Origin of the sequence: Mesorhizobium sp. WSM3866, from assembly GCF_002294795.1 — a bacterium.
Lineage (GTDB): Bacteria > Pseudomonadota > Alphaproteobacteria > Rhizobiales > Rhizobiaceae > Mesorhizobium.
The window spans coordinates 1-54,557 of record NZ_NSGC01000001.1; the positions used below are offsets into that span (position 1 = coordinate 1).

Below are 54,557 nucleotides of genomic sequence, written 5' to 3' on the forward strand. Positions count from 1 at the left end.
GGCCGTCCGGTTCGAGGCTCAGTCGCTCTTCTCGCACAAAGTCTCCTCCGCGCAGATACAAGGGGTGCTCCAGGGAACACCAGCGCCGCATTCCGCTGGAACACCCCTCATCCGTCTCGGCGCTTGCGCGCCGATCCACCTTCTCCCACAAGGGGAGAAGGGAAACCGCGCCGCACCTTCACCCTAAGCCGAATTGACCCTTGAACCCCAAACATGTCAAAGCCCCGGCAAAGCCTACCCATCTGGAGACGTGCTGATGACCGACCGCATCGAGATCGCCGGGTTGCAGATTGCCCGGGAGCTCCATGACTTCGTCGCCGAGGAGGCAGCAGTCGGCACCGGCATCGATCCGGAAAAGTTCTGGACCGGCTTTTCAGAGATCGTCCACGACCTCGCGCCGAAGAACCGCGCGCTGCTCGCCAAGCGCGACGCCATGCAGGAGAGGCTGGACGACTGGTACCGCGCCAACGGCGCGCCGGTCGACATGGAGCTGTACAGAACTTTCCTCGAAGAGATCGGCTATCTGGTGCCGGAAGGTCCGGCCTTCAGCGTCTCGACCGAAAACGTCGACCCGGAGATCGCGGTCGTCGCCGGGCCGCAGCTGGTCGTGCCGGTGATGAACGCGCGCTATGCGCTCAATGCCGCCAATGCGCGCTGGGGCTCGCTTTATGACGCGCTCTACGGCACCGACGCCATTCCCGAGACGGGAGGCGCCGAAAGGGGCAAAACGTTCAATCCCACGCGCGGCGCCAAGGTGATCGCCTGGGTCAGGGACTTCCTCGACCAGTCCGTGCCGCTCACCACCGGCAAATGGGCCGGCATCAACGGGCTCTCGGTGGCGAACGGCGCGCTGAAGGTCGGCGAAGGCGCCGGCGCCACCACGCTTGCCGACCCGAAGCAGTTCGTCGGCTACCGTGGCGACGCCGCCACGCCGGAAGCCGTGCTTCTGGTAAAGAACGGCCTGCATATCGAGATCGTCGTCGACCATGCCAGTCAGATCGGCAAGACCGATGCGGCCGGCATTGCCGACGTCGTCCTCGAGGCCGCCCTGACCACCATTCAGGATTGCGAGGATTCGGTCGCCGCCGTCGATGCCGAGGACAAGGTCGTCGTCTATCGCAACTGGCTCGGGCTGATGAAGGGCGATCTGGCGGAAGAGATCACCAAGGCCGGCAAGAGCTTTGTCCGCACGCTAAATCCGGACCGCCGCTACACGGCGCCGAATGGCGGCCAGCTGCTGCTGCCCGGACGCTCGCTGATGCTGGTGAGGAATGTCGGCCACCTGATGACCAATCCGGCGATCCTCGACCGCGACGGCAACGAGGTGCCGGAAGGCATCATGGACGCGGCGCTCACCGCGCTGATTGCGCTGCACGATGTCGGCGACAACGGCCGCCGCGCCAACTCCCGTGCCGGCTCGATGTATGTGGTGAAGCCCAAGATGCACGGGCCGGAGGAAGTCGGCTTCGCAGTGGAAATCTTCGATCGCGTCGAGGCCCTGCTCGGCATGGCCAAGAACACCATCAAGATGGGCATCATGGACGAGGAGCGGCGGACCACCGTCAACCTCAAGGAAGCGATCCGCGCCGCAAGGGAGCGCGTCGTCTTCATCAACACCGGCTTCCTCGACCGCACCGGCGACGAGATCCACACCTCGATGGAAGCCGGCCCGATGATCCGCAAGGGCGACATGAAGCAGGCGGCCTGGATTTCCGCCTATGAGGCGTGGAACGTCGACACGGGCCTGGAATGCGGCCTCGCCGGCCACGCCCAGATCGGCAAGGGCATGTGGGCGATGCCGGATTTGATGGCGGCGATGCTCGAGCAAAAGATCGCGCACCCCAAGGCCGGCGCCAACACCGCCTGGGTGCCCTCGCCGACCGCGGCGACGCTGCACGCCACGCACTATCATAAAGTGGATGTGCACGCCGTGCAGGCGGCGCTGAGGAGCCGGCCGAAGGCCAGGCTCGACGACATCCTGTCGGTGCCCGTGGCGGTGCGGCCGAACTGGACGCCGGACGAGATCCAGCGCGAGCTCGACAACAACGCGCAAGGCATTCTCGGCTATGTCGTGCGCTGGATCGATCAGGGCGTCGGCTGCTCGAAAGTGCCCGATATCAACGATGTCGGCCTGATGGAGGACCGCGCCACGCTGCGCATTTCCTCGCAGCACATCGCCAACTGGCTGCGCCACAAGGTGTGCTCGGAGATCCAGGTCCGGGATTCGCTGCAGCGCATGGCGGCGATCGTCGATCGCCAGAATGTCGGCGATCCGTTCTACCGGCCGATGGCGCCGGATTTCGACAAGTCGATCGCCTTCCAGGCCGCCTGCGACCTGGTATTCAAGGGGACCGTTCAGCCCAACGGCTACACCGAGCCGGTGCTGCATGCGCGCAGGCTGGAGCTGAAGGCGAAGGACCGGGCGGGGTAGCGCCGCGAATCTCGCCAGGGACCTTACGCCGCCTGCGCCATGCGCTCCGCGCTCATGCGGTAGGAGATCGCCTCGGCGAGATGGATGCGGCCGACGGTTTCGCTGGCGTCGAGATCGGCGAGCGTCCGCGCGACCTTCAGCACGCGGTGATAGGCTCGCGCCGAGAAGGCGAGCTTTTCGCTGGCGTCCTTGAGCAGCGTCAGCCCGGCGGCGTCGGGCCTGGCGATCGCCTCGATGACCGAAGGCGGGCAGTGCGCGTTGGTGGTGGCCGCCGCACCCAGCCTTTCCAGCCGCTCGCGCTGCATGGCCCGGGCGCGCGCCACGCGCTGCGCCACAGCGGCGCTGGTCTCGGCCTTGTCCGGCCGGATCAGGTCGCTTGCCGAGACCGCCGGCACCTCGATCCTGAGGTCGATGCGGTCGAGCAGCGGGCCGGAAATGCGCGCCTGGTATTCGGTGCGGCAGCGCTCGCCGCGCAGGCAGCGATAGCCGGGCTCGCCCGACATGCCGCAGCGGCACGGGTTCATCGCCGCCACCAGCTGGATGCGCGCCGGATAGGTGACGCGGTGGTTGGCGCGCGCGATCACGCAGTCGCCGGTCTCCAGCGGCTGGCGCAGCGCGTCCAACGTCTGCGGCGTGAATTCCGGGAACTCGTCGAGGAACAGCACGCCGTGATGCGCAAGCGACACTTCGCCCGGCCGCACGCGCAAGCCGCCGCCCACCATCGCCGCCATCGACGCCGAATGATGTGGCGCGCGGAACGGCCGTCGGTCTGTCAGCTTGCCTTCGCCGAGCTCGCCCGCCACCGACGCGATCATCGAGACTTCGAGCAGCTCCTTCGGCGCCAGCGGCGGCAGGATCGAGGGCAGCCTTTGCGCCAGCATCGACTTGCCCGAGCCCGGCGGTCCGACCATCAGTATGGATCGTCCACCGGCAAAAGCCATTGAGCCGCACGGTGCGTTTCGCGCGCCGAAAAATCGGCAGCTTGGCGCACCGTTATTGCGGGTGACGTGGCTTGCAGCTATCTGGCCCTTGGGGGCAATCAGCTACAACCATGTTGGTGGCAATGCAATTGAAGTTGGACTGATTGCCCTTTTTCACAAACGAAATCAGGAAGCTGACGTCTGCAAACTCACTACCCTGGAACATGCGGGGAAAAGGAACGCTGAGGTAAGTCTGTAGCCCGTCCGGTTCAGGGTCTCGGCTAACCCGCATATACATGGAACTCTTTCCAGTTATGCTGATTTCTCCGTCTCGTTCGACATTGCAAATCGTGTAACCCTCAGGCGATAATATCTCGCCCTTTACTTCATTACCGTTTTCTTTGAACTTCACGCGGTCCTTCCACAAGTTGGTGGAGAGATCGACAACTTCCGGAGGTACGCCGTAATACGCAGCCACCGCTTTCGTGATATCCTGGCCTTCTTTTGAGATGCGAAGTCCGGCAAACCACTGCGTGAAATTTTCGGGGCCACGCTTGGTTCCAATTTCAAATCGATTGGCAATGATGGTGGCGTCGATCGATGCTTCCGATTCGGAATTCGAAGGTGCGCTACCCGACATGGCGATTCTCACCCAATAGTAACCTTTGTTTACGACGACAACCTCTTGAACGATTACCGACTCCCCGGCCTGCACAGCACCGATTGGCTTGCCATTCTTCCAGCCCTCGCCTTCAACGAAGGCTATCGGCCTGGACCTCACCGTGACCGCTTCGAGGGCTCTAACACTACGTCCTGGCCGAGGCTTGGCATCTTCATTGCCATTAGACGCGAAATAACGATTGATCCATTCGCCGGCCTTACGATCGTATTTTCCGTAATAGAGCCAGCCAGCTTCTTGCGCACTGCGAGCTGAAGTCAGTATGGCAATTGGAAATTGTAGCACACATAAGAGAAGTGCTGTGCCGACTACGCGAGACAAGTTCTTCATGGCGCATCTTCTCCGCCGCAAGAAACCCACTGCACAGCCTCATGATAGCAGAGAAAACTTCAATTCCTAGATAGTCCCGCTTTTCGAAGAAGCGCCCGAGATTGGACGCGCGTTAGGACTGGGCATCGAAGTTTTTCGCGCCTAGCGTGACGGTTCCGTAAGGTCCATATCTGTTAGAGCGGCGAAAAAGCGCCACCTTCGGCCGGAACGATGGCGGCGAGTTTCGCCTCAGCGGCCTTCTCCAGCATCGATGATGGCGCCCGGATTAATTAGCCACAATGCCAGCATAGCTGGCTCGCCGGATTTCATGGAAATGAGGCTCCGATTTTAACGCCTGCTTTGCGCGTGATGTCAGCCCGTAAAGTCCAGCTGCGCCGCGTCCTAACAGCAGACATCCCGGGGAGCCGTCTCTCAGGTCCAAGAATTGGGTCTCGCCGATGTTCAATTGAGCCCCGCATGGAACGCCGGGCTCAACACGTACGTCACACTGCTTCCGGCTTTCGCATTCAAGACCTTAGCGCCAATGTGCGGACGCTAGACCAGATATTTGCCGAGGTCGGAAATCCATCGGCTTTACGGCCATCATCACCCGGTACCAGGAGAGCGCTGCTGAGGTTCTAGCCTAATGTGGTCGTGGCTTAGTCCAGGTAATGATGACACCTACTCCGGCATTGGACTAGGCTACCTCGCAACGAGCGAGGCAAACATGGTTCAGTTTACGCGACAAGAACTCTACGAATTGGTTTGGTCCGAACCGATTAGCGCCCTGGCGGAGAAGCATGGGCTGTCAGAACGGGGCCTAGCAAAAATCTGCGAGCGCCATCAGATCCCGGTCCCGGGGCGCGGGCATTGGGCGCGGATCGACGCGGGTCAAAAGGTGACAAAGACGCCGCTCTGGAGGATCGACAATCCCGTGCTGGAGCATGTTTCTCTTGGATGGAGCCGAACGCTTCATCCGCAGGCAGCATTTGCGGCTGAAGCGACGCGGAAGGCGAAAGCGGAGTTTCAGCCTCCCAAGGCCACCAAGGTCGAGATTAGAAAGATCGGGTCACGTCCCCACCGATCAGTCATTGCATTCGAGCAAGAGATGCGACGCGCCCCTGTCGACCACGAAGGCGGCATCAAACGGCCGTGGGTTTATATTCACCGCGAAAGTGTTCCTAGGGTTTTGACGCTCCTTCATACCCTCGCGCACGAATTGGAACCTGATGGCATAACGTTCCTCAGCACCGACGAAAGCATGTGGTTTATCCGAGGGGCGTCGAAGATTCACTTCGAGATCAGCAGTCCAAAGAAGCGGGTAAAAAGCCCAGCGGGAAGCTGGCGCTCTTTTGAGAATGTTTTCGTGGGCCGACTGGCCCTGCAGATTTTTGGATCATCGGAAGGCATCAAAAAGAACTGGGTCGACAAGGATGGAATCCAAATTGAGAGCGATCTGGCGGGAATAGTGTCCTCTATCAAGATCAATTTAATGGTGCAGTCCGAAATCGATGAACAGCGCCAAAAGGCCGAAGAGCGGCGCGCCTTTTATGCTCGTCGCAAGGATTTGGAAAGCAAACGTGTCGAGAGAGAACGGGCACGGGAAACGTTCCTCACAACCGTTGCCAAGGAAAGATTGGAGGTAATTCATCTAAAGGGAACAATAGCATTGCTCCCTAATCCAGCGGATCTCTCGCCAGCGCTTGCCCGGATGGTCGATTGGGCACTCAGGCGCGTTGCGGAGTTAGAAGAGCGCACTACCCCAATTGCCATTGAGCGGGCTCTTGAGCAGCAGATGCTGTTTCCCGAACCGGACATTTTGGCGGACCCTGGTGAGTATATTAACTGACTTGGCCGCAATGTCTCAATCCTTCGGCGCAGTCAGCTCCATCGCGTGGACTGGTTGAGCTGATTGTTGTGCGCTTTCTGAAAGGCTTGTGCGGGGGAGCGAAAAACACTAATCCAGCCGCGTGGGGCCTGTAGCTCAATGGTTAGAGCCGGCGGCTCATAACCGCTTGGTTGGGGGTTCGAATCCCTCCGGGCCCACCAGAACGACCTACCACTTTTGTGGATAGTAACGTCGGCCGCCAGTTGGGCGCCGATCACTCTTTCCGGCCGTTCCGTTTAATTAGCCACAATGTCAGCATGTGTCATCCGCCGGGAGAGCGAAGCCTCCAACCCGAGGCCGGCGAATGTGAAATACGCCGACTGTTTGCTGAGGTTTCAGACTAGCAGGCTGGAGCTGGGCAGGAAGCTAGGCCGCTTTCTGAAGTTCAGCGATCTTTTGAAATTCTGACAGAACGTCAGCGTGATGGGTGGCAAGATAACGCACGAGGCGCGCATTGCTCAGCAGCCGCGTCACATAACCTATTGCCAGGACCAGATCCAAATGGTCAGTGCCATATTCCTTTTCGATCGTCCGAAATTCTCTTTCGAGTTGGGCAGATTCGTTCTCCATCAGTGCGATTTGCTCGTCGGTAAGCCCCTTTACTGACTTCTTACCACGCATCAGTTGTGATTCCGGCGTGGCGGCAACGAGCGAGCGTGCATAGTTGGAAGTGAACCTGTTCATGGCGATCATGAGTTCGATCGCCTCAATTTGACGGACGGGTTTAAGTTGCTTAAGCAAGCCGATCGTGTTGATCGGCACGTGCTTGTCTTTCATCAGCTCGGCCGCTTCGGGACAAATGCCGTCCAGTAACGCCTTTTTATGGCGAATGCTGGAGATGTTGACATTGAGCGCCTTTGCTAACCGTTCTTCCGGGACACCCTTCTCGATCGCTTTTAGGATCATTTTGTGCTCTTGAATGATCGCAATCCGGCTCACGCGCCTGTTGTAGGTGAACGCCTCATCGTCGGTGGCCACCAAGCAAACGACTTCAGAGTCCCCGCGCTTTGCCAGTATGTCTATCCGGACATGGCCATCAAGCAGATGAAATCGCTCGCGATCCCTTTTGTCGCGCACGACCACGGGCGGCTCGATGATGCCAATCTCGGTTATTGAAGCGGCGATTTGGGCGTACTTGACCGATTTCAGGACTGCAAAAGTCAGCTTCTTTAATGGCATAATGTCGGCAATCGGAATTCGCAGACTGGCGTCTTCGAACGCCCTCTGGACGGTCGCAGCTCCACGCAATGTCCTCATGCCAAACTCGCCTCCCTGCGTATCCGCGACGCAATTGGAGCAGGAAGGTCGCTCAAGCCCTCTTCACCAAGCATACGGATGAAAGCGTCGTCAGTGACGAGTCGCCGCAAGGCTTCGGCAATAAAGACGAGGCGACCTTTAGCGGCCTCCGCTCTGCGGATCAAAACTCTCTTGCGGTCAGCGTCTTGTTGATAGGCGCGGACCAACGCATCCGAAGAGAGAGGCGCAGGGCGCTTTGCGCTTTGGTGAACCTTGAGTCCCTTTCCGAGGTGGCGTCGTGCCTCAACCAGCCGCTTCGCCACGAGTAGCTTGCGGCCACGGAGAAGATTCGCTTCGTAGGCGTTCTGAAGCGCAGCTTGGACTTCGTCACCGTCGGCCTCCGCAATCTCCAATGCCACACTGAAGGGGATCTGGCCGGATTCGACCGCGCGGAGTAGGCGCTGCTCACCTTTTTCGAGAAGCCGAATAACGGCGTAGACGTATTCGGCCGTGAGGCCCGTCTTCCGGGCAATCTCGGGCACAGAATAGCCCCGCTGCTTCATCCCACCAATGTCTTGAAGAAGGTCGATGGCGCGAAGCTGGCGCCGAGCGCAATTCTCTACCAAGCTGGCGACGAGGCAGTCCTCCTGATTGGCCGAGACGACAAGCGCAGGCACTTCTTTCTGCCCAAGTGCCCTAAACGCCTCTAATCGACCCTGACCGCAGACAAGATCGTAAGATGGTCCGCCGGCTTCGGCCCTTCGTGTTACGGTGATCGGCCGCTTCAGCCCGATCTCGGCAATGTTGCCGATGATCTCCTTGAACATCTTCTTGTTGCGCACCCTGGGGTTGACTACGGTGATCCGATTGATCGGGATCATCTCAACACGTTGTGCGGGAACAGCACTCATCACGCAACCTCCAGCATCTGCTTACGCTCGGACATCTCATACAAATGGGAGAGGCTGTCGAACCGGTAGCAATCCAGCGACAGGCCATTGAACTCGCACAGGCGGAGCACCGCCTCATGCATGTCCAAGCGCGGCAACAGGTAATAGTCGAGCGGCGCGTCATTGCCGCGACGCATCCGCACCGCGATGGTCAGGTCGGGATTGAGAGCCGCATCGAGCCTGACCTTCCAACGGAGCGCGCCGGCCTCCGTCTCGAGACATCGAACGATTACAATCGAGGTTGAAAACTCGTTGTTTATGTACAGCAGGTCGGTGCTGGCATCTTGGATAGCCTGGCCCCCTGCCATAGCGATGCCCCGAATAACGTCATTCATGATCTCGGGATGCAGATGCCTCAGCCGACGATTGATTTCGAGGTAACGATAGTCGCGATCCGGAACGAACCCCACTAACGCATACGCCCGGAGCAAGCTGCCAAATCGGCAAGCGTACGAGCTACTAGATGGCAGGTCATCAATCTCGTCTATGATGAGACCTGTAAGCATCCCCTTCTGCCGCAGCACCTGCTCCAGCTTGGCGAGCATGGTCTCATCGGACATTCGCAGCGCACGTGCTTCAATGATCGCCCGTGCGGCCGTAAAAGCTTCGATTGCCACTAAAGGTTCGAACGCGCCGTCAAAGCGAATCCACGCTTCCGGCGGGTTCCTCTTGTGAACCTGCTTCAGCTTGAAAGAAGTCCGCCCCCAGACATTGTTGCCGACGTACTTTTCATTGATCAGGACCTGATGAACTGCCCCACGCGTCCACGCTCTGCCAAGGTCGGTCATCACCCCTCGATCGTTGAGCATATCAGCAATTTGCCGCTCTCCGAGTCCATCCTCGACAAAGGACCTGTAGATTTGCTGGACAAGCGCAACTTCGTCGGCAGGACCCGGCACCAATATTACCCGGTCGGTCGCGATGCTCTTGTGCTCGCCCCGAGCCAATTCGATCTTGTGATTTCCGGTTTGGTCAACGAGCACACGGCGCAGTCCGAATCCCGGAGTTCCCCCTTGTCGATAACCAAGGCGAATGAGATTGGCTTGACCCGCGAATACCTTAACCGACAACTCGCGGCTGTATTCCCCAGCCATTGCGCGTTTCACAGTTTTGACGATCGATGACCCGATGCTGCCATCATTCTCAAACTGCTCGGCGCAGTAGTGGACAACAATGCCCGCATGCTTGCAACGAAGCTCGATCGCGGCTGCTTCATCGGGATCTTGAAAACGGCCCCATCGGCTGACGTCATACACAAGGATTGCGGTGTAGTCGGCGAGGCCACTCTCCACCTCCTGTAGCAACGCCTGAAGAGCATCTCGTCCTACTAATCGCAGGCCGCTCTTTCCGGAGTCGGTGTAGGTGCGAACGACTTCGTATTGGCGGCTGTCGGCGTAGCGCCGGATTACCGCCATCTGGTTGTCAGTGGAATATTTTTGGTGCTCGGTGGACATCCGAACATAGGCTGCTGCACGAGTTCGCTCTCGTTCACCTGCCTTCGGTCTTCCAGTGCCGGCCTGACTCCAATCGATAACCATCAGTCAGCAGACGCTTTACAATGGCCTCGGGGGTCAGGAGTTTAACCCGAAGGAGGCCGAACTATGTTTCCGAAGACGGGCACAATTGTTCCGAAATTTCGAAACGGAACCGGAGCCAACTACGCCACCGCGATCGCCACCGCCTTGCGCTCGGAATTGGGCACGAGTGCGCGAGCAACGAAGACGGTGATGCTTTGGACCGGGGCAAGCGGCCGAGCAGCAAAGTATTGGCTTTCAGCTGGGCGCGGCCCAGACGGCTGGCATCTGATACAGCTTGCGAAAAATTCAGATGCGGTGCTGCACTGCCTGCTAAAGATGGCAGACCGGGATGAAATTGAACTGTCTGTTGAACTAGGCGCCGCTAAGGCTGCGCTTATGCGGGCGATAGCAGTGATCGATTCATTAAAACCACCCGTAGGCGAATCAGATTGAGCCGTTGACTCGGAAACCGAATGACTCAGAATCGTGGTACCCGGGCTACAGCGATGCGGTGGTCAGTGAAGCGTTGATACGTCGATTAAAGTTCTGGCGCCGGTTTCCGCTCATCGCGGTCGTAAACCAGATCGGCAGGTGGTGCCCTGGCGGCGATTTGGCCTCGAACGTCGCTCGCCGTTTAATTAGCCACAATGTCAGGAGATTGTGGCCGCCCGCCGCCGCCACTTCCAGCGCCCGCTTGGCGCTTTCCTGGCCCTTGATGTCGGCAAGGTCCGGCAGATCGCGCGCGGCGACCTGGATGCCGGCCTCGGGACGCGACAGCACCTGGGTGCCGCGAAAATGGTTGGCGATGGCGATCAGGCTGCGCGGCGCCAGGATATCGAAATCCTTGCCGGCCCAGGCTGCCTCCGGCCCGCAGGCGAACGGACAGATCAGGCCTTTGCCTTCGGCGTTGGCGCCGATCGCCGCCGGCAGCGCGCCGGCGACAGCGGCGATGGTGCCGTCGAGCGACAATTCGCCGAGCACGACATAGCCGGCCAGCATATCGCCCGGAATGGCGCCGAGTGCGGCCATCAATCCGAGCGCGATCGGCAGGTCGTAGTGGCTGCCTTCCTTGGGCAGGTCCGCCGGCGCGAGATTCACCGTCACCTTCTTCGACGGCATCGACAGGCCGGAGGCATGAAGCGCGGCCTGCACGCGTTCCCGGCTCTCTGCCACCGCCTTGTCCGGCAGGCCGACGATCTGCATGCCGACCTTGCCCGGCGCGATCATCACCTGGACATCGACCGGCACGGCCTCGATGCCCTGGAAAGCCACCGTGCGAACCCGCGCTACCATCTTGTCTCAAGCCCCCGGATACCGGCTCGCTCGCCGGTCCTGCGATCAGGCGGCGAGCGGGATCAGGTTAGACAACCACAGATTTGCAGCTTAAGCAAGAACATTACGGGAACATACGGTCCCGCCCACCGGGCAGCTGAGGGGCGCTACTTCCGCTTCCCTTCGACGCAGTCCCAGAACAGGGCAGCAATGTCCGCGCCGCCGAAGCGCCGCACCTCGCGCACGCCGGTCGGCGAGGTGACGTTGATCTCGGTCATGTAGTCGCCGATGACATCGATGCCGACGAGGATGAAGCCGCGTTCCCTGAGCGCCGGCCCGATGCGGGCACAGATCTCGCGTTCGCGCTCCGTCAGCTCGGTCTTCTCGGCGCGGCCGCCGACATGCATGTTGGAGCGCGAATCGTGCTCGGCCGGCACGCGGTTGATGGCGCCCACCGGCTCGCCGTCGATCAGGATGATGCGCTTGTCGCCCTTGCGCACGTCCTTGAGGTAGCGCTGCACGATATAGGGCTCGCGGAACAGTTGGCCGAACATTTCGAGCAGCGAGGCGAGGTTGCGGTCGGCCTCGTGCAGATGGAAGATGCCCGCCCCGCCATTGCCGTAGAGCGGCTTGACGATGATGTCGCCGAACTCCTTGCGGAAGGCGGCCACCTCCTGGGGGTCCTTGGTGATCAGCGTCTCCGGCATTAGGTCCGGGAATTCGGTGACGAAGATCTTTTCCGGGCTGTTGCGCACCCAGGCCGGGTCGTTGACCACCAGCGTCTTCGGATGGATGCGTTCCAAAATGTGGGTGGTGGTGATGTAGTTCATGTCGAAGGGCGGGTCCTGCCTGAGCAGCACCACGTCCATCTCCGACAGATCGGTGCGCACCGGCTCGCCCAGCGAATAATGGCTGCCCTTCTCGTCGCGCACCTGCATCTCCTCGGCGCGCGCGAACACCTTGCCGCCCCGCATCGACAGCCGGTCGGGTGTGTAGTGGAAAAGCTGGTGGCCGCGCCGCTGCGCTTCCAGCGACAGCGCGAACGTGGTGTCGCCGGCGATCGACACCGTCGAGACATGGTCCATCTGGACGGCGATTTTCAACGGCATCTCGGGTCTCCGGCAATCTCTGCCGCCGATATAGGGAAATCGGCGGCTTCTGCCAATCGGCCAGAGATTATCGGTCGAAGACCAGCCGGGAATAGCCGACGAAGGACAGCGCCATCGCGACCAGCGAGGCGACCGTCAGCGCCGCCAGCGGCGGCAGGGAGGGCAGCGCGAACAGAAGGGCACAATAGACGAGATAATTGACGATGCTGGTGGCGACGCCGACGCCTCCGTAACGCGCGCCTTCCTGCGCGATGCCTCGGCTCGACGGCGCAAAGGTCAGATGCCGGTTGATCTGCCAGGTGACGGTGAGCGCGAAGCCGATCGACAGCACGCGCGCCGCCAGCGGTCCGAGCGGCGTGACGGAAAGCAGCAGCCAGAGCGCGGCCGCATCGGCAACGAAGCCGATGCCGCCGGCAAGCACGAAGCGGGCAAGCCGGACCATCAGGCGGCTCGCGAGGCCTTGCCCGGCTCCCTCTTCGGGGAGGCCTCGCCGTTGAAGCCCGCGCGTCGCTCGATACGGCCGGCAGGGATGGAAAGATAGAAGATGCGCTTCTGTTCGGCCCGGCCGCGCGACACCGAATCGAGGATCAGCCCGGTGACCATCGCCAGCATGGACAAGAGGAGCAGGCCAACCGACAGCACCCAGGTCGGCATGCGCGGAACAAGTCCTGTCTCGGCGAACTCGATCAGCACCGGGATCATCAGCCCGATGCTGGCCGCCAGGAAGAACAGGGCAAACGTGCCGAAGAAACGCAGCGGCTGCGTCTCCTTCACCAACATGGCGAACATCCACAGGATCCTGGCGCCGTCGCGGAAAGTCGACAGCTTCGACGATGAGCCTTCCGGGCGGCGGCCGTAGTCGAGCGCCATCTCGTTCACCGGCAGCTTGAGCTGCGAGGCATGGACCGACACCTCGGTCTCGATCTCGAAGCCGCCGGAAACCGCCGGGAAGCTCTTGACGAAGCGCCGCGAAAAGACCCGGTAGCCGGAAAAGATATCGGTGAAATCGGCGCCGAACAGGCCCTTGTAGAGCCGGTTGAAGATGCGGTTGCCGAAGGCGTGGCCGGAGCGGCCGGCGTCGTCGGTGACGCCCCGCCGGGTGCCCACCACCATGTCCGAGCGCTCGGTCAAGAGTGTGTTGATCAGCTCCGGCGCATCTTCCGGCGCGTAGGTGCCGTCGCCGTCCGCCATCACATAGATGTCGGCGTCGATGTCGGCGAACATGCGGCGCACGACATTGCCCTTGCCCTGGCGCGGTTCGCGCACGACGACCGCGCCGGCCGCGCGGGCCCTGAGCGCGGTCAGGTCCTTCGAATTGTTGTCGTAGACATAGACCGTCGCGGAGGACAGCGTCTCGCGGAAGCGCCGCACGACCTCACCGATCGTCAGCTCCTCATTGTAGCAGGGCAGGAGCACGGCGATCGCCGGCTCGTTGCGGACCTCGTGCGGCATGCCTATCTCCGGTGCCCGGGCCCAGCCGACCAGCCGCGCCAATGCCGGTCCCAATGCCGGCGTCTCCGGGCCGCTATACTATTTATTGAAGCTGTTAATGCCCGGTTTAAGCCTCCATCGCCAAAGACCCTGGACCGCCAGGCATGGCGCCAAGGCCCATTTTCGCGATCTTCAGAAAATCGATTTTCCGATACCTTTCCTAAACGCTTTGCTGCCAGTCTGGTTACAAATTCCCCCGTCAGAACAGGGACATGATGCAAACGACGTTTGGCACCGGGCAGCCAGGCAGGGAAAACGCGGATCTGGCCTTCACCGATCCGCTGACCGGACTTGGCAACCATCGTCGCTTTTACGACAAGGTCGATCGCCTGATCAGCGATCGCGCCGACGATCCCGCGCCATTCACCGTCGGCATCCTCGACCTCGACGGCTTCAAGCCGATCAACGACCTGTTCGGCCACAAGGCCGGCGACGACATCCTGATCCAGGTGGCTATGCGCTTGCGTGCCTCGATGGATGGCTATTCCACCGTCTGTCGCATCGGCGCCGACGAGTTCGCCTTCCTCTACCCGATGGTGTTCAGCGAGGAGCAGGCGGCCGAGAAGTCGCGCATGCTGATCGAGATCCTGTCGGCACCCTATGATGTCGGCGAGCGCACCGCCAGATTGTCGGCTTCGGTCGGCTGCTCGCTGTTTTATTCCGGCGACGAGACCACAGAGATCCTGATCAACAAGGCCGAGACCGCGCTCTACCACGCCAAGCGCTCGGGCCGCGGCCGCGTCGTCGTCTACACCCGCGAGATGGAGCAGGCCGCCAAGCGCGTCACCCGCATCGAGCAGGCGCTGCGCCGCGCCGTCTCGGCCGGCGAGGTCGAGCCGCATTTCCAGCCGATCGTCGACCTCACCAGTCGCCGCACCATCGGCTTCGAGACGCTGGCTCGCTGGACCGATCGCGATCTCGGCATGGTGCCGCCGAGCGTGTTCATTCCCATCGCCGAGGAGCGCGGCATCATCGGCCCGCTGTCGCAGCTGGTGCTGCGCAAGGCGACCGAGGCGGCTCGCAACTGGCCGAAGGACCTGTTTTTGTCCTTCAACCTGTCGCCCTCGCAGCTTGTCGATCAGAACACCGGCCTGCATATTCTGGCGATCCTCGACCGCACCGGCTTCGATCCGCGCCGGCTGGAGATCGAGATCACCGAAACCGGCCTGATGACCGACCCGGCTTCGGCCGAGAAGATCGTCGAGGATCTGCGCCGCGTCGGCATCCGCGTCTCGCTCGACGATTTCGGCACCGGCCAGTCGTCGCTCGGACGCCTGCGCGAATTCCATTTCGACAAGCTGAAGATCGATCGCGCCTTCGTTTCCTCGATCCTCGAAGACCGCCCCTCGGAACACATCATCCGTGCCATTCTCGCCATGTGCGAAGGACTCGGCATGGACGTTGTGGCCGAAGGCATCGAGGAGGAAGCGCAGGCCGACCGCCTCGTCCAGTTCGGCTGCGCGGGTGGCCAGGGGTATCTGTTCGGCAAGCCCGTCGATGCCGACGCCACGCTTGGCTATCTGCGCGATTCCTATCGCGGCGCGCTGCGCGCCAAGGCGATCTGATCGACCAACCTGCGATCCAAGCCGACCCGTCTGCGCCTCACGGAAGCGCGGCTGCTATTTTGTCAGACATATTGCCGCCGAAATCGCCTTTTCACCCTTGCTCCCGGGGCCGGCATGGCTAGGATGCGCGCCGGCCAAAGGGAGACAGAAATCATGATGCCATCGGCGCGTTTCGCCGACCTCGACGGCGCCTCGGTGTTGATCACCGGCGGCGGTTCCGGCATCGGCGCGGCGCTGACCGAGGGCTTCATGCGGCAAGGCGCCAAGGTCGCCTTCATCGACATCGCCGACAAGCCCAGCACGGCGCTGGCCGACCGTCTGGAAAGGGAGCTTGGCCGGCGTCCGCTCTATCTCAAGACCGATCTGCGCGACGTCGAGGCGCTGCGCGCCGCGGCAGCGAAGGCGGCGAAAGCGCATGGCGATGTCACGGCGCTGGTCAACAACGCCGCGCTCGACGATCGCCATGAGGTGAAGGATGTCACGGTCGAGTTCTGGGACAACAACCTGGCCATCAACCTGCGGCCGCATTTCTTCACCGCCCAGGCGGTGGCGCCGGGCATGAAGCGCGCCGGCCGCGGCTCGATCATCAATTTCAGCTCCACGTCCTACCTCATCAACCATCCCGACCTGCCGGCTTATACCGCCGCCAAGGCCGGTATCCTCGGCCTCACCAAAGGTCTTGCCGGCAAGCTCGGCGCCGACGGCATCCGCGTCAACGCGGTTGCGCCCGGCTGGGTGATCACCGAACGCCAGCGCGAGCTTTGGGTCACCGAGCAGGCGCTTGACGCCCATGTCGCCAAGCAATGCATCAAGCAGCCCATGCAGCCCGACGACATTGTCGGTACGGTGCTGTTCCTGGCGTCGGACGCCTCGCGCATGCTGACCGCGCAAATGCTGATCGTCGACGGAGGCGTGCTGTGAGCGGCGCGCCTGCGGTCGCCGCCCTCGACTGGGGCACGACCAGGCTCAGGGCCTGGCTGCTTGACGGCGCGGGTCAGGTGCTCGCCGAGCGGCGCGGCGACGACGGCCTGATCACCGCGCGCGAAAAGGGTTTTGCGACGGTGCTGGAAGGCCATCTCGCCGCCATGGGCGCGCCGGAGTCCCTGCCGGTCATCATCTGCGGCATGGCGGGTTCCCGCCAGGGCTGGATCGAGGCGCCATACGTCACCGTGCCTGCCCCGATCGGCGCCATCTTGGCAGGCGCCGCCCGCATCGAAGGCGAGCGCCGCGACATCCGTATCGTGCCCGGCCTCGCCCAGCGCCTCGCCGACGCGCCGGATGTCATGCGCGGCGAGGAAACGCAGCTTGCCGGCGCGAGTCTGCCGCCAACGGGGCGCCACATCGTCTGCATGCCGGGCACCCATTCCAAATGGGTCGTGGCCGAGGACGGCGCGGTCGCCGGCTTCGGCACCTGGCCGACCGGCGAGTTGTTTTCGGTATTGGCCGCGCATTCGATCCTGAAACATTCGCTGGGCGAACATCCGGCACCAGTCACGGCGGATGGTCCGTTCTTCCGTCAGTGGTGCGAGCGGGCGCTGGGCGAAGGCGGCGACGTTACCTCAAAGCTGTTTGCGATCCGCGCCGCCGGGCTGCTGCAAGATTTGAAATCCGACGAGGCGGCGGCGTGCCTGTCCGGGCTGTTGATCGGCGGCGAGATCGCTTCGGCGAAGCGGCGCTACGGCATCAGTGGAGCGCCCGTCGTGCTGATCGCTTCCGGCGCGCTGGCTTCGCTCTATGGCGCCGCTCTTGGCTTCGCCGGTCTTGCTTTTCGGATCGTCGATGCGGATGAAGCGGTGCGCGCCGGTCTTGTCGAAGCCGCGCGCGAGAACCGCATGATCGGAGGCGACGCGTGACGCAGACAGCACCCTTTCCGAAATTGAAACGCGGGCTGGTCGCCATCCTGCGTGGCCTCAAGCCGACCGAGGCGATCTCAATAGGCCAGGCGGTCTTCGACGCTGGCATCGAGGCGATCGAGGTGCCGCTCAATTCGCCGGAACCGTTTTCGTCGATCACCAGGATCGCGGAAGTCCTCCCCGAAACCGCGCTGGTCGGCGCCGGCACGGTGCTGACGGCGGCCGATGTCAATGCCTTGCATAAGGCCGGCGGCCGGCTGCTGGTCAGCCCCAACATCGATGCCGATGTCATGGGCCGCGCCATGAAGTATGGCATGGTGACGATGCCGGGCGTGTTCACGCCCACCGAGGCCTTCCAGGCGATCAGGCTCGGTGCTTCGGCGCTTAAATTCTTCCCGGCAAGCGTGCTCGGCGCCGGCGGCATTTCGGCGATCCGCGCCGTGCTGCCGGCAACGGCGCTGATCGGCGCAGTCGGCGGCGTTTCGGACAAGGATTTTGCCGGCTACAAAGCCGTCGGCGTCAGCGTCTTCGGCTTGGGGTCGAGCCTTTATAAGCCAGGCGCCAGCGTCGATGAAGTGGCTGAGCGCGCCCGTGCCGCGGTCGCGGCCTGGGACGAAGCCTTCGGAGGGATTTGATGGACAGCGTTTCGGTCTTCAGCGATCACATTTGCCAGTTGGGGGAGGGACCGAGCTACGATCCCGGCACCGAGACACTGTTCTGGTTCGACATCGTCAATGGCAAGCTTCTGGAAAAGCCGCTCGACGGCGCGCTGAAAATCCATGATCTCGGCGTGATGGCCAGCGCCATCGCCGTCATCGACGATGCCCGCCAGCTGATCGCCACCGAGATTGGCCTGCAGGTCCGCGATGTGGCAACCGGCAAGTTAACGCTGCACACGCCGATAGAAGCCGACAATCCGCTGACCCGCTCCAACGATTCCCGCGTCCATCCCTGCGGCGCGTTGTGGACCGGCACGATGGGCAAGGACGAGGGCAAGGGCGCCGGCGCGATCTACTGGTTCTTCAAGGGCGAGCTTCGCCGGCTGTTCTCCGACATTACCGTGTCCAACTCGATCTGCTTTTCCGACGACGGGACGATCGCCTACTACACCGACACCGCGACCGGGCTTCTGATGCGCGTCGCTTGCGATCCGGCGACCGGCCTGCCGACGGGCGAGCCGAACGTCTTCGTCGATCATCGTTCGCAAAGAGGCTATGTCGACGGCTCGGTCGTCGACCGCGACGGGGTGCTGTGGAACGCCGTCTGGGGCGGCAAGGCGGTGAAGGCGTATTCGCCGGACGGCATGCTGCTGCGCGAAATCCCGATGCCGGTAACGCAGCCTTCCTGCCCCGCCTTTGTCGGGCCGAACGCCGACCGCCTTGCGGTGACATCGGCCTGGAAAGGCAAGGACGACAAGCAGCGCAAGCTCGATCCTCAGGCCGGCATGACCTTCCTGCTCGACATTCCGGTCCGGGGCCGCTTCGAGCCGCGCGTGCTGATCGCCTGAGCGGCTTGCGCATTATCGCTCGCTCAGGTCGGTTTCCTGAAAGCCGATTGCAACCGCCATGCGATGGTAGCACCTGACTCTTCTGGGAGCTTCCATGCCGAGCAACGGCCCGACGCTGATCCTTGTCCACGAGCCGGAGAAGGCTTGCTTCGACCGGCTGGTCGCCGACGGCTACCCGACGGAACGCGCAACCGAGATCTCGTCCTATCTGGCGCAGTCGACCGACCTCGCGCCCGAATTCGGCCAGCTCGCCGCCGCTTGCGAAACGCGCGGCCTCACCTTGATGGCCGTCGAGCTGGACGACGCCGCGACCGTCTTGGCGAATGCCGATCCCGTCAAAACCCTGGTCTGGACGCTGACCGACGGCATCGCCTATTTCCGCGGCGGCGCTTCGCCTGCGCTGGCAAGGCTGAACGGACTGAAGACGATCGGCGCCCACGATTCGCTGTTCGCGCTCTGCCAGGACAAGTTCCGCTCCGGCGCCGTGCTCGGCGCGCTTGGCCTGCCGGTGCCGCCGGCCGGGCTGGCCCGCAATGGGAAATGGCTGGTCGAGCCACCGTCCTCGCCCGCCGGCTGGTTCGTCAAACCCAACCGGCTCGGCGCCAAGATCGGGATCTGGCCGGATTCGCGCATCACCGAACTTGGTCATGCACAGGAGCTCAGCCGGCGTGTCTTTGACCATTATCGCGACGATGTCGTCGTCCAGCCTTATGTCGCCGGCCGCAATGTGCGGGCAAGCTTCCTCGGTATGAGGCCGGATACCGGCGTCGAGGCGCTCGGCATCGCCTTCGTCGAGTCCGGCGGCGACTTCCAGACCATGGCCGACTCCATGGCGCTCTACGGCGATAGCGGCCAGGCCGCCAGGGACGCAGGCACCTATGCCGAGCCGGAGCTCGAGCAGGTCGCCGCCCGCCAGCCGGCGGCCGATCGCGCTATCCGCGCCATCGCGCAGGAGCTGATCGCCGGGCTTGGCCTGAAGGACGTCTTCTCGGTCGACTTCAGGGTCGAAGCCGACGACACCGTCCATCTCATCGAGTTCGAAGTCTGTCCCGGCCTGCCCTGCTTCGATTTCCGCGACTATTGCCGCAGGCAATGGAGCATGAGCCTGGCGGATGCGATGGCGGAGACGGCGACCAGCCGGCTGAGGGCATAAGCTTAGGGATTGCACCGGCCTGCGGCTGCGGAGCGGCTTTGAGACGCCGGCGAAGGATCGCTGCAAATCTCTATTCTGCGCCACCGCCTTCCTTGACGATGTCAAGGCAGAACGATTCAGACGATCAAACGCCCTCGACCAGCACGATCTCGCCGTCGGCCACTTTCTGGCGAATGGCGACGGCGCGCTGATATTCCGGCGAGTGGTAGCAGTCATGTGCGGCGGCAAGCGAATCGAACTCGATGATCACATTGCGCGCGCGGCCGGGCCCCTCGGCCTTCTCATGCTCGCCGCCGCGCGCCAGGAATTTCGCGCCGAAGCGCTCGAAAGCCGGTTTGGCGGCGGCGACATAGTCCTTGTAGCCTTCCGGGTCGCGCACATCGACGCGGGCAACCCAATATCCCTTTGGCATCATTTTCTCCTGTTTCGGTTCGCAAACCGGATCGGCCTTATGCCGAGCACATTTCGGCCAAGATAGCCTCGGCCGCCGCCCGCCGATCCGGCGCCTTGACGATCGGCCGGCCGACGACAAGGTGGCTGGAGCCGTTGCGGATCGCCTGCGCCGGCGTCACCACACGCTTCTGGTCGCCATGGTCGCTGCCGCTCGGCCGTATACCCGGCGTGACCACGGCCATGTCGGGACCGACGATCCGGCGCACGGCTTCGGCCTCCTCGGCCGAGCAGACGATGCCGCCCATGCCGGCATGCAGCGCCTGTTCGGCGCGCCTCAGCACCAGCGTGTGCGGATCGTGTTCATAGCCGGCATCGATCATGTCCTGCTCGTCCATCGAGGTCAGCACGGTCACCGCGAGCAGGCAGAGATCGCTGCCTTTGGCTGCTTCCACCGCCGCCTGCATAGCCTTGGGATAGGCATGCAGTGTCAGCATCGAGACCCCCATCCTGACGATATTCTCGACCCCCTTGGCCACCGTGTTGTCGATGTCGAGCAGCTTCATGTCGAGGAAGACCTTGGTGCCGCCGCTGGCGAGCTCGCGCGCGAAATCGAGCCCGCCGGCGAAGGCGAGCTGATAGCCGATCTTGTAGAAAGAGACGCTGCCTTCGAGCGCGCGCACCGTCTTTTCGGCTTCCTTCAGCGTCGGCACGTCGAGGCCGACGATCAGCCTGTCGCGCATGGTCTCGACCGGATGCATCAGACCTCGATCCTCACGGACAGCATGCGCGAGGTTTCGATCAGTGTACGGCATAGGCGCTCCATCGATTGGTGCAGTCTGGCGTCGCGGAATTGTCCGTCCTCGGCGAAGGCTTCATCGGCGCCGGAAACCGAGCATTCCGGCGTGATCACTTCCATCTGGCAGCGCACCAGCACCGCGCGCAGATGGTTGATGCAGCGTATGCCGGCAAACTTGCCCTCGGAGGAGGAGCAGAGCGCGACGGGCTTGCCGTAAAGCGGCCTGAACGAGCGGCTGCCGTCGCGCCGGAGCCGGCTCACCCAGTCGATCGAATTCTTCAAGAGCGGCGGGATCGAGCCGTTGTATTCAGGCGTCGCGATCAGCAGCCCGTCATGGGCGGATATCTGATGGCCGAGCTTCACGGCATTCTCGGGAATGCCTTTGTCCTTCTCAAGATCCTCGTCCATGATCGGCAGCGGATAGTCGCCGAGCGAAATGCGGGTCACCTCCGCACCCTGCATGGCGAGTTCCTTTTGCGCGACATCGGCCGTCCGGCCGCTGAAAGCGCCGGTGCGGATCGAGCCTGCGAAAACGAGGATTCTTGGGATTACTGCCATCGGCCACCTGTCGAACGACGTATAGGCCGAAGAGCGATCAATCCCCAAGCGCTTTCGATGGCCAAGCGCTTTCGGTCAACATGCCTCGCGTCGGTAGATCCACAGCTGCGTAGGCGGAATGTTGCGGATGATGAAATCGAAATGCTTGACCGTGTAGTCGCCGCGGCCGGGCGGGATCGGCGACAGCGGGCCGTAGGTCAGCTGCACGATCGGCCGGCCGACGGGAATGCGGTCGAGCAGGCTTTCGATGTAGGCGATGCGCTGGGCGACTGGGAAATTGAGCAGCGGCACGCCGGAGACGACCGAATCGAACACCAAGTCGCGCTTGTCGCCGAGTGTTGCGTCGAGGTTGAAGGCGTCGCCCTCGATGACGTTGACGCGCGGATAGAGCCGGCGCAGATGGCGCACGAAGTCGGTCGAGTATTCGATCGCGTAGAGGTTCTCCGGCTTCACGCCCTGGGCGAGGATGGCGCGGGTGATGACGCCGGTGCCGGGGCCGACCTCCAGCACCGGCAGGCCCGATTTCGGGTTGACGATCGAGGCCATCTTGCGGGCGGTCACGGAACTGGTGGGAACGATCGAGCCGACAGCTTTCGGCTTGTCGATCCAGCCTTTGAAGAACTTCAGCTCGTCGTCGAATTTTTCCGCCAGCGCTTTGCGCAACCCGGGACCACGTGCCATGCGAGCTCTCCTCAACGCTCCCCGACCCGGTACTTAGCAGCTAGGTGGAACAAGGCAAGGCAAGATCTGGCATAAGATGTTGATGACGCTGAGGCAGCGCGTCAACCCCTGTCGCACCCCACTCAGGGCTCGCCGAAGGATTCGAAAAAGTCCTTCATGCGGGCGAAGAAGCCGCTCGACTGGGGCGAATTGTCCTTCGAGGAGAGCTGCTCGAACTCTTCCAGGAGCTCGCGCTGGCGCCGCGACAGGTTCTGCGGCGTCTCGACCGCCGTCTGGATGTAGAGATCGCCGACATTGAGCTGCCGCAGCACCGGCATGCCCTTGCCCTTCAGCCGGAACTGGCGGCCGTTCTGGGTGCCTTCCGGCACTTTCACCTTGGTCTGAGTGCCGTCGAGCGTGGTGACCTCGAACGAGCCGCCGAGGGCGGCGGTCGTCATCGAGATCGGCACCTTGCAGTAGAGGTCGGCGCCGTCGCGCTGGAAGAATTCGTGCGGCTTGACGGCAAGGAAGATGTAGAGGTCGCCCGATGGGCCGCCGCGCAGGCCGGCCTCGCCCTCATTGGCAAGCCGGATGCGAGTTCCGTCCTCGATGCCGGCCGGGATGTTGACCGACAGCGAACGCTCCTCGGTGACGCGGCCCTGGCCGGCGCATTTCGGGCAGGGGTCTTTGATCGTCTGGCCGCGCCCCTGGCATTGCGGGCAGGTGCGCTCGATCGAGAAGAAGCCTTGCGTTGCCCGCACCTTGCCATGGCCGTGGCACATCGCGCAGGTGACCGGCTGCGTGCCGGGCTTGGCGCCGCTGCCGGAGCATTCCGAACAGGAAATCGATGCCGGCACGCGGATCTGCGCCGTCTTGCCCAAAAACGCCTCTTCCAGCGAGATTTCCATGTTGTAGCGCAGGTCGGCCCCGCGCTCGCGGCCGCCCGACGAGCGGCGCTGGCGGCCACCCATCATGTCGCCGAAAATGTCTTCGAAGATGTCGGCGAAGCCGCCGGCGCCGAAGCCGTGCGCTGCGCCGTTCATGCCGCCCTGCTCGAAGGCGGCGTGGCCGAAACGGTCATAGGCCGCGCGCTTCTGCGGGTCCTTCAGCGTCTCGTAGGCTTCGTTGATTTCCTTGAACTTGTGCTCGCAGGCATGGTCGCCGGGGTTGCGGTCGGGATGGAACTGCATGGCGAGTTTGCGGAAAGCGCTCTTCAGCTCCTTGTCGTCGGCGCCTTTTTGCACGCCCAGCGTTTCGTAGAAATCAGCTTTCATTTTTTCCCGCTGTCCGGATGCTCAATGTCTTCAAGCATTGTCGCGTCGTCGCCGGCACGTTGTTCGATTTAGGAGCGATGTTGCCCGGATGCCAGAGCCGAGCCGTGCTCACCGGTGTTTTTCCGTCAATTTTTGGGCCAGGTCCGCACTTTTTCGGTGAAGGTTGCAAAAAAGCCCGGCCTTGCGCCGGGCTTTTCGCATTATGTGGCCGTCAGCCGGCTCAGGCCGACTTCTTCTTGTCGTCGTCTTCGTCGATTTCCTCGAAGTCGGCGTCGACCACGTCCGAATCCTTGGCGGCGTCCGCCTTGGCGTCGGCTTCGGCCGCTTCCTTCTGCGAGGCCTCGTACATGGCCTGGCCAAGCTTCATCGAAGCTTCGGCGAGCGACTGCGACTTGGCCTCGATATCGGCCACGTCATCGCCTTCAGCTGCGGACTTCAGCGCCGCAATCGCGTCGGCGATCGCGGTGCGGTCGGCCTCCGAGACCTTGTCGCCATAGTCCTTCAGCGACTTCTCGGACGAATGCACCAGCGATTCGGCCTGGTTGCGGGCCTCGACGAGGGCGCGGCGCTTCTTGTCGGCCTCGGCATTTGCCTCGGCGTCCTTCACCATCTTCTCGATGTCGGCATCGGACAGACCACCCGAAGCCTGGATGCGGATCTGGTGCTCCTTGCCGGTGCCCTTGTCCTTGGCCGAGACGTTGACGATGCCGTTGGCGTCGATGTCGAAGGTGACCTCGATCTGCGGCACGCCGCGCGGAGCCGGCGGAATGCCGACCAGATCGAACTGGCCGAGCAGCTTGTTGTCGGCCGCCATCTCGCGCTCGCCCTGGAAGACGCGGATGGTCACCGCCGACTGCGAATCCTCGGCCGTCGAGAACACCTGGCTCTTCTTAGTCGGGATCGTGGTGTTGCGTTCGATCAGCCTGGTGAAAACGCCGCCCAGCGTCTCGATGCCGAGCGACAGCGGCGTCACGTCGAGCAACAGCACGTCCTTCACGTCGCCCTGCAGCACGCCGGCCTGGATGGCGGCGCCGAGCGCGACCACCTCATCCGGGTTGACGCCCTTGTGCGGCTCCTTGCCGAAGAACTGCTTCACGATCTCCTGGATCTTGGGCATGCGGGTCATGCCGCCGACCAGCACCACTTCGTCGATCTCGCCCGCCTTCAGGCCGGCATCCTTGAGCGCCGCCTTGCAGGGGTCGATGGTGCGCTGCACGAGGTCCTCGACCAGGCTCTCGAACTTCGCCCGGGTGAGCTTCATCGTCAGGTGCTTCGGCCCGCTGGCGTCGGCAGTGATGAAGGGCAGGTTGATCTCGGTCTGCGTCGTCGACGACAGCTCGATCTTGGCCTTCTCGGCCGCTTCCCTCAGGCGCTGCAGGGCGAGCTTGTCGGCCTTGAGGTCGATGCCTTGCTCCTTCTTGAACTCGGCCGCCAGGTACTCGACCAGGCGCATGTCGAAGTCCTCGCCGCCGAGGAAGGTGTCGCCGTTGGTCGACTTCACCTCGAAGACGCCGTCGCCGATCTCGAGCACCGAAATGTCGAACGTGCCGCCGCCAAGGTCATAGACGGCAATGGTCTTGCCGTCCTTCTTCTCCAGACCATAGGCAAGTGCGGCAGCCGTCGGCTCGTTGATGATGCGCAGCACTTCGAGGCCGGCGATCTTGCCGGCGTCCTTGGTCGCCTGGCGCTGGGCATCGTTGAAATAGGCCGGAACGGTGATGACCGCTTTCTCGACCTTCTCGCCGAGATAGGCTTCAGCCGTTTCCTTCATCTTCTGCAGGATCATGGCCGAGATCTGGCTGGGCGAAAGCTTCTTGCCGCCGGCCTCGACCCAGGCATCGCCATTGTCGCCCTTGACGATCTTATAGGGGACAAGCTTCTTGTCCTTCTCCGTCACCGGATCGTCATAGCGGCGGCCGATCAGGCGCTTGACCGCGAAGATGGTGTTTTCAGGATTGGTGACCGCCTGGCGCTTGGCCGGCTGGCCGACGAGGCGTTCGCCATCGCTGTTGATGGCGACGATGGAAGGGGTCGTGCGCGCGCCTTCCGCATTCTCGATAACCTTGGGCTCCTTGCCGTCCATGATGGCGATGCAGGAGTTGGTGGTTCCGAGGTCGATACCGATTACTTTTGCCATTGTTCTAGTCTCTCCTCTAAGCAGGCTCTCAGGACCCTGAATAAGGCGTTCCGACGAAAGCCCCTGTTCACAAGAAATTCCGCCACGGTCCCCGGGTTTTCAAGGCCGGGCGGTTGGCGCGTATATAAGAACAGGCGGCACGAGGCGCAAGCATCCTGCGCAACGCATCCACCAAGCCGATCCCCTGCCGGGAACGGTGCTAAATCGCCAATTTTGCGGCCGATTTGCCGCCCGATACGCCCGGACCGAGGTAAATCCGGCGCGGGCAAAAACGTCGCAGTCGCCATGATCCGGGCGTGAATGCCTGCGAACGGAGTTCCGTGGAGCTTCAGAAAGATGTGTTTTCCGCGATCGCTTGCGCCCCCCGGTCGACAGGCGGCCAGCGGTCAGGCGGCTTGCGACATCGATCTGCGCACGTCCGCGAGGATCTCGAAGGAGCGCACCCGCGCGGTGTGGTCGAACATCTGCGCCGTCACCATCAATTCGTCGGCGCCGGTGCGGCGCACGAAGGCGTCGATGCCCTGGCGGACCGTCTCCGGCGCGCCGACGACGGCACAGGACAGCGCCTGGGCCAGCATGGATCTGGCGACGGGATCAAGGTCGCGGTCGTAGTTTTCGACCGGCGGCGGCAGCTGGCCGGGCCGGCCGCTGCGCAGGTTGACGAAGGCCTGCTGCAGCGAGGTGAACAAAAGCTTCGCCTCGGCATCGGTGGGTGCCGCAAAGACATTGAGGCCGAGCATCACATAAGGCTTGTCGAGCTGCGCCGACGGCTGGAAGCGAGTGCGATAGACCTCCAGCGCGTGGTCGAGTTCGGCCGGCGCGAAATGCGAGGCGAAAGCATAGGGCAGCCCAAGCAGCGCCGCGAGCTGCGCGCCATAGAGGCTGGAGCCAAGGATCCAGACCGGCACGTCCTGGCCTTCGCCCGGCACCGCGCGGATGCGCTGACCTTCCTCGGCCGGCTGGAAATAGCCCATCAGCTCGACCACGTCCTGGGGGAAGTTGTCGCTGGCCTCCAGGTTGCGGCGAAGCGCCCGCGCCGTCATCATATCGGTGCCTGGCGCGCGACCGAGGCCGAGATCGATGCGGCCGGGGAAAAGTGCTGCCAGCGTGCCGAACTGCTCGGCAATCATCAGCGGCGCATGGTTGGGCAGCATGATGCCACCGGCGCCGACGCGGATAGTCTTGGTGCCGCCGGCGATATGGGCGATGACAACCGACGTCGCGGCACTGGCAATGCCCGGCATGTTGTGGTGCTCGGCGAGCCAGTAGCGCTTGTAGCCAAGCCGCTCGGCATGGCAGGCAAGGTCGAGCGAATTGGCCAGCGACCGCGAGGCATCGCTGCCTTGCGTGATCGGCGACAGGTCGAGAACCGAAAGGGCCGTCATTGGTCAGGTCTCCACGATTTGCTTCTGCCGCAACCGGGCCTCGAATTCGGCGCGGTCGGGAATGACGATGGCGAACTGGCCCTCCAGCACGTCGGCGAGTTCGGTCGCCGAGGCGATTTCCCGCTGCTCGCTGCGGCCGCCGAGATGGTGGATAGACAGGCGGTTGTTGCGCAGCGCGAGACCGAAGTCATTCATGCAGGCGGGTCCGGTTAGACCGGACCGATATAGGCACTCGCCATGGGCGCCGCAAACAGCCGGCCGGACATGCTGATTGGGCCAGGCCTCACGCGCCGGATTTGTGGTTGTTATCGCCGGCCTCGTCGTCGATCGCCATGGTCTGCTGCGCGGCGAGGAAATTGCCGACATGGCTGAGGCCATCGAAATGGTCGCAGAACACCTTGATGACCACCAGCAGCGGCACCGCCATCAGCGCGCCGACGAAACCCCAGAGCCAGGACCAGAAGGCGATGGCGATGAAGATCGCCACCGCGTTTATCTCGAGCCGCCGGCCGACCACCGTCGGGGTCACGAACTGCCCCTCGACGATGTCGCACAACAAAACGAAGGCGGGTGCCAGCAACGCGTAGGGGATCGTATCGAAGCTGATCAGCGCGATGATCGTGACCAGCAGCAAGGTGATCAGCCCGCCGACATAGGGCAGGAAGTTGAGCAGCGCCGCGGCCGCGCCCCAGACCTGCGGGTTCGGCATCCCAAGTCCCCAAAGGCCAAGTCCGATCACCGTGCCGAGGCCGGCGTTGATGGCCGCCACGGTAAGCAGGTAATGGGAAATCTCGTGCTCGACGTCATAGACGATGCGCAGCGCGCGCTTCTTGTCGCTGAGGTGGGCGAAGGACTGGACGATCTTCTCGTAGAACAAGGTGCCGGAGGCGAGCAGGAACAGCGACAGCACGAAGACGAGGGTGATGCTCGTGCCGGCTCCCAGAATGTTGCTGGCCGCCGTCGACAGGATGCCGGACGGCGCCAGCGCGACCTTCTGCACACCCGGTTCCTGCGATGTCTCGGTCAGGGCCTGCAGTTGACGCGAGAGATCCATGACCCTCTCGAGCGGACGCTTGAAAGGCGCCAGCCGCTCGGTGAGTTGCTCGCCGATCGAGTAGCTGTTGTTGATGAGGTCGATGACCGGGCCGCTGAGCAGGTAACCGGCGCTGGCGAAGACGAAGAGGGACAGCAACACCAGCAGTGTCGCGGAGGCCACCTCGGGGATGCCGCGCTTGCGCAGGAAGCGCACGATCGGGGTCAGCGTCAGCGCCAGCAGGAAGGCGAGGATCACCGGCATGAAGAAGGCGCGGGCGAAATAAAGCGCGGCGATCGTTATCAGCACGAAGATGCCGATCAGCAGCAATCGAATCAGGCGCAATTCGGCGCGGGCGCTGGCGCGCTCGTCCGGGCTTTCGGCAACGTTCGAACCCGAAGCGCTCGTTTCGACCTTCATCCGTTCCCTCGCGATCGCCGAGGAAAACGTACGCGCCGCCGCCAAGGTTCCTTAGCCGGCGGTGAGGGCGCATCTTGCTGGGCAGGCGTGCTCAGGCGACGGGCGCCGGCGCGGCCTTCACCGTTTCCTTGCGCACGACCGGCGCCACCTTGGTGCCGTAGAGCTCGATCGCCTTCATGACCTTGGCATGCGGCATGGTGCCGATCGCCATCTGCAACAGGAAGCGGTCGTTGCCGAAGATCTTGTGCTGGGCGACGATCTTTTCCGCCACCTGTTCGGGATCGCCGACGAACAGCGCGCCGTTCGGCCCGCGCGCCTGATCGAAATGCGCCCGCGAGGTCGGCCCCCAGCCGCGCTCACGGCCGATGCGGTTCATCACCTCGGCTTGCGGTGCGTAGAAATCGTCGGCCGCCTTCTCGGTCGTCTCGCCGACGAAGCCATGCACGTTCAAGCTGGTCGCGAGCGAGGCGGGATCGTTGCCGGCGCGCCTTGCCGCCTCGCGATAGATCTCGAACAGCGGCGCGAAGCGGGCCGGCTCGCCGCCGATGATGGCAAGCGCCAGCGGCAGGCCGAGCACGCCGGCGCGGGCGGCGGACTGCGGCGTCCCGCCAATAGCGATCCAGATCGGCAGCTTGTCCCGGAAAGGTCGGGGATAGACGCCGCGGCCGTTGATCGGCGCGCGCAGCTTGCCCTGCCACGTCACCTTCACCTGGTCGCGGATGGCAAGCAGGAGATCGAGCTTCTCGGCGAAGAGCTCGTCATAGTCCTCGAGATTGTAACCGAACAGCGGAAACGATTCGATGAAGGAGCCGCGCCCGGCCATGATCTCGGCGCGGCCCCCGGACAGAAGGTCGAGCGTCGCGAACTGCTGGAAGACCCGCACCGGATCGTCGGAAGAAAGCACCGTGACCGCGCTGGTGAGCTTGATCCGCTTCGTCCGCTCCGCGGCCGCGGCCAGCGCCACGACCGGCGCCGAGGCTGCATAGTCGGGGCGATGGTGTTCGCCGAGGCCGAACACGTCGAGACCGACCTGGTCGGCCAGCTCGACCTCCTCGATCAGGTTGCGCAGCCGTTCGTGCGGGCCGATGGCGCCGGGGCCCGGCTCCGGGCTGACATCCGCGAAAGTGTATAGGCCAAGTTCCATTTTCATGCATCCTGATGCGCCGCTTGGGCGTTGATTGTTGGCGCTAGAGGTAGCGACCGGCCCCCAGAGCCGCCAGAGGCGCGATTTGTGAACAGTGCATCGCGCCGCGACGACGTATCCCGACGGCAACAGCCCAGATTTTCATGGCTGGCATACCGTTTTGGCGCTTGAACTCACCGCTTTCGCGCGTATGTAAGCGTCGCGAATTGACTTCAGGGAAGTGGACTTGGCTATTTACAGGGAAAAAGACATATTCGAGCGGCGCAACGCCGCGAACGAGGCAAAGAAGGCGCTCCTGGAGCGCTTCAAGTCAAAGCCGGCGGCGGACGACCCAGCGGTTCTGGCGCGTCAGGCGGAACGCAAGGCGATCCTCGAGGCCCGTGCTATCCGCGAGGCCGAGAAGGCCCGGTTGAAGCAGGAAAAGCTGGCGCGCGAAGCGGCCGAGAAGGCTGAACGCGAGGCAGTGGCCGAAGCGGCCCGTATTGCTGCCGAAGCGGCAGCGGCTGCCGAGGCCAAGATCCGCGAAGCCGAGGAAACCGAACGCATCGCCCGCCTGCTCGCCGAGGAGGCCGAACGCAAGGCCAAGCGCGATGCGCGCTACGCCGCCCGCAAGGCGCGCGTCGGTCGCACGCCTCCGGGCTTCTCGGCCCGCTAGGTTCGAGTTCGTTTCGAAAATGAGTCAGGGTCGCCAGGAGCGGCCCTGAACGCGTTCGTGCTACATCAGCCGACGAGCTTCAGCCCGACGATGCCGCAGACGATCAGGCCGATGCAGGCAAGCCGCACTGCGGTCGCCGGCTCGCCGAGCAGCCAGATGCCGAGCAAGGCCGTGCCGACAGTGCCGATGCCGGTCCATACCGCATAGGCCGTGCCGACGGGCAATGTCTTCAACGCAAGCCCGAGCAGGCCAAGGCTGACGATCATCGAGACGATCGTGAGCACGGTCGGCAGCGGCTTCGAGAAACCATCGGTATATTTGAGGCCGATCGCCCAGCCGATCTCGAACAGGCCGGCGAAGAAAAGGAAGATCCAGGCATCGCGAACGCTCCATCGATCGAGCATCGAATGCTCGACGTTTGACGTGGCGGGTCGTCCCGGCCGGGTTTCGGGGAAGCGAGGTCGTCCTCGCGGTACCGATATAGTGAGTTCTGTACCCCGATCAACAAAACACCGGCAGCATTCGGCATGCCGCCGGTTCAAATCCGCATCGAGACGGATCGGCCGCGCTGACGGCCTACTTCTCCTTGATGCGCATCGCCTTGACCGGCGGCGCCTTCGGAGCCGGGGCCGCGGCCGGTTTCTTGGCGTCCTTTTTCGGCTTGCGGGGTTCCTTGCCCGCCTTCATCGCACCTTTCGCCATGATTCGCTCCTCCGATTTGTGGGCAGCACAAGTGAAACAAGAGAAGCGCCCGACCGCAAGAGGCCGCTTGCAGCTTCGAAAGCCGGCTTGCGCTATGTCAACCGTTTTCCCTTCATCCCGCGACCTTGGGATCGATCAGGCAACAGAAATGCATAGGGGCATCTGAACCTCGGAGCGGCTGGCGCATTGTCGGTGGAGCTTTGGGCGGCGGCCGCTAAGCTCCCACTTGGAAGAGGATCGGAAGCGCATGGCAGGGCATAGCGGCTCGAAAAGAGTGATCTACGCCGCGCTCGCCGGCAATATTGCGATCGCGCTGACTAAATTCGCCGCAGCATTCTTCACAGGCTCTTCAGCCATGCTGTCGGAGGGGGTGCATTCGCTGGTCGACACGGGCAATGGCGCGCTTCTGCTTTACGGCATGCGCCGTGCCGCGCGCCCGCCCGACCTCACGCATCCGCTCGGACATGGACGCGAACTCTATTTCTGGAGCTTCATTGTCGCCCTGCTGGTGTTCGCGCTTGGCGCCGGCGTTTCCTTCTACGAGGGCGTCATCCACATCATGGCGCCGGAACCGGTCGTCAACGCCAAGGTCAACTACATCGTGCTTGGTCTTTCTTTTCTGTTCGAAGGCAGTTCCTGGCTGGTGGCGCTGAAGGAGTTCCGCCAGCAGAAGGGCAAGCAGGGCTGGTTTCAGGCGGTGCGCCGCAGCAAAGACCCCAGCGTCTACACCGTGCTGTTCGAGGACAGCGCCGCGCTGCTCGGCCTGGTCGTCGCCTTCCTCGGCATCCTGTCTGCCGGGCTCCTGGGTATCCCCGAGCTCGACGGCGCCGGCTCGATCGGCATCGCGATCATCCTGGGCGCGACCGCGATCTTCCTGGCGCGCGAGAGCAAGGGTCTGCTCATCGGTGAGCCTGCTTCGCCCGAGGTGCACCGCAAGGTTCTGGCGATCGCTCAGGAAGACCCGGCCGTGCAGCGGGCGAACGGCATACTGAGCGTCCATATCGGCCCGGAGGAGATCGTCGCAGGCCTAAGCATCGAATTCGAGGATCATCTCACGGCGCCTGAGATCGAAGCCTGCGTTGAACGCCTGGAGGCGCGACTGAAAAGCGACATGCCCGAAATCGCCAGGCTGTTCGTCAAGCCGCAGGCGACTGGCACATGGGAGCGCAGGCGTAAGGCTATCGCCGGGGGCTCCGAAGAAGACTAGATTTGAGAGAAGCAATCTTTTGGGAGCAAGCCGAATGAGAATCGACGGCGGGTGTCATTGCGGCGCCATCACCTACGAAGCGGAGGTCGATCCCGAAAAGACCTCGATCTGCCATTGCACCGATTGCCAGCAACTGACGGGAACGGCCTTTCGCGTGACAGTGGGCGCGCCAGAAGAGGATTACCGGATTACCAAGGGCACGCCGAAGGTCTACATCAAGACCGGATCCAGCCGCGCCAAGCGCGCGCAGGGGTTTTGCGGCGAATGCGGATCGCATCTCTATGCCACGTCGATCGGCGATGGACCGAAAATCTACGGCATTAGGGTGGGCACGGCGCGCCAGCGCGACCAACTGGTGCCGAGAAGGCAGGTCTGGCACCGCTCGGCGTTGCACTGGCTGCCGGAAATCGAAGGCATCACGACCATCGAGGAGCAGTAACGGAGTTACGGCAGCTCAGTCGTCGCCTTCGACGACGCGCAGCCTGAGCTGACCCGTCTTGGAATCGGCCACGCGCGCGCCCGCCTCCACCTTGGCAGGACCGCGTGGCGGTTCGGGTTCGCCCTCGGCGAACTCCAGCGCCTCGATCTTCTGCCCGCGTTTGGTGACCTTCGTCGTCGAGACGAGGATATCGTCGATATCCCTGGCCGCCTGGCCGAAATGCGTCTGCAGCCGGCGCACGCGCTCGTCGACTCGCGCCACGTCCTCCATCAGGCGGATGACCTCGCCCTGGATCAGATGCGCCTGCTCGCGCATGCGCGCGTCCTTCAGGATCGCCTGGATGACCTGGATCGACAGCATCAGCAATGACGGCGAGACGATGACGACGCGGGCGCGGTGCGCCTTCTGCACCACGGGCTCGAAATTCTCGTGAATCTCGGCGAACACCGATTCCGAGGGCACGAACATGAAGGCGGTGTCCTGCGTCTCGCCCTGGATCAGGTATTTTTCCGCGATATCGCGGATATGCACCTCGATGTCGCGCCGGAACGCCTGCGCCGCCGCCTTCTGCAAGTCGGCGGCTTCGGCGGCACGAATGGCATTCCAGGCCTCCAGCGGAAACTTGGCGTCGATGGCGAGCATCGGTGCGCCGTTCGGCATCCGCACCAGGCAGTCGGGCCGGCTGCCGTTGGAAAGGCTCGCCTGGAACTCGTACGCGCCGTGCGGCAGGCCGTCGGCAATGATTGCCTCCATGCGCGACTGGCCGAAGGCGCCGCGAGTCTGCTTGTTGGAGAGGATCGCCTGCAGCTGCACGACCTGTCCGGCTAAAGACTGGATGTTGCCCTGCGCCGTGTCGATCACCGCCAGCCGCTCCTGCAGCTTGGCCAGGCTCTCATGCGTCGACTTGGTCTGCTCGGCCATGGTCTGGCCAAGGCGGCCGGTCATGGCGTCGAGCCGCTGTCCGAGCGATTGGGTGAGCTCGGCCTGCCTGGCGCCGAACACTTCGGCGATCGCGCCCATGCGACCCTGCATCTCGGCCTGCGCCTGAAGAATGTCCGCCATCCTGGCCTCGGTGTCGCGGGCATGGTCGGCCGCTTCGGCCGCCGCTGCCGCGCGCGCCTTTCCCGCGCGCCACAACGCGATGACGAGCGCCAGGAACAGCGCCAGCAGCAGCAGCGCTCCGAAGCCAAGCGCCTCGCCGAGCCTGATTGTGGTGGCGCCGAGCCGCGCGACGGGCTGCGAAAGGATCGAGGTCATGTCGTTCATTTGGGCAGCATAACCGATTCGCTCTGCTGGCACAGATCAAAACGTGAACAAGTCAAAGCCGCCCCGGTTGACGCTTTTCCATCGACGTCTTAGGTGAGACGCCATGTCGATCAAGCCGCTCATCATCCTTCCCGATCCAATCCTGCGCCAGGTTTCCAAACCGGTCGAGCGCGTCGACGGTGACTTGCGCAAGCTCACCGACGACATGCTGGAAACCATGTATGACGCGCCGGGAATCGGGCTGGCGGCGATCCAGGTCGGCGAGCCGCGGCGTTTGCTGGTCATCGACCTCGCCAAGGAAGGCGAGCCGCCGGCGCCGCATGTCTTCATCAATCCGGAAATCCTCGAAAGCTCCGACGAGCGCTCGGTCTATGAGGAAGGCTGCCTGTCGATCCCTGACTACTATGCCGAGGTCGAGCGTCCCGCGGCGGTGCGGGTGAAATATCTCGACCGCGAGGGCAAGCTGCAGGAGATGCAGGCCGAAGGCCTGATGGCGACCTGCCTGCAGCACGAGATCGACCATCTTAACGGCGTGCTGTTCATCGACCACATCTCGAAGCTGAAGCGCGACATGGTGGTCAGGAAATTCAAGAAGCTCGCCAAGGACAAGGCGCCGGGCAAGATGGCGGGCTAGAAGGGCATGCCCCTTCGCGTCATCTTTATGGGCACGCCGGAGTTTTCCGTGCCGACGCTCAGCGCCATCGCCGAGGCCGGCCACGAGATTGCCGCCGTCTATACGCAGCCGCCGCGCGCCGCCGGCCGGCGCGGGTTGGAATTGACGCCCTCGCCCGTGCAGCGCGAGGCGGAACGGCTCGGGCTCGAGGTGAGCACGCCGACATCGCTCAAGGCAGAGACCGAGCAGCAGGCCTTTGCCGGTTTGCGGGCCGATGTCGCCGTGGTCGTCGCCTATGGCCTGCTTCTGCCGAAACCCGTTCTTGAGGCCACCAGGCTCGGTTGCCTCAACGGCCATGCCTCACTTTTGCCGCGTTGGCGCGGTGCTGCTCCCATACAGCGCGCCATCATGGCCGGCGATGTCGAAACCGGCATGATGGTGATGCGCATGGAAGAGGGGCTGGACACCGGCCCGGTGGCATTGGTTGAAAAATGCGCCATTGGTCCCGATATGACCGCCGGGGAATTGCATGACCTCCTCATGGCTCGAGGCGCCTCGCTGATGGTGGATGCGCTCGCACAGTTGGGGATAAATTGTCTGACATTTGCCCCCCAGGCGACAGAGGGCGTGACCTACGCCCGAAAAATCGATAAATCGGAGACACGCGTAGACTGGACGCGGCCTGCCGGCGAAGTCCACAATCACATTCGCGGCCTCTCGCCCTTTCCGGGCGCGTGGTGCGAGGTCGAAATTGGTGGCCGCGTGGAGCGGCTGAAACTGCTTCGCTCGACGCTTTCCAACGGCGTCGGCGAGTCGGGAGGTATTCTCGATGATCGGCTGACGGTCGCCTGCGGGTCAGGCGCGGTGCGGCTGGTCGAAGTTCAACGGGCGGGTGGAAGGCCCGCCGCCGCGCAGGAGTTTTTGCGCGGGGCCAAGATCGAAAAAGGAACGAAACTCCAATGAGCATGATGTCGATACGTGCGGCGACGCCGCGGGATCGCGAGGCGATCCGCCTCGTCGAAGAGCATGCCTTCGGCCAGCAGGCGGAGGCCGGCCTGGTCGATGCGCTGGTCACCGGCGGCGACGCCGTCGTCGAGCTGGTTGCGGAAGAAGATGGCCAGGTCGTCGGCCACATCCTGTTTTCCAGGCTTTTTGTGCAGAACGGCGGCAAGCGCTTCGCGGCCGTGGCGCTGGCGCCGCTGGCCGTCGAGCCGTCCTTCCACGGCACCGGCATCGGCGGCGCGCTGATCCGCGAGGCGCATGTCCGCCTGAAGGAAGCCGGCGAGGCTTTGGCGGTGGTGCTCGGCGATCCGGCCTATTACGGCCGCTTCGGCTACACCCACGCCCGCGCCGAGAAATTCGAGAGCGAATACCAGGGCGAGGCGCTGCAGGCGCTGGCCTGGGGCGACGCGCCCGAGGCCGGCAGACTGCTATACGCTTCGGCCTTCACCGCGCTGGCCGCCTAGGCGAGCGCGAACGCAGAGCTGGCATGCCGCGTTTTCGACTCGATATCGAATATGACGGCAGCCAATTCGCCGGCTGGCAGCATCAGGCGGACCAGCTTTCGGTGCAGCAGGCGATCGAGCAGGCGATCGAAAAGTTCTGCGGCGAAGAGGTGCGAATACGTGCCGCCGGCCGCACCGATGCCGGCGTGCACGCGACCGCCCAGGTGGCCCATGTGGATCTGGCCAGGGACTGGGCGGGCGACAAGGTGCGCGACGCCGTCAACGCCCATCTGCAGGCAGCCGGCGCGCGCATCGCCATCCTCAAGGCTGCCGTCGTCGCCAACGATTTCGATGCGCGGTTTTCGGCCACCGGCCGCCATTATCTCTATCGCATCCTCAACCGCCGCGCCCCGTCGGCGCTTGAAAAGGGCAAGGTCTGGTGGGTACCGAAACGGCTCGATGCCGAGGCCATGCACGAGGCGGCGAAGGTGCTGCTCGGGCGGCACGATTTCACCACCTTCCGCTCCACCCAGTGCCAGGCCGAAAGCCCGGTGCGCACGCTTGACCGTCTCGATGTCACCCGCGCCGGAGATCTCATTGAGGTGCGAACCTCGGCGCGCTCCTTCCTGCACAACCAGGTGCGCTCGATGGTCGGCTCACTGCGCAGGGTGGGCGACGGCTCCTGGAGCGCCGCCGATCTCAAGGCAGCGCTCGAAGCGCGCAACCGGGCAGCCTGCGGACAGGTAGCGCCGCCCGACGGCCTGTTCTTGGTCGGGGTGGATTATCCGGCGACGGCTGACAAACCCGCCGCGGCAGAGGACGCGGAGACCTAGCCCCTCGCGCCGTCCGGAATGTCGATGCCGAGCAGCGCCTGCAGCCCGAACAAGACGAGCAGCGAGGCGACGAACATGCCGACAAACACCGCGGTGCCGGCAGCCGCGCCCTTGCCGATCGTCGCGTTGGTCATGCGCCAGGTCAGCACCATCGACAGCGCGAACAGAAGCAGCGAGACCAGGCCGCTGACCTCGTCGGTCGAGGGCAGGAACAGCCTCAGCAGTGCCGACGGCAGCATCAGCCAGGCGATGATCGCGGAGGCCCAGTTGGAGGCGACGACGTAGTGGACGAAGCGGCCGCCGATGCCGGCGCGCGGCGCGACCAGCGCAAGCGCCACCAGCGGCAGCACCCAGGAACCGATGTCGACGGTTGCCAGCCGGAGCAGCATGCCGAGCCGCCCGGCGAACGCATTCGGATCGCCTATCTCATTGGCGATGCCGACCCAGCCGACGATCAGCGCCGGCGCCGCCACGACGATGGCGAAGAAGGAATTCCAAAAACCGTCCGCAGACAGATCGAGCATGCGCAGGCCGTCGGCCCTGCCGAGCATCAGCCGCCAGGCGCCGGCCAGCGAAGCAAAGGTTTCGTCCGTTGAGAGCATGGTCACGTCAGACCTTGTCCGAACCAGTCCTCGATAAAGCGCTCGTATATCCCTGTCAGCGTCTCGAGATCGGCGACCGCCACGCGCTCGTCGACCATGTGCATGGTCTTGCCGACCAGCCCGAACTCGACCACCGGGCAAAAATCCTTGATGAAACGCGCATCCGAAGTGCCGCCGGAGGTGGAGAGCGAAGGCCTCTTGCCGACCACCGCGGCCACGGAACCGCTCAGCGTGTCGATCAGCTTTTCGTCGCGGGTAAGGAAGACATGGCTCGGCCGGTCTCGCCAGACAACCTCGTAGTCGACGGCGGTCTTCTTGCCCGGCCGATATTTCTTGCGGCCCGCCGCCTGGTCGAGCCGGTTGTGGATCTCGGCCTGGACGGTCTCGGCATCCCAAGTGTCGTTGAAGCGGATGTTGAACGTGGCGGTGGCCTTGGCCGGGATGACATTGGTCGCCGGGTTGCCGACGTCGATCGACGTCACTTCCAGATTGGTCGGCTGGAAATCCTTTGTTCCCCTGTCGAACACCGGATGGAGCAGCGCGTCGACAAGGCTCATAAGCCCGCGCACCGGGTTGTCGGCAAGTTGCGGATAGGCGGCGTGGCCCTGACGGCCATTGACGATGACGCTGCCGGAGAGCGAGCCGCGCCGGCCGATCTTGATCATATCGCCAAGCGCATCCGGATTGGTCGGCTCGCCGACGATCGAGGCGTCCCATTTCTCGCCCTTGGCGGCAGCCCAGTCGAGCAGCTTCACCGTGCCGTTGATGGCCGGCCCTTCCTCGTCGCCGGTGATCAGCAGCGAGACCGAGCCTTTCGGGCCGCCATTGTTCTCGATGTGGCGCGCCACCGCGGCGATGAAGCAGGCGATGCCGCCTTTCATGTCGACGGCGCCGCGGCCATACATCTCGCCATTGGCGATCTCGGCGGCAAAGGGCGGATGCGTCCACGCCGCCTCGTCGCCGACCGGCACCACGTCGGTATGGCCGGCAAACATCAGATGTGGGCCGTTGCCGGAGCGGCGCGCATAGAGATTTTCGATGTTCGGCGTGCCATCTTCCGAGAATATCGGCCGCTCGACGGCGAAGCCGAGTGGCTTCAGCATGTCTTCCAAGGTCTGCAGCGCGCCGCCTTCGGCGGGCGTCACGGAAGGGCAGCGGATCAGGGCGGCAAGGTTCTGGGCAGGGTCGGTCGGCAATTTCATGGGCAAAGCGATAGTCGAAAGCGGCAGGCCTGTCACGGTGGCAGATGTTCGCCGAGCAAGCCGCCGACAATATGGTTGTCGTGTCGTATAGTCGCGCGGGCCAGGACGGGATGATCGCATGGCCAAAGAAGGAAAGACGATCGCGATAGCCGGCGCCGGCAGCATCCGGCTGCTATGTCGGCGGCTGCCTGGCGCTCGCCGGGCGTAAGGTCGTCTTCCTTGGCCGCGGCCGCATTGTGGAGGCGTTGCGCAAGGACGGGCTGCGGATCAGCGATCTTGACGGCCGCGACCGACGCATCGGGCCTGAGACGCTGGCGGTCAGCGACGATCCGGCGCTGGCGCTGCGCAACGCGGATATCGTTCTGGTCACCGTAAAGAGCGGCGCGACCGAGGAGATGGCGGCGCTTGTTGCGGCTCATGCCCGCCCCGATGCCATTGTTATCAGCCTGCAGAATGGCGTCGACAATCCGGACAAACTGTGTGGAGCGCTTCCCGCGCATCGCGTGCTTGCCGGTATGGTTGCGTTCAATGTCTTGCAATCGCCGGATGGCGAGACGCCGTTCAGCGTCCGCCGCGCCAGCGACGGCATCGTCATCATCGAGAATACTGAGCCCGGCCTTTCAGCACTGCTCAATGTCGAAGGACTTGGGGTCGAAACCCATGCCGACATGAGGGCGGTGCAGTGGAGCAAACTGCTGATGAACCTCAACAATGCGCTGGTCGCGCTCTCCGATCTGCCGCTGGCGACCGAATTGGCGGACCGCGGCTGGCGCGTCATTCTGGCGGACCAGATCGACGAGGCGCTGGCCGCAATGAAAGCTTGTCGTATCGAGCCGGCGCGCATCGCTGGGCCGCCCCCATGGCTGCTGCCGAAAGTGCTGCGGCTTCCGGACTGGCTGTTCGGAATCCTGGCCCGGCGGCTGCTGGCGATCGACCCCAAGGCGCGCTCCTCGATGTGGGACGATCTCCATCGTCGTCGGCCGACCGAGGTCGACGAATTGCAGGGAGCGATCCTGCGGCTCGCGCAAAAGACCGGCGTGCCGGCGCCTGTGACGAAGCGCATCATGGCGCTGGTGCGTCAGGCGGAAGCGAACAGGCGCGGTCCGCCCGGATTGACGCCCGACGAGGTCAGCCGCGGTCCTCGATCAGCGTGATGTTTGCGCGACAGGTTCGAGCTCAAATTCTCGGTCTCGTTGACGCCAAGGATGGCGACATCGTCATTGACCGATTACATCACGCGTTATCTCTGTGATTTAGAGCCGGATCAGATTTGAGGTCGAAACGACCTAAAAATCATCCGGCGCTAGCGGTCGGCCGGCGCATTCGTGCGGCTGCCGTAGCGATTGGATCCGGGCTGTCCCGGAAACAGGCAGAGCACCAGGAAGGCAACGATCGACACGACGGGAACGAACAGCACCAGCGCCGCGATGCCCGGCTTGTCGAGGTCGTGCAGCCGCTTCACTGCCAGCACGACGTTCGACCACAACGAGGCGAGGAACGTGAGGAAGAAGACGAACGACCACATGTTGCTCTCGGCCGAACCTTCCGGCACCAGCGTGAAGCGATAAAGCGGAAAGGCCTGGACGATAGCAACCAGCAATCCGCCGAGAAAATAAGCCGCGCGGCTGACGCGGCCCGAGGTTTTGAAGAAGAGCCAGATGAAGTCTGCTTTTTCAGGCAAGCGGGTCCGGTCCGTATTGATTGGCGCCCCTGGTGCCTTCGAGCATGCCCAGTTCGATGAGCAGCCAGATGCCGCCGATGATGGGTATAAGGCCGATCAGTGTCCACCAGCCCGACTTGTTACGGTCGTGCCAGCGTTTGGCATAGAGAGCAATCGCGAAATAGATCGATGCCAGCGCGACGAGGATGCCGAGGATGCCGATCTGGTCGCCGCCGGCGGTGGTGAAACGTGTGCCGAGGATCGAGTCGAGAATGAACGCAATGATGGCGATGACGATGAATATGCCGATGCCGGCCCAGAATTTGGCCCGGTTGATGCGGCCGTCGAAACTCGTCAGCAGATACTTCCAGTCCATGACGCCCCTCCGTTGAACCAGCGCGACGGAATGTCGCGCCGGTGGAGGCTGCGTCTGTTCGCGGGAAAGATCAATCGCGCAGCAATTCGTTGATCGACGTCTTGGAGCGGGTCCTGGCGTCGACGCGTTTGACGATGACGGCGCAGTAGAGGCTCGGCCCCGGCTCGCCATTGGGCAGCGGCTTGCCCGGCAGCGATCCGGCGACGACCACCGAATTTGCCGGCACTTCACCGTAGAAGACCTCGCCGGTCGCGCGGTCGACGATCTTGGTCGACTGGCCGATGAACACGCCCATGCCGAGCACCGAGCCTTCGCGCACGATGCAGCCTTCGACCACCTCGGAGCGCGCGCCGATGAAGCAATTGTCCTCGATGATGGTCGGACCGGCCTGCATCGGCTCCAGCACGCCGCCGATGCCGACGCCGCCGGAGAGATGCACGTTCTTGCCGATCTGGGCGCAAGAGCCGACCGAGGCCCAGGTGTCGACCATGGTTCCTGTATCGACATAGGCGCCGACATTGACGAAGGACGGCATCAGCACCGCGCCCGGGGCGACATAGGCCGAGCGGCGCACGACCGAGGACGGCACGGCGCGGAAGCCGGCCTTCTCGAAATCGACCGCGCCCCAGCCCTCGAACTTCGACGGCACCTTGTCCCACCATACCGAGTGGCCCGGGCCGCCCTTGATGATCTCCATCGGGTTCAGCCGGAAGGAGAGCAGCACCGCCTTCTTCAGCCACTGGTTGACCAGCCACTTGCCGCCGTCCTGCCGCTCGGCGACGCGAACCACGCCGCGGTCGAGCAAGTCGAGCGCCGACTGGATGGCGTCGCGCGTTTCGCCGCGGGTCGCGGTCGAAATCGTATCGCGCTCCTCGAAGGCCTTTTCGATGGTCTTTTCGAGGCTCGCCAGATCGGGCTTCGACATGAATTTTCTCCATTACAAAGCTGTTAAGGCCTGCGCCTTAACCTGTTTTGAAATCGCGCGGACCCTATGTGAAGCCTTAATGGGGGTCAATCGCGACTGCGTCACGGGACGGCGCAAGTAAAGGAATTAGGACGGTGGATTCGATGACACCCATGGAAAAGGCGGGCTGGACGCCGCTGCCCCATTCGGACGAGGATCTCGAGCGGTCGAAAAGCGTGCCGGACACGCCGCAGACGCGGGCCGAAACCTATCGCCTGGCCTGGAACGATCCCGACTTCATGACGCGGCGCGAATTGCGTCCGGTGCGCCTGCAGCTCGAGCTCTTGAAGCCGGAGATGATCCTTGCCGAGCGCGGCATCCGCTCGACCGTCATCCTGTTCGGCGGGGCGCGGCTTCCCGAGCCGGGCGGCGCCGCCTGGGCCGCCAAGAACGAGACGCAGAAGAAGAACCTCGAGCTGAACAGCAAATATTACGAAGAGGCGCGCAAGTTCGCCCGGCTGTGCTCGCAGCAGTCGGCCACGTCCTACTATCGCGAATTCGTCGTCGTCACCGGCGGCGGACCGGGAGTCATGGAGGCGGGCAATCGCGGCGCCGACGATGTTGGCGCGCCGTCGATCGGCTTGAACATCGTGCTGCCGCACGAGCAGGCGCCGAACGCCTATGTGACGCCCGAGCTCTGCTTCAACTTCCACTATTTCGCAATCCGCAAGATGCATTTCGTCATGCGCGCCAAGGCGGTCGCCGTGTTTCCGGGCGGCTTCGGCACGATGGACGAATTCTTCGAGACGCTGACGCTGATCCAGACCGGGCGCATGGAGCGCGTGCCGGTGATCCTGTTCGGCAAGGCGTTCTGGCAACGGGCGATCGACCTCGACTTCCTTGCCGAGCAAGGCACGATCTCGCCCGGCGACCAGGACATCATCGATTTCGTCGACACCGCCGACGAAGCCTGGGACATCGTTCGCCGCTTCTACAGCCTCTGAGTGCGCGCTCGTCGTTACCGCAATGACCAGCGAGTTCTGACGGCGGCGCCGGCAATCTGGAGTTGGTTCAGCCCGGGACCTCGACGATTGCCGTCAGGAAGCCGGCGAGGTCGTCGGTGACGAAATCCACGTCGTCCTCATTCGCCGGGTCGCGCTCCCAGATCTCGGAGAAAGTCGGCTCGAAATTGCGCGGCACGACCAGCACCGTCGTCATGCCGAGCGATTTCGGCACAGAGAGGTTGCGCGCCAGGTCCTCGAACATCACCGCGTTGTGGCCGGTCACGGAATGCAGCTCGGCGAACCGCTCATAGGTCTGGCGGGCCGGCTTGGGGTTGAGACCCGCCGCGACGATGTCGAAGATGTCGTCGAAATGATCCAATACGCCGAGCTGGCGCGCGGCGCGCTCGGCATGCTTGCGGTCCCCATTGGTGAAAATGAACTTGCGGCCCGGCAATTGGCGGATCGCGGCACCGAGCACCGGATCGGGCACCAGCCAGGAATAGTCGATGTCGTGCACCTTCTCGAGGAAGTCGTCGGGGTCGATGCCGTGGCGCGCCATCAGCCCGTTCAGCGTCGTGCCGTACTCCAGGTAGAGCTCTTTCTGCAGCTTGCGCGCCTCCTCGCGCGAGAGCGTCAGCAGCTCGCCGACATAGGCAGTCATCTTCACGTCGATCTGCGCGAACAGGTTCGAGTGATGCGGATAGAGCGTGTTGTCGAGGTCGAATACCCAATCCGTGACATGGGCAAAACGGGCGGGCTCGGGTGTCGTCGTCATGGCCTCCTTATGGCATGCGGACGCGGAGTTTATCCACAACTTCCGCGCGTCTTGCGTCGTGAAAATGGCGCCTCGCTTCAAATTTTAATCGTCCCGGAAAGGTCACCTTCAGCGCTTGCTGGCACAGAGGCAGTCCGTTGGGAGACAGCGATGAGTCGCATAATCTTGAAGTCCGCAGTCGTCGCGTTCGCTTCGGTCGCTGTCTCGCTCTTGTTGACGCTGGTTGTGGTCCCGGCCATGGGCTTTCCGATCAGCCGCACCGTCTGGCTTACGGCCACGGTTTGCCCTTTGATTCTCGCCTGGATTGCCAGCGTCGGCACCTTCTGGCAAAGCGACCGGCTGAAAAATGCGCATCGCGAGCTTGCCCGCGCGCATGCCCAGCTCGCCGCGGCCCACAGACGCCTGTCGGAGAAGGCAAGCCGCGACGACATGACCGGCATGCTCAACCGCGAGACCTTCTTCGCCGCGCTCGACGGTTCCCGGCGCAAGGCCGATCGCGGCGCCCTGCTGATCATCGATGCCGACCACTTCAAGACCATCAACGACAATTACGGTCACCTGACCGGCGACGATGCACTGCTTCTGATCGCCGGCGCCATCGAGCGCGGCGTGCGCAGCGGCGATGTGCTCGGCCGAATCGGCGGCGAGGAGTTCGCCGCCTTCCTGGTTGGCGCCACCGAACCGGAAGCAAGGCGCGTGGCCGAGCGCATCCGTCGCGAGGTCGAACTGATCCGCTTTCGCCCCGTCGACGAGCGGACCGTGCCTTTGACGGTCTCGATCGGCGGCATCACCTGTGGCGAGAGCGCCACCGTGTCGGAGCTGATGCGCGCCGCTGACCGCAGGCTCTACGAGGCCAAGCATCGCGGCCGCAACCTGTCCGTTCTCGATCGCGATCTTTCGGAAGCCGCCTGAGGGCTTGCGGCTCTTCGGCACGACCATGGCGCGGAAGAATCTCGGCCGCGTGCGCATCGCCGACTGGATCGGCAATGGTGGCGATTATCCGACTAATGAGGAGACGGCGGGCGCTCGCCTGCCGGCTGGGCGATCACCTCGGCCAAGTGATCACAGTCTGAACCCCGAAAAGGCAGGCGGCGCCGGAAGTGGAATCGGCGCCGCCCTGGCGCGCCTTTGGGGGTCGGATTTACAGTCCGAAAACGGCGACCCGCACCAGCACGGCCGCGGCGGCAAGTGCCACCAGCAGGATGCCGAGGCCGATGGGCGAGCCCCAGCCATACCATTCCATGGCCAGCTTGGCGTATCTGTACTCCTCCTCATGCGAGAGAGGGGGGCGCTGTTGAATCAAGCTCATTGTTCACTCCCGTCGGCGACTTTGCCCTTGCTTCGCAAAGGGTGGCATCGCATATTGATACGATAGTCTGAATGTTAGACAACTTGATAGTTAGATGATAGAACTAAATTCGTCAAGCATGAATCGTGCTGAGATGACGGCGGCCGTCAGCCGTGCCGTCATGCGCTGGCAGGACGCGACGCAAGCCTATGACGAGGCGGTCGGGGAGCGGCTTGGGCTGATCGCGGCCGAGCGGCATTGTCTGGGCTTGCTCTATGCGGGGCCGCAATCGGCCGGCGCCGTGGCGGCGGCGACGGGGCTGACGCCGGCAGCGGTGACGGCCTTGATCGACCGGCTTGAGGCGCGTGGGCTCGTTACCCGAACCCGCAGCCTGGAAGACAGGCGCAAGGTGGTGATCGAGGCGACCGACCTGACCAGAGAACTTTCGGAGCGCTACTATGGCGCCATCGCGCGCGAGGGCGAGAAAGTGATGGCGGCTTTCAGCGACGCCGAGTTGGCGACCGTGCTGCGCTTCATCGACGCCGCGCTGGAGCTGCAAAGCGAGCAGTTGGCGAGGCTCAAGGCCGAGCCGGCTTCGGCCGGCTGATGCCCGAGGGACCGGACACTGGCGGCTTGCTTCCGCAAACCCAGAGCGGCTCAGTCGCCTTTTAGCCACCGAACCGCTCTGACGGCCGGCTGGGCGAAAGCCGGACCCCGAAGCGCGCCGCACCGAACGATTTCGGGCTCGCGCATTTTGGTTCAATGCCTAGACCGTGGCGGGGTCGAGCGCCGGCTGACCCTTGAACCGCGTGACGATCCCGGCGAGGTCGTCGCCGGCGAATGCATCGCGCAATGCGTCGAAGGACGGCAGCACGAAGTAGGCGCGCTGGAACTTGTCGATCTCGTAGCCGGTGCGCATCACCGTCTCCAGGTCGAACGGCACATGATGGGCGTCCTTGCTTTCGACCGCGAATTGCAGCTCGGTGAAAGACGACATCAGTCCTGCGCCGAAAGCCTTTACCGGCTGGCCGGCTTCCTGGATGAGGCCGTATTCGGCGCTGTACCAGTAGAGCCGGGTGATCATCTCGTCGCCGCCCAGCGCGATCATGTCCTCGGCCTTCTCACCATACATCTGCATGAAATCGGCGAACACCGGCTGCGTCAGGATCGGCACATGCCCGAAGAAGTCATGGAACATGTCCGGCTCGACGATGTAGTCGAGTTCCTGCCTGGTCCGCAGCCAGTTGGTGACCGGGAAACGGCGGTTTGCGAGATGGTCGAAGAAGGGGCCGGCGGGGATCAGCCCGGGCACCGCCACGATTTCCCAGCCCGTGAGCTTGCGCAATTTCTCGCTGATGGCGTCGAAATCCGGAATCTTGTCGAGCAGCCCGAGCGTCGCGACGCCGTCGAGATAGGAACGGTGCGCCAGCCTCTGCGTCAGCTTCGTCTGGCGATCGCAGAGCGTGCGCCACACTGCCTGCTCGTCGGCGGAATAGTCGTAATGCTGGGCCACTGTGAAGTCGGCGCGGCACACCGAATAGTCGCCGCGAAGGCCTTGCGCCGCGCACTCGCGGGCATAGTCGGCAACGCTGATCGTCATTTCTTCCTCCTGAAAAATCGTCGGTTCCCGGATGGTGGCGTCATCGTAGCCGCGGCTCGTGAGGCAAATCAGCCTTCTTTGTAGCCACGCGAGGGATTTTGAGGTAAACTCCGCTCAAATTTAAACGTTTAGGAGGGAAAATGCCTCAGTTGGACGAGTTCGAAATAAGAATGCTGGACACCCTGCAGCGCGACGGGCGCAAGGCCGTGTCGGAACTCGCGCAGGAGATCGGCCTGTCGACCACTCCCTGCGCTCGGCGCTTCGAGGCGCTGCAAGGCGCCGGCATCATCAAGGGCTTTGCCGCCGTGCTCAGCCGACGCGCGCTGGGGCTGACGGTCGAGGTGTTCATCCAGGTCCGCCTGGTGAGCCACAGCGACGGCTCGCCGGAAAGCTTCATCGCCGCCGTGCAGCGCATGGACGAGGTCTCGTCCTGCTGGACGATGACCGGCGACCACGATTTCCTGCTGCATGTGATGGTGCCGTCGGTGGACGATCTCAATGCTTTCGTCATGCACCGACTGATGCGGCTGCCCGGCGTCCGCGACGTCCATACCCAGCTTGTGCTGCAGAACATCAAGGGGCCAGGCCACGTGCCGCTCAGCCATCTGCGGCGGTAATCGTACCCGAAACGGTTCTCCGCAAAGAACGGCCCGACAATGTGGTCGGAGCGAATCTACTTCGGGACGATTTCCCCGATATCAACTGAAATTAAGGTTACACGAACCTTAACAAAAGACGCGCTCGGAAATTTACGCAATGTTTCGTGCGTCGTCTCTTGCGATCTGGAGAAAGTGTGACCATGCATTATTCGGTAACTCACGATTGTTGCATGGAATCCTTAGCGGGTCGCTGTGCCGGTGCAATCGCATGATCCGTTTACCGGCGGTTAGCAACATTAGTGTCTTATAATGAACCAGGCTTGCCTTCGTCCTTCCGTAAGGACTTGACGGACTTCGCTTGCTCGAACCCGTTCATGCGGAGGATGATCGCAAAGGAGCATTGCATGCAACTGACGGAGGACGTGGCTCAGAGGGTCACTGAAGCGATTTCACGCCCGCCGTGGAAATCCGCCGATCCGACGCTTTTTGCGATGCTGCTGCAGAAGAACGCGGATCAGAATCGCAAGGTCGTGCGCTGGGGCATAGCGGCGGCCGTGTTGAGCTACATATGCTACGGGGCCTTCGACTGGTTCCTTTTCCCGGACATTGCCGACCGAGTGATTCTGACGCGCCTGACGTTGGGATTGACCTTCCTGGTGCTTGTCGAACTTGTTGCTCGACGCGATTTTGCCGTCACCACTCTGCACTACGTTGCTGCTCTGGCGATCGTGGCGGGCGCGATCGGATGGCTGCTGTCGGCCCTCGGAACGACGCATCAGGAGGCGCTGTCCCATTTCATCATCTTCGGCACGGTTTTCATTCTCGGTGCCAATCTTTTCTTCAACTTCCGGCTATGGCTCTCGGCGCTGTCGTCCGCAACCGTGACAATAGCATTCCTCGGCGCCACGCTGTTCTTGCTTCAAGCCGATCTTGGCACCCGTCTGGTGCTTGCAACCTATTTCGTGAATTGCCTTGTTTTGTCGCTTTATCTGTCATGGCGCCTCAGCATGGAGCGCTACCAAACCTTCCTGCATGCCCTTCAGGCGCAGATCCAGGAGCAGGTCGCCATCGAAAATGGTCAAAAGCTCATCGAGATCGCAGACACCGACCCGCTTACCGGGCTTAAGAACCGCAGGGCGATCACCCGGGAATTCGCGGAGTTGTGCAAGGAATGGGCCAGGGACAATGACGAAATAGGCGTCATTCTCATGGACGTGGACTACTTCAAGCGGTTCAACGACCGGCTCGGCCATCAGGCCGGCGACGACTGCCTGATCGAGCTTGCCCGAGCCTTCGACGAGACGGCGGCGTCCCATCACGCCATCGCAGGACGGTACGGCGGCGAAGAATTCGTCGTGCTCTGCAAGGTCGCCGGACCGGATCACCTGCGCGAGGTGACCCATCAATTCTGCCGGGCCGTCGAGGACTTGAACATCTCCCATCCCGATCGGGACGATAAACTCAACATCGTCACCATCAGCGCTGGCGCCTCGTTGACGCGCGCCGATCAAAGCATAGAGCTTCGGATCTTGTTGCAGGAGGCCGATCGCGCGCTTTACGCCTCCAAGTTTTCCGGTCGCGCGACCTTCACCATCTATGATGCGCAGGCCATCGATCAGAAGCGCGCCAGCCAGAATCTTTCGGAACTGCTCAAGCAAGCCGTTTCGGAGGGACTGGTCTCAGTCGTCTATCAGCCGATCTGCGATGCGATATCCGGCAACGTGCTTGGCCATGAGTCGTTGATGCGGCTGCGCGACTTCGACGGCAGCGTGATCAGCCCGTCCGTGTTCATACCTGTCGCCGAGCAGACCGGCGGGATCGAGGAACTCGGGATGTGGGTGATCGATCGGGCTTGCGGTGACATGGTTGAACACGGATTGGGATCGGTCGTGTCGGTGAACGTCTCGGTCGTCCAGCTCAAGGCTCCGAATTTCCCGCTTCACGTCACCGAGATCCTTGGTCGGCATGGCATGGCGCCCCAGAGGCTGGCGCTCGAGGTGACTGAAGGCAGCGATATATCTCTGGAGGCACAGGCCGCCAGAAGTATCGAGCAGCTTCGAAACCTGGGTGTTCAGATCTGGCTCGATGATTTCGGAACCGGATTTGCGGGTCTGGCCTGGCTCCGTCGTTTCAAGTTCGACGTCGTCAAGATCGATCGCAGTTTCTTGCACGATTGCCAGACGGTTCGAGGCCTGAGCCTGTTGCAGGACATGGTCAGACTGCTGCGCAATCTGGGCCATACGGTCCTTGTCGAGGGTGTCGAGACGAAAGAGCAGCAGAATTTGCTGCAGCACATGGGCATTCAGTCGATCCAGGGCTTCCTGACCGGACGTCCCGTCCCGATCGAAGAGATCATGCAGGCCAGGCAGGACCTCGTCGCTTAGCTTAAGCAGTCCGGCAGGAGGACAGGCGGCGCTATGTCGGCGAAACGAGGACGCCGCGCGATGCATCAGAAAGCCGGGCCGCTGCACGGCCCGACTTGAAAATCCGGATGTGAAGCGGCTCCGCTACCGCTCCATGGCGGGCGCCGCGAAATCCACGCGTTTGCGGATCTTGCCGTAGACGATGTTCCTATTCGATCCGTAATAGACCTCGGCTTCGACGCGGTTCTTATCCACCGCGGCATTGATGATGTCCCACATGTCGCCGGCCGATCGCAGGATGAGCGGCCAATCCATGAACGTTTCCATGTACCCGTCGGTCGTGATCTCGTCGCTGAAATTGGCGAAGAGGAATTCGCCGTCCGGCTTGACCAGTTCCATCGCGCGCTGCAGCAGCCGTGCGCCGACCGGAAGCGGCAGGTAGTCATACAGCCCAGACGCATAGACGAGATCGAATGTGCCAAGCGGGTAGGCGCGCCGCAAAAGACCGCGCACGGATCCGTCCACGGCTTCCACTGCCGTACCGGTGAGGTCGCGGTTGACCGTGCCGACGCTCACCGGATCCTGGTCGAGACCGATCCAGCGCTTTAACCTTCTCTCGGCGAGCGCCTTTGAGAGTTCGGCTTCCCGCAAATGGCCGCAGGCGATTGCCAGCACCTCGGCGTTTTCTACCCGGGCAGCCGTTTCGTCGACCGTTTTGGCCAGTATCTCGCGGCGCTCGCGCCCCGCCACCGAGCTTGCCGCTTCGCTCGTATAGGCAAAGATCTCGCGGCCGAGTTCGCTCGACGATGCCACGATCTCGTCGGCGCTCGGGTGCTTGTAGTAGATGTCCAGCAGCGTCGCGTCGCCCGAATAGCCGCGCGGCTTTTCGAAGGACCAGCGCGTGAACGGATCCTGCTTCAGGTAGGCCGCCACGCGGTGCTGCTGAGCGAGCGGGATCAGTTCCTGCCAAAGAGCCGGAGCGACCTCCCGGCGCAGTTCATGCAGTCGACCCGCCAGGCGCTCGACGATTTGCCCTGCGGGCTCCTGGCGCGCGAAAGCCTGATGAGCGAGGTCCAGCACCAGGGCGAGCTGGGCCGCCCGCGCCTTGAGCTCGGCGGCGTCGACCGCCTCCGCGGACGCCGCCTTGTGCTTCTTGATCAACGTCGATGTGATGAGGCTCGCCTCATCGATTTTCAGATCGGGATTCAGCGCCATATGGGCATTTCCTTGTGGTCCCCCACCGACAATTATAAATGCCTAGAGTTTTAATAAAAGTTTAGGGTCAACTGCATTAGTTTCTGCTAATACTCTCCTTGCCGAAGGTTTGAAGCGCCGAAAACCAGAGCTCGATCGAGCTGCGCAACGCGCACGTCCTTAACCTTTTGTTATGCACTGGGCTGACGCCGTCTCCCGCTCTGCGCGACGTTTCGGGTGTGCCCATCAAATCTGTGGGAAAGCTGCATCGAAACTGCTGAACCGCGCCCAGGCGGCTTCGACATCGCCAAATACGACCGGCGGACCGACGCAACGGAGGTCCGCCATGAACATCGTGCTGGTCAACCCGCCGCATACGGCCATCGGCAGCCGCGTGCCCGACGATCACCTGCCGCCTTTGGGTCTGCTGGCGATCGGCGGTCCGCTGCTCGATGCCGGCCATCGGGTGCGCCTGGTCGATGCGGAGTTCGGGCCGATGCCGCTTTCCACGCTCGTCGATGAGGCCCTGAGCGATAATCCGGATTTCGTCCTGATCGGCCATTCCGGCTCGACCTCGGCGCATCCGACCGCGCTGCGGATCGCGGAAATGATCAAAGCCCGCGCGCTAGGGGTCGTCATCCTCTATGGCGGCGTCTTCCCGACCTATCACTGGCGCGACGTGCTCGCCGCAACGGACGTCTTCGACTTCATCGTGCGCGGCGAGGGTGAGGCGACCGCGCTGGCGCTGGTCGAGGCGCTGGAAAGGCGCCGGCCGGTGTCGGGTGTCGCCGGCATCGCCTATCGCGACGATTGCGGCCGACCCTTTGCGGCGCCGCCTGCGATGACGATTACCGATCTCGACGCCTGCCGCATCGGCTGGGAGCTGATCGACCATGGCCGCTACAGCTATTGGGGCGGCAAGCGCGCCGTGGTCATGCAGTTCTCGCGCGGCTGTCCGCATCTGTGCAACTATTGCGGCCAGCGCGGCTTCTGGACCCGCTGGCGACATCGCGATCCGGCCAGCTTCGCCAAGGAGATCGCCTGGCTGCACCGCGAGTATGGCGTCGAGCTGGTCAATCTGGCCGACGAGAACCCGACCTCTTCGAAGAAGGCCTGGCGCGCCTTTCTCGATGCCATGATCGCCGAGAACGTGCCGGTGCTGATCGTCGGCTCGACGCGCGCCGACGATATCGTGCGCGATGCCGATATCCTGCACCTTTATCGCAAGGCCGGCGTCATCCGCTGGCTGCTCGGCATGGAGAACACCGACGAGGCCACACTGTCGCTGATCCGCAAGGGCGGCAGCACCAAGTCCGATCGCGAAGCGATCCGGCTGCTTCGCCGGCACGGCATATTGTCCATGGCGACCTGGGTCGCTGGCTTCGAGGATGAGGGTTTTCGCGATCTCTGGCGCGGCTTTCGCCAGCTCATCGCCTATGATCCCGACCAGATCCAGGCGCTCTATGTGACGCCGCATCGCTGGACGCTGTTCTTCCGCATCGCCAAGGATCGCAGGGTGATCCAGAAGGACATCCGGCTCTGGGACTACAAGCACCAGGTGCTGCATATGACCCGGCTGAAGCCGTGGATGCTGTTCTCCGCCGTCAAGCTGATCGAGCTTGCCGTGCAGTCACGGCCGAAAGCGCTGGCGCGCGTCCTTTTCCATCCGGACCCAGAGCAGCGGCATTCGATGCGTTGGTACACCAAGATGGGCCGCCGCGTGTGGTTCCGTGAGGTTTGGGGTTTTCTGGTCCGCGACCGCCGCGTGGCCGCGGGCCCGACGCTTGCCGAATTCTGGGGCGCGCCGCAGGACGCCGACGAGGAATCGATGGTCTTTCAGCGCCCGGCGCGAAAGCCGGCCCTGCCCGTCGCGGAAGATAAGCGGGTCGCGAAAAGCAGCAGGCTAGCCGGCTAAATAATCGCTACGGCACGATCAGCGTGCCGGCCCCGTGCTCGGTGAACAGCTCGAGCAGCACCGAATGCGGCGTCTTGCCGTTGAGGATGACGACGCCCTCGACGCCGCGCTCGATCGCCTCGATGCAGGTCTCGACCTTCGGGATCATGCCGCCCGATATCGTGCCGTCCTTGATCAGCGCCTTGGCCTCGCCGACCGTCAGCTCGTCGATCAGCTTCTTGTTCTTGTCGAGCACGCCGGGCACGTCGGTCAGGAAAAGCAGGCGCGAGGCGCGGCAGGCGCCGGCGATGGCGCCGGCAAAGGTATCGGCGTTGATGTTGTAGGTATGGCCGTCGCGGCCGGGCGCCACCGGCGCCAGCACCGGGATCATCTCGGAACGGGCCAGCAGGTCGAGCAGAGTGCGGTCGACCTCGACCGGCTCGCCGACGAAACCGAGATCCAGCACCCGCTCGATGTTGGAATCCGGGTCGATCATGGTCTTGCGCGCCTTTTCGGCGAAGACCATGTTGCCGTCCTTGCCACAGAGACCGATAGCCCATTCGCCTTCGGCGTTGATCAGCGCCACGATTTCCTTGTTGATCGAGCCGGCCAGCACCATCTCGACGATCTCGACCGTCTTCTGGTCGGTGACGCGCAACCCGCCCTCGAACTTGGATTCGATGCCCATCTTGTTGAGCATGGCGCCAATCTGCGGCCCGCCGCCGTGAACGACGATCGGGTTGACGCCGGACTGTTTGAGCAGCGCGATGTCGCGGGCAAAGGCCTTGCCGAGCTCGTTGTCGCCCATGGCATGGCCGCCATACTTAACCACCACCGTCTTGTTCTCGTAGCGCTGCATATAAGGAAGCGCGCGCGAGAGCAGCGCGGCCTGCATTTCGGCGTTGGCGGCGATGTCCGTCATCGGTGCTTTCCCTAGGTGGCAAGGATGGCGGGCGTCTTAGCGGGAATTGCCGCAGGTCGCAAACGGCTTTGCGCTCACAATGACGAAATCGGCGGGTTTCAAGGTCTGTCGAGATTCAGGTCAGGCCGAGTCGAGAATGGCGGATTTCGAGAACCGGAACGGAGCGTACTTTCTGGTACGTGAGTACCGGAAAGCGCAGAAAACCGCCATTCGCAGGCCGGCATCACCTGAATCTCGACAGACCTAGCCGGGCACCTTGAGCGGCGCGCGGCGCTTCAGCCATCCTGAAATCTTCTCCATTTGCGCTGCGAGCGACAAAAGCGTCTCCTCGTCGCCGGGCCGTCCCGCGGCCTGGATGCCGAGCGGCAGGCCACCTGCGGTGACATGCACCGGCAGCGCGATCGAGGGCTGGCCGCTGACATTGTGGATCGCCGGCCAGGGAGTGAACCACAGGCTCTTGTCCATCAGCTGGCCGAAAAACGATTTGATCCTGAGCAGCCCGGTAAGATGCAATTTGTCGAGGACGTTCTCGACGAGCTCGTCGGCGCCTTTCGGGTCCATCGCGCCGCAGGCGAGCGGCGGGTGCGCAATGATCGGCATCAGCACGGCATCGAAGCGCGCCGTGTCTTCGATCATCTGCCGCGCGGTGGCGTTGAGCCGCTGCACGGCGTCATAGACCTCGCCGGCGGACAGCATTTCGCCGAGGCGACCAAGCACGCGCGTCGCACGTTCGACCTCGCCGGACACCGGGCGGCCGACGCGCTTCGCCTCGGCACGCATCATGCCTGCGACGGCCGACGCGACGCTCTTGCAGAAATCGGCGATGAAGTCGCGGCCGATATAGGGCAGGTCGATCTCTTCCACCGTGTGCCCGCCCTCGCGCGCCAGCGCCACCGCGGTGTCCAGCGCTTCCATCGTCTCAGCCGAGATCGGCAGGCCGAGCGGCGATTTGCGGTAGACGGCGAGGCTGAGCCGGCCTGGATCGCGCGCCGCTGCGGCGGTGAAGGCGCCCTTGGGCTCCCGCGCCGCATAAGGCGACAGCGGATCGGCGCCGTGCGTCAGGTCGAGCAGGAGGGCTGTATCGCGCACCGAGCGGCTGACCGCATGGTCGACGACCATGCCGTACCAGCTCTCGCTGGTGAGCGGCGTCAGCGGCACCCGACCGCGCGAGGTCTTGAGCCCGACCAAGCCGCTGCAGGCCGAAGGCACCCGGATCGAGCCGCCGCCGTCGGAAGCGTGCGCCGCCGGCACCACGCCGGCCGCGACGAGCGCCGCCGATCCGCCGGACGAGCCGCCGGTGGTGTGGCCGGTGTTCCAGGGGTTGCGGGTGATGC

At 63.3% G+C, this 54,557-nt stretch carries 54 protein-coding genes, 1 tRNA gene and 3 pseudogenes (1 of these 58 running past the window's edge); 25 read left to right on the top strand and 33 right to left on the bottom strand.

The window, feature by feature from the left end; all coding sequences use genetic code 11:
• Positions 1 to 256 precede the first annotated feature (256 nt).
• A complete protein-coding gene (locus CK222_RS00005) occupies positions 257 to 2,431 on the top strand; it encodes a malate synthase G (protein WP_095798991.1) in 2,175 nt (724 codons plus the stop codon).
• Positions 2,432 to 2,454: 23 nt separating this feature from the next.
• Here CK222_RS00005 and CK222_RS00010 read toward each other — a convergent pair.
• Together CK222_RS00010 and CK222_RS00015 are read right to left on the bottom strand one after the other, a co-directional pair.
• Positions 2,455 to 3,372 (bottom strand): annotated as a pseudogene (locus CK222_RS00010) (ATP-binding protein); the annotation flags it as partial.
• Positions 3,373 to 3,424: 52 nt separating this feature from the next.
• Positions 3,425 to 4,360, bottom strand: a complete 936-nt coding sequence (locus tag CK222_RS00015) for a hypothetical protein (protein ID WP_141247026.1) — start codon at positions 4,358 to 4,360, stop codon at positions 3,425 to 3,427.
• Between the two features lie 706 nt (positions 4,361 to 5,066).
• Here CK222_RS00015 and CK222_RS00020 point away from each other — a divergent pair.
• Positions 5,067 to 6,188, top strand: a complete 1,122-nt coding sequence (locus CK222_RS00020; protein ID WP_095798993.1) for a hypothetical protein — start codon at positions 5,067 to 5,069, stop codon at positions 6,186 to 6,188.
• A 124-nt stretch (positions 6,189 to 6,312) separates the two neighbouring features.
• Positions 6,313 to 6,388: transfer RNA gene (locus tag CK222_RS00025), tRNA-Ile, on the top strand.
• Positions 6,389 to 6,593: 205 nt separating this feature from the next.
• Here the strand turns inward: CK222_RS00025 and CK222_RS00030 are convergent.
• From CK222_RS00030 to CK222_RS00040, 3 genes are read right to left on the bottom strand one after another with little or no spacing between them, the layout of a single operon-like run.
• Complete coding sequence (locus CK222_RS00030) at positions 6,594 to 7,484, bottom strand: plasmid partitioning protein RepB C-terminal domain-containing protein (protein WP_095798994.1); 891 nt, start codon at positions 7,482 to 7,484, stop codon at positions 6,594 to 6,596.
• Positions 7,481 to 8,374 (bottom strand): plasmid partitioning protein RepB C-terminal domain-containing protein, encoded by an 894-nt coding sequence (locus tag CK222_RS00035; RefSeq protein WP_095798995.1) that lies wholly within the window; start codon positions 8,372 to 8,374, stop codon positions 7,481 to 7,483. The genes CK222_RS00030 and CK222_RS00035 overlap by 4 nt, the downstream gene beginning before the upstream one ends.
• Positions 8,374 to 9,951 carry a recombinase family protein gene (locus CK222_RS00040; protein WP_095798996.1) on the bottom strand — a complete coding sequence of 526 codons (1,578 nt, stop codon included), beginning with the start codon at positions 9,949 to 9,951 and terminating at the stop codon, positions 8,374 to 8,376. The genes CK222_RS00035 and CK222_RS00040 overlap by 1 nt, the downstream gene beginning before the upstream one ends.
• Positions 9,952 to 10,014: 63 nt before the next feature.
• Here CK222_RS00040 and CK222_RS00045 point away from each other — a divergent pair, with 63 nt between their 5' ends.
• Positions 10,015 to 10,383: a hypothetical protein gene (locus CK222_RS00045; RefSeq protein ID WP_095798997.1), complete on the top strand. Its 369-nt coding sequence runs from the start codon at positions 10,015 to 10,017 to the stop codon at positions 10,381 to 10,383.
• A gap of 198 nt (positions 10,384 to 10,581) precedes the next feature.
• On the opposite strand, the pseudogene CK222_RS00050 reads toward CK222_RS00045, so the two are convergent.
• The 4 genes and pseudogenes from CK222_RS00050 to CK222_RS00065 form a co-directional block, all read right to left on the bottom strand.
• A pseudogene (locus CK222_RS00050) lies at positions 10,582 to 11,223 on the bottom strand (magnesium chelatase domain-containing protein); the annotation flags it as partial.
• 146 nt (positions 11,224 to 11,369) lie between these two features.
• Entirely contained in the window at positions 11,370 to 12,311 is a 942-nt protein-coding gene (gene gshB, locus CK222_RS00055; protein ID WP_095798998.1) for a glutathione synthase, read from the bottom strand.
• Between the two features lie 67 nt (positions 12,312 to 12,378).
• A complete protein-coding gene (locus CK222_RS00060) occupies positions 12,379 to 12,753 on the bottom strand; it encodes a GtrA family protein (protein WP_067323734.1) in 375 nt (124 codons plus the stop codon).
• A complete protein-coding gene (locus tag CK222_RS00065; protein ID WP_095799430.1) occupies positions 12,753 to 13,763 on the bottom strand; it encodes a glycosyltransferase in 1,011 nt (336 codons plus the stop codon). The genes CK222_RS00060 and CK222_RS00065 overlap by 1 nt, the downstream gene beginning before the upstream one ends.
• A gap of 254 nt (positions 13,764 to 14,017) precedes the next feature.
• On the opposite strand from CK222_RS00065, the gene CK222_RS00070 reads away from it, so the two are divergent.
• The 6 genes from CK222_RS00070 to CK222_RS00095 all read left to right on the top strand — a co-directional run bounded on the left by CK222_RS00070 (position 14,018) and on the right by CK222_RS00095 (position 19,880).
• On the top strand, positions 14,018 to 15,367 hold the full coding sequence (locus tag CK222_RS00070) for an EAL domain-containing protein (protein ID WP_095799431.1): 1,350 nt from the start codon (positions 14,018 to 14,020) through the stop codon (positions 15,365 to 15,367).
• A 153-nt stretch (positions 15,368 to 15,520) separates the two neighbouring features.
• On the top strand, positions 15,521 to 16,288 hold the full coding sequence (locus CK222_RS00075; RefSeq protein ID WP_095799432.1) for an SDR family oxidoreductase: 768 nt from the start codon (positions 15,521 to 15,523) through the stop codon (positions 16,286 to 16,288).
• Positions 16,285 to 17,220 (top strand): 2-dehydro-3-deoxygalactonokinase, encoded by a 936-nt coding sequence (locus tag CK222_RS00080; RefSeq protein WP_095798999.1) that lies wholly within the window; start codon positions 16,285 to 16,287, stop codon positions 17,218 to 17,220. The genes CK222_RS00075 and CK222_RS00080 overlap by 4 nt, the downstream gene beginning before the upstream one ends.
• The gene (locus tag CK222_RS00085; RefSeq protein ID WP_095799000.1) at positions 17,217 to 17,855 is read left to right on the top strand and encodes a 2-dehydro-3-deoxy-6-phosphogalactonate aldolase; all 639 of its coding nucleotides are present in this window, start codon (positions 17,217 to 17,219) and stop codon (positions 17,853 to 17,855) included. The genes CK222_RS00080 and CK222_RS00085 overlap by 4 nt, the downstream gene beginning before the upstream one ends.
• Positions 17,855 to 18,727 carry an SMP-30/gluconolactonase/LRE family protein gene (locus tag CK222_RS00090; RefSeq protein ID WP_176477539.1) on the top strand — a complete coding sequence of 291 codons (873 nt, stop codon included), beginning with the start codon at positions 17,855 to 17,857 and terminating at the stop codon, positions 18,725 to 18,727. The genes CK222_RS00085 and CK222_RS00090 overlap by 1 nt, the downstream gene beginning before the upstream one ends.
• A gap of 94 nt (positions 18,728 to 18,821) precedes the next feature.
• On the top strand, positions 18,822 to 19,880 hold the full coding sequence (locus CK222_RS00095) for a D-alanine:D-lactate ligase-like protein (protein WP_095799002.1): 1,059 nt from the start codon (positions 18,822 to 18,824) through the stop codon (positions 19,878 to 19,880).
• A gap of 124 nt (positions 19,881 to 20,004) precedes the next feature.
• Here the strand turns inward: CK222_RS00095 and CK222_RS00100 are convergent, their stop codons facing one another.
• The 10 genes from CK222_RS00100 to CK222_RS00145 form a co-directional block, all read right to left on the bottom strand.
• Positions 20,005 to 20,292 (bottom strand): DUF1330 domain-containing protein, encoded by a 288-nt coding sequence (locus CK222_RS00100; RefSeq protein ID WP_067324640.1) that lies wholly within the window; start codon positions 20,290 to 20,292, stop codon positions 20,005 to 20,007.
• A 37-nt stretch (positions 20,293 to 20,329) separates the two neighbouring features.
• Positions 20,330 to 21,031 (bottom strand): orotidine-5'-phosphate decarboxylase, encoded by a 702-nt coding sequence (gene pyrF / locus CK222_RS00105; protein WP_095799003.1) that lies wholly within the window; start codon positions 21,029 to 21,031, stop codon positions 20,330 to 20,332.
• Entirely contained in the window at positions 21,031 to 21,627 is a 597-nt protein-coding gene (locus CK222_RS00110) for an NADPH-dependent FMN reductase (RefSeq protein WP_067323746.1), read from the bottom strand. The genes pyrF and CK222_RS00110 overlap by 1 nt, the downstream gene beginning before the upstream one ends.
• A gap of 75 nt (positions 21,628 to 21,702) precedes the next feature.
• The gene (gene pmtA / locus CK222_RS00115; RefSeq protein WP_095799004.1) at positions 21,703 to 22,308 is read right to left on the bottom strand and encodes a phospholipid N-methyltransferase PmtA; all 606 of its coding nucleotides are present in this window, start codon (positions 22,306 to 22,308) and stop codon (positions 21,703 to 21,705) included.
• Between the two features lie 122 nt (positions 22,309 to 22,430).
• Positions 22,431 to 23,561 carry a molecular chaperone DnaJ gene (gene dnaJ / locus CK222_RS00120; protein WP_095799005.1) on the bottom strand — a complete coding sequence of 377 codons (1,131 nt, stop codon included), beginning with the start codon at positions 23,559 to 23,561 and terminating at the stop codon, positions 22,431 to 22,433.
• 220 nt (positions 23,562 to 23,781) lie between these two features.
• Complete coding sequence (gene dnaK, locus CK222_RS00125; RefSeq protein WP_095799006.1) at positions 23,782 to 25,698, bottom strand: molecular chaperone DnaK; 1,917 nt, start codon at positions 25,696 to 25,698, stop codon at positions 23,782 to 23,784.
• A 386-nt stretch (positions 25,699 to 26,084) separates the two neighbouring features.
• Positions 26,085 to 27,083, bottom strand: a complete 999-nt coding sequence (locus CK222_RS00130) for an LLM class flavin-dependent oxidoreductase (protein WP_067323751.1) — start codon at positions 27,081 to 27,083, stop codon at positions 26,085 to 26,087.
• A 3-nt stretch (positions 27,084 to 27,086) separates the two neighbouring features.
• Complete coding sequence (locus CK222_RS00135) at positions 27,087 to 27,278, bottom strand: hypothetical protein (protein ID WP_245322439.1); 192 nt, start codon at positions 27,276 to 27,278, stop codon at positions 27,087 to 27,089.
• 88 nt (positions 27,279 to 27,366) lie between these two features.
• Complete coding sequence (locus CK222_RS00140; RefSeq protein WP_067003075.1) at positions 27,367 to 28,536, bottom strand: AI-2E family transporter; 1,170 nt, start codon at positions 28,534 to 28,536, stop codon at positions 27,367 to 27,369.
• Between the two features lie 91 nt (positions 28,537 to 28,627).
• Positions 28,628 to 29,680: an LLM class flavin-dependent oxidoreductase gene (locus CK222_RS00145; protein ID WP_095799007.1), complete on the bottom strand. Its 1,053-nt coding sequence runs from the start codon at positions 29,678 to 29,680 to the stop codon at positions 28,628 to 28,630.
• Between the two features lie 226 nt (positions 29,681 to 29,906).
• Here CK222_RS00145 and CK222_RS00150 point away from each other — a divergent pair, with 226 nt between their 5' ends.
• Positions 29,907 to 30,335 carry a DUF6481 family protein gene (locus CK222_RS00150; protein ID WP_095799008.1) on the top strand — a complete coding sequence of 143 codons (429 nt, stop codon included), beginning with the start codon at positions 29,907 to 29,909 and terminating at the stop codon, positions 30,333 to 30,335.
• 65 nt (positions 30,336 to 30,400) lie between these two features.
• Here the strand turns inward: CK222_RS00150 and sugE are convergent, their stop codons facing one another.
• Both sugE and CK222_RS33330 read right to left on the bottom strand, forming a co-directional pair.
• Complete coding sequence (gene sugE, locus CK222_RS00155; RefSeq protein WP_095799009.1) at positions 30,401 to 30,739, bottom strand: quaternary ammonium compound efflux SMR transporter SugE; 339 nt, start codon at positions 30,737 to 30,739, stop codon at positions 30,401 to 30,403.
• Positions 30,740 to 30,911: 172 nt separating this feature from the next.
• Entirely contained in the window at positions 30,912 to 31,037 is a 126-nt protein-coding gene (locus CK222_RS33330; RefSeq protein WP_082953831.1) for a hypothetical protein, read from the bottom strand.
• 247 nt (positions 31,038 to 31,284) lie between these two features.
• Here CK222_RS33330 and CK222_RS00165 point away from each other — a divergent pair, with 247 nt between their 5' ends.
• Both CK222_RS00165 and CK222_RS00170 read left to right on the top strand, forming a co-directional pair.
• Entirely contained in the window at positions 31,285 to 32,244 is a 960-nt protein-coding gene (locus tag CK222_RS00165) for a cation diffusion facilitator family transporter (protein ID WP_095799433.1), read from the top strand.
• Between the two features lie 34 nt (positions 32,245 to 32,278).
• Positions 32,279 to 32,683, top strand: a complete 405-nt coding sequence (locus CK222_RS00170) for a GFA family protein (RefSeq protein WP_095799010.1) — start codon at positions 32,279 to 32,281, stop codon at positions 32,681 to 32,683.
• A 15-nt stretch (positions 32,684 to 32,698) separates the two neighbouring features.
• Here the strand turns inward: CK222_RS00170 and CK222_RS00175 are convergent, their stop codons facing one another.
• Positions 32,699 to 33,949: a DNA recombination protein RmuC gene (locus tag CK222_RS00175; RefSeq protein ID WP_095799011.1), complete on the bottom strand. Its 1,251-nt coding sequence runs from the start codon at positions 33,947 to 33,949 to the stop codon at positions 32,699 to 32,701.
• 103 nt (positions 33,950 to 34,052) lie between these two features.
• Here CK222_RS00175 and def point away from each other — a divergent pair, with 103 nt between their 5' ends.
• Genes def through truA form a run of 4 tightly spaced genes read left to right on the top strand, consistent with a single transcriptional unit; the run spans position 34,053 to position 36,840 of the window.
• On the top strand, positions 34,053 to 34,583 hold the full coding sequence (gene def, locus CK222_RS00180) for a peptide deformylase (RefSeq protein ID WP_067323765.1): 531 nt from the start codon (positions 34,053 to 34,055) through the stop codon (positions 34,581 to 34,583).
• A gap of 6 nt (positions 34,584 to 34,589) precedes the next feature.
• Positions 34,590 to 35,525 (top strand): methionyl-tRNA formyltransferase, encoded by a 936-nt coding sequence (gene fmt / locus CK222_RS00185; RefSeq protein ID WP_095799012.1) that lies wholly within the window; start codon positions 34,590 to 34,592, stop codon positions 35,523 to 35,525.
• Complete coding sequence (locus CK222_RS00190; RefSeq protein ID WP_067323775.1) at positions 35,522 to 36,028, top strand: N-acetyltransferase; 507 nt, start codon at positions 35,522 to 35,524, stop codon at positions 36,026 to 36,028. The genes fmt and CK222_RS00190 overlap by 4 nt, the downstream gene beginning before the upstream one ends.
• Before the next feature lie 23 nt (positions 36,029 to 36,051).
• Positions 36,052 to 36,840, top strand: coding sequence for a tRNA pseudouridine(38-40) synthase TruA (truA, locus tag CK222_RS00195; protein ID WP_095799013.1), 789 nt, complete (start codon positions 36,052 to 36,054; stop codon positions 36,838 to 36,840).
• Here the strand turns inward: truA and CK222_RS00200 are convergent.
• Together CK222_RS00200 and dapE are read right to left on the bottom strand one after the other, a co-directional pair.
• Positions 36,837 to 37,442 (bottom strand): transporter, encoded by a 606-nt coding sequence (locus CK222_RS00200; RefSeq protein WP_067323778.1) that lies wholly within the window; start codon positions 37,440 to 37,442, stop codon positions 36,837 to 36,839. The genes truA and CK222_RS00200 overlap by 4 nt on opposite strands.
• A gap of 2 nt (positions 37,443 to 37,444) precedes the next feature.
• Positions 37,445 to 38,644: a succinyl-diaminopimelate desuccinylase gene (gene dapE / locus CK222_RS00205; RefSeq protein WP_095799014.1), complete on the bottom strand. Its 1,200-nt coding sequence runs from the start codon at positions 38,642 to 38,644 to the stop codon at positions 37,445 to 37,447.
• A gap of 188 nt (positions 38,645 to 38,832) precedes the next feature.
• Between dapE and CK222_RS00210 the strand changes: the two genes are divergently transcribed.
• Positions 38,833 to 39,798 (top strand): 2-dehydropantoate 2-reductase, encoded by a 966-nt coding sequence (locus CK222_RS00210; protein ID WP_095799015.1) that lies wholly within the window; start codon positions 38,833 to 38,835, stop codon positions 39,796 to 39,798.
• A 149-nt stretch (positions 39,799 to 39,947) separates the two neighbouring features.
• On the opposite strand, the gene CK222_RS00215 is transcribed toward CK222_RS00210, so the two are convergent.
• The 3 genes from CK222_RS00215 to dapD form a co-directional block, all read right to left on the bottom strand.
• Positions 39,948 to 40,325 (bottom strand): DUF805 domain-containing protein, encoded by a 378-nt coding sequence (locus CK222_RS00215; RefSeq protein ID WP_067003040.1) that lies wholly within the window; start codon positions 40,323 to 40,325, stop codon positions 39,948 to 39,950.
• A complete protein-coding gene (locus CK222_RS00220) occupies positions 40,318 to 40,680 on the bottom strand; it encodes a DUF805 domain-containing protein (protein ID WP_067323786.1) in 363 nt (120 codons plus the stop codon). Before CK222_RS00220 ends, CK222_RS00215 begins: the two co-directional genes overlap by 8 nt.
• Before the next feature lie 70 nt (positions 40,681 to 40,750).
• On the bottom strand, positions 40,751 to 41,605 hold the full coding sequence (gene dapD / locus CK222_RS00225; protein WP_095799016.1) for a 2,3,4,5-tetrahydropyridine-2,6-dicarboxylate N-succinyltransferase: 855 nt from the start codon (positions 41,603 to 41,605) through the stop codon (positions 40,751 to 40,753).
• Positions 41,606 to 41,748: 143 nt separating this feature from the next.
• Here dapD and CK222_RS00230 point away from each other — a divergent pair, with 143 nt between their 5' ends.
• On the top strand, positions 41,749 to 42,588 hold the full coding sequence (locus CK222_RS00230) for an LOG family protein (RefSeq protein ID WP_082953833.1): 840 nt from the start codon (positions 41,749 to 41,751) through the stop codon (positions 42,586 to 42,588).
• A gap of 67 nt (positions 42,589 to 42,655) precedes the next feature.
• On the opposite strand, the gene CK222_RS00235 is transcribed toward CK222_RS00230, so the two are convergent.
• On the bottom strand, positions 42,656 to 43,363 hold the full coding sequence (locus CK222_RS00235; protein ID WP_067003034.1) for a pyrimidine 5'-nucleotidase: 708 nt from the start codon (positions 43,361 to 43,363) through the stop codon (positions 42,656 to 42,658).
• 150 nt (positions 43,364 to 43,513) lie between these two features.
• Between CK222_RS00235 and CK222_RS00240 the strand changes: the two genes are divergently transcribed.
• Positions 43,514 to 44,275 carry a GGDEF domain-containing protein gene (locus CK222_RS00240; RefSeq protein ID WP_067323795.1) on the top strand — a complete coding sequence of 254 codons (762 nt, stop codon included), beginning with the start codon at positions 43,514 to 43,516 and terminating at the stop codon, positions 44,273 to 44,275.
• Positions 44,274 to 44,436, top strand: a pseudogene (locus tag CK222_RS33505) (GMC family oxidoreductase); the annotation flags it as partial. The gene CK222_RS00240 and the pseudogene CK222_RS33505, both read left to right, overlap by 2 nt.
• A gap of 68 nt (positions 44,437 to 44,504) precedes the next feature.
• Here CK222_RS33505 and CK222_RS32130 read toward each other — a convergent pair.
• On the bottom strand, positions 44,505 to 44,672 hold the full coding sequence (locus CK222_RS32130; RefSeq protein ID WP_164746631.1) for a hypothetical protein: 168 nt from the start codon (positions 44,670 to 44,672) through the stop codon (positions 44,505 to 44,507).
• A 94-nt stretch (positions 44,673 to 44,766) separates the two neighbouring features.
• On the opposite strand from CK222_RS32130, the gene CK222_RS00250 reads away from it, so the two are divergent.
• Positions 44,767 to 45,258, top strand: a complete 492-nt coding sequence (locus CK222_RS00250) for a MarR family transcriptional regulator (protein ID WP_095799017.1) — start codon at positions 44,767 to 44,769, stop codon at positions 45,256 to 45,258.
• Positions 45,259 to 45,417: 159 nt separating this feature from the next.
• Here the strand turns inward: CK222_RS00250 and phhA are convergent, their stop codons facing one another.
• A complete protein-coding gene (gene phhA, locus CK222_RS00255) occupies positions 45,418 to 46,251 on the bottom strand; it encodes a phenylalanine 4-monooxygenase (RefSeq protein ID WP_095799018.1) in 834 nt (277 codons plus the stop codon).
• Between the two features lie 140 nt (positions 46,252 to 46,391).
• Between phhA and CK222_RS00260 the strand changes: the two genes are divergently transcribed.
• Together CK222_RS00260 and CK222_RS00265 are read left to right on the top strand one after the other, a co-directional pair.
• Positions 46,392 to 46,868: an Lrp/AsnC family transcriptional regulator gene (locus CK222_RS00260; protein WP_067003023.1), complete on the top strand. Its 477-nt coding sequence runs from the start codon at positions 46,392 to 46,394 to the stop codon at positions 46,866 to 46,868.
• Between the two features lie 386 nt (positions 46,869 to 47,254).
• On the top strand, positions 47,255 to 49,234 hold the full coding sequence (locus CK222_RS00265) for a GGDEF and EAL domain-containing protein (RefSeq protein WP_095799434.1): 1,980 nt from the start codon (positions 47,255 to 47,257) through the stop codon (positions 49,232 to 49,234).
• Positions 49,235 to 49,357: 123 nt separating this feature from the next.
• Here CK222_RS00265 and CK222_RS00270 read toward each other — a convergent pair whose 3' ends face one another.
• Complete coding sequence (locus CK222_RS00270) at positions 49,358 to 50,428, bottom strand: class I SAM-dependent methyltransferase (RefSeq protein ID WP_067323801.1); 1,071 nt, start codon at positions 50,426 to 50,428, stop codon at positions 49,358 to 49,360.
• 325 nt (positions 50,429 to 50,753) lie between these two features.
• On the opposite strand from CK222_RS00270, the gene bchE reads away from it, so the two are divergent.
• Positions 50,754 to 52,322: a magnesium-protoporphyrin IX monomethyl ester anaerobic oxidative cyclase gene (bchE, locus tag CK222_RS00275; RefSeq protein WP_095799019.1), complete on the top strand. Its 1,569-nt coding sequence runs from the start codon at positions 50,754 to 50,756 to the stop codon at positions 52,320 to 52,322.
• A gap of 7 nt (positions 52,323 to 52,329) precedes the next feature.
• Here bchE and argB read toward each other — a convergent pair whose 3' ends face one another.
• A complete protein-coding gene (gene argB, locus CK222_RS00280) occupies positions 52,330 to 53,223 on the bottom strand; it encodes an acetylglutamate kinase (protein WP_067003018.1) in 894 nt (297 codons plus the stop codon).
• Between the two features lie 243 nt (positions 53,224 to 53,466).
• Positions 53,467 to 54,557, bottom strand: partial view of an amidase gene (locus tag CK222_RS00285; RefSeq protein WP_095799020.1) — the 3' portion only. It continues 406 nt past the right edge of the window; 1,091 of the gene's 1,497 nt are visible here — the last part of the coding sequence; its start codon lies off the right edge, out of view — the gene reads right to left on this strand; the stop codon is at positions 53,467 to 53,469.

What these genes read in the sequence shown, in the direction of transcription:
- CK222_RS00270 (WP_067323801.1), bottom strand. Translation starts at nt 50,428, where the DNA reads ATGGCGCTGAATCCCGATCTGAAAATCGATGAGGCGAGCCTCATCACA.
- gshB (WP_095798998.1), bottom strand. Translation starts at nt 12,311, where the DNA reads ATGCCGTTGAAAATCGCCGTCCAGATGGACCATGTCTCGACGGTGTCG.
- CK222_RS32130 (WP_164746631.1), bottom strand. Translation starts at nt 44,672, where the DNA reads ATGAGCTTGATTCAACAGCGCCCCCCTCTCTCGCATGAGGAGGAGTAC.
- CK222_RS00170 (WP_095799010.1), top strand. Translation starts at nt 32,279, where the DNA reads ATGAGAATCGACGGCGGGTGTCATTGCGGCGCCATCACCTACGAAGCG.
- CK222_RS00020 (WP_095798993.1), top strand. Translation starts at nt 5,067, where the DNA reads ATGGTTCAGTTTACGCGACAAGAACTCTACGAATTGGTTTGGTCCGAA.
- dapE (WP_095799014.1), bottom strand. Translation starts at nt 38,644, where the DNA reads ATGAAATTGCCGACCGACCCTGCCCAGAACCTTGCCGCCCTGATCCGC.
- fmt (WP_095799012.1), top strand. Translation starts at nt 34,590, where the DNA reads ATGCCCCTTCGCGTCATCTTTATGGGCACGCCGGAGTTTTCCGTGCCG.
- argB (WP_067003018.1), bottom strand. Translation starts at nt 53,223, where the DNA reads ATGACGGACATCGCCGCCAACGCCGAAATGCAGGCCGCGCTGCTCTCG.
- CK222_RS00030 (WP_095798994.1), bottom strand. Translation starts at nt 7,484, where the DNA reads ATGAGGACATTGCGTGGAGCTGCGACCGTCCAGAGGGCGTTCGAAGAC.
- CK222_RS00110 (WP_067323746.1), bottom strand. Translation starts at nt 21,627, where the DNA reads ATGGCAGTAATCCCAAGAATCCTCGTTTTCGCAGGCTCGATCCGCACC.
- CK222_RS00145 (WP_095799007.1), bottom strand. Translation starts at nt 29,680, where the DNA reads ATGGAACTTGGCCTATACACTTTCGCGGATGTCAGCCCGGAGCCGGGC.
- CK222_RS00035 (WP_095798995.1), bottom strand. Translation starts at nt 8,374, where the DNA reads ATGAGTGCTGTTCCCGCACAACGTGTTGAGATGATCCCGATCAATCGG.
- phhA (WP_095799018.1), bottom strand. Translation starts at nt 46,251, where the DNA reads ATGACGATCAGCGTTGCCGACTATGCCCGCGAGTGCGCGGCGCAAGGC.
- truA (WP_095799013.1), top strand. Translation starts at nt 36,052, where the DNA reads ATGCCGCGTTTTCGACTCGATATCGAATATGACGGCAGCCAATTCGCC.
- pmtA (WP_095799004.1), bottom strand. Translation starts at nt 22,308, where the DNA reads ATGGCACGTGGTCCCGGGTTGCGCAAAGCGCTGGCGGAAAAATTCGAC.
- CK222_RS00005 (WP_095798991.1), top strand. Translation starts at nt 257, where the DNA reads ATGACCGACCGCATCGAGATCGCCGGGTTGCAGATTGCCCGGGAGCTC.
- CK222_RS00265 (WP_095799434.1), top strand. Translation starts at nt 47,255, where the DNA reads ATGCAACTGACGGAGGACGTGGCTCAGAGGGTCACTGAAGCGATTTCA.
- dnaK (WP_095799006.1), bottom strand. Translation starts at nt 25,698, where the DNA reads ATGGCAAAAGTAATCGGTATCGACCTCGGAACCACCAACTCCTGCATC.
- CK222_RS00260 (WP_067003023.1), top strand. Translation starts at nt 46,392, where the DNA reads ATGCCTCAGTTGGACGAGTTCGAAATAAGAATGCTGGACACCCTGCAG.
- CK222_RS00015 (WP_141247026.1), bottom strand. Translation starts at nt 4,360, where the DNA reads ATGAAGAACTTGTCTCGCGTAGTCGGCACAGCACTTCTCTTATGTGTG.
- CK222_RS00060 (WP_067323734.1), bottom strand. Translation starts at nt 12,753, where the DNA reads ATGGTCCGGCTTGCCCGCTTCGTGCTTGCCGGCGGCATCGGCTTCGTT.
- pyrF (WP_095799003.1), bottom strand. Translation starts at nt 21,031, where the DNA reads ATGCATCCGGTCGAGACCATGCGCGACAGGCTGATCGTCGGCCTCGAC.
- CK222_RS00175 (WP_095799011.1), bottom strand. Translation starts at nt 33,949, where the DNA reads ATGAACGACATGACCTCGATCCTTTCGCAGCCCGTCGCGCGGCTCGGC.
- CK222_RS00090 (WP_176477539.1), top strand. Translation starts at nt 17,855, where the DNA reads ATGGACAGCGTTTCGGTCTTCAGCGATCACATTTGCCAGTTGGGGGAG.
- CK222_RS00070 (WP_095799431.1), top strand. Translation starts at nt 14,018, where the DNA reads ATGCAAACGACGTTTGGCACCGGGCAGCCAGGCAGGGAAAACGCGGAT.
- dnaJ (WP_095799005.1), bottom strand. Translation starts at nt 23,561, where the DNA reads ATGAAAGCTGATTTCTACGAAACGCTGGGCGTGCAAAAAGGCGCCGAC.
- dapD (WP_095799016.1), bottom strand. Translation starts at nt 41,605, where the DNA reads ATGTCGAAGCCCGATCTGGCGAGCCTCGAAAAGACCATCGAAAAGGCC.
- CK222_RS00250 (WP_095799017.1), top strand. Translation starts at nt 44,767, where the DNA reads ATGATAGAACTAAATTCGTCAAGCATGAATCGTGCTGAGATGACGGCG.
- bchE (WP_095799019.1), top strand. Translation starts at nt 50,754, where the DNA reads ATGAACATCGTGCTGGTCAACCCGCCGCATACGGCCATCGGCAGCCGC.
- CK222_RS00130 (WP_067323751.1), bottom strand. Translation starts at nt 27,083, where the DNA reads ATGACGGCCCTTTCGGTTCTCGACCTGTCGCCGATCACGCAAGGCAGC.
- CK222_RS00235 (WP_067003034.1), bottom strand. Translation starts at nt 43,363, where the DNA reads ATGACGACGACACCCGAGCCCGCCCGTTTTGCCCATGTCACGGATTGG.
- def (WP_067323765.1), top strand. Translation starts at nt 34,053, where the DNA reads ATGTCGATCAAGCCGCTCATCATCCTTCCCGATCCAATCCTGCGCCAG.
- CK222_RS00190 (WP_067323775.1), top strand. Translation starts at nt 35,522, where the DNA reads ATGAGCATGATGTCGATACGTGCGGCGACGCCGCGGGATCGCGAGGCG.
- CK222_RS00045 (WP_095798997.1), top strand. Translation starts at nt 10,015, where the DNA reads ATGTTTCCGAAGACGGGCACAATTGTTCCGAAATTTCGAAACGGAACC.
- CK222_RS33330 (WP_082953831.1), bottom strand. Translation starts at nt 31,037, where the DNA reads ATGGCGAAAGGTGCGATGAAGGCGGGCAAGGAACCCCGCAAGCCGAAA.
- CK222_RS00040 (WP_095798996.1), bottom strand. Translation starts at nt 9,951, where the DNA reads ATGGTTATCGATTGGAGTCAGGCCGGCACTGGAAGACCGAAGGCAGGT.
- CK222_RS00100 (WP_067324640.1), bottom strand. Translation starts at nt 20,292, where the DNA reads ATGCCAAAGGGATATTGGGTTGCCCGCGTCGATGTGCGCGACCCGGAA.
- CK222_RS00165 (WP_095799433.1), top strand. Translation starts at nt 31,285, where the DNA reads ATGGCAGGGCATAGCGGCTCGAAAAGAGTGATCTACGCCGCGCTCGCC.
- CK222_RS00220 (WP_067323786.1), bottom strand. Translation starts at nt 40,680, where the DNA reads ATGGACTGGAAGTATCTGCTGACGAGTTTCGACGGCCGCATCAACCGG.
- CK222_RS00095 (WP_095799002.1), top strand. Translation starts at nt 18,822, where the DNA reads ATGCCGAGCAACGGCCCGACGCTGATCCTTGTCCACGAGCCGGAGAAG.
- CK222_RS00230 (WP_082953833.1), top strand. Translation starts at nt 41,749, where the DNA reads ATGACACCCATGGAAAAGGCGGGCTGGACGCCGCTGCCCCATTCGGAC.
- CK222_RS00135 (WP_245322439.1), bottom strand. Translation starts at nt 27,278, where the DNA reads ATGAATGACTTCGGTCTCGCGCTGCGCAACAACCGCCTGTCTATCCAC.
- sugE (WP_095799009.1), bottom strand. Translation starts at nt 30,739, where the DNA reads ATGCTCGATCGATGGAGCGTTCGCGATGCCTGGATCTTCCTTTTCTTC.
- CK222_RS00240 (WP_067323795.1), top strand. Translation starts at nt 43,514, where the DNA reads ATGAGTCGCATAATCTTGAAGTCCGCAGTCGTCGCGTTCGCTTCGGTC.
- CK222_RS00065 (WP_095799430.1), bottom strand. Translation starts at nt 13,763, where the DNA reads ATGCCGCACGAGGTCCGCAACGAGCCGGCGATCGCCGTGCTCCTGCCC.
- CK222_RS00140 (WP_067003075.1), bottom strand. Translation starts at nt 28,536, where the DNA reads ATGAAGGTCGAAACGAGCGCTTCGGGTTCGAACGTTGCCGAAAGCCCG.
- CK222_RS00075 (WP_095799432.1), top strand. Translation starts at nt 15,521, where the DNA reads ATGATGCCATCGGCGCGTTTCGCCGACCTCGACGGCGCCTCGGTGTTG.
- CK222_RS00200 (WP_067323778.1), bottom strand. Translation starts at nt 37,442, where the DNA reads ATGCTCTCAACGGACGAAACCTTTGCTTCGCTGGCCGGCGCCTGGCGG.